Origin of the sequence: Exiguobacterium sp. s166 (assembly GCF_018618855.1) — a bacterium.
GTDB lineage: Bacteria > Bacillota > Bacilli > Exiguobacteriales > Exiguobacteriaceae > Exiguobacterium_A.
The window spans coordinates 1-57,671 of sequence record NZ_JACSMU010000003.1; the positions used below are offsets into that span (position 1 = coordinate 1).

The 57,671-nt window shown below is 45.7% G+C and carries 55 protein-coding genes and 2 tRNA genes (1 of these 57 running past the window's edge); 36 read left to right on the forward strand and 21 right to left on the reverse strand.

The genetic code is table 11. The features are described from left to right. Window positions 1-100: 100 nt before the first annotated feature. Window positions 101-1,417 carry a hemolysin family protein gene (locus tag KNP93_RS07775; RefSeq protein ID WP_214854322.1) on the reverse strand — a complete coding sequence of 439 codons (1,317 nt, stop codon included), beginning with the start codon at window positions 1,415-1,417 and terminating at the stop codon, window positions 101-103. Window positions 1,418-1,533: 116 nt separating this feature from the next. Between KNP93_RS07775 and fumC the strand changes: the two genes are divergently transcribed. Both fumC and KNP93_RS15870 read left to right on the forward strand, forming a co-directional pair. Then, window positions 1,534-2,928: a class II fumarate hydratase gene (fumC, locus tag KNP93_RS07780; RefSeq protein ID WP_214854325.1), complete on the forward strand. Its 1,395-nt coding sequence runs from the start codon at window positions 1,534-1,536 to the stop codon at window positions 2,926-2,928. 78 nt (window positions 2,929-3,006) lie between these two features. Then, the gene (locus KNP93_RS15870; protein WP_131972552.1) at window positions 3,007-4,527 is read left to right on the forward strand and encodes a diguanylate cyclase; all 1,521 of its coding nucleotides are present in this window, start codon (window positions 3,007-3,009) and stop codon (window positions 4,525-4,527) included. 67 nt (window positions 4,528-4,594) lie between these two features. Here KNP93_RS15870 and KNP93_RS07790 read toward each other — a convergent pair whose 3' ends face one another. From KNP93_RS07790 to KNP93_RS07800, 3 genes are read right to left on the reverse strand one after another with little or no spacing between them, the layout of a single operon-like run. Beyond that, window positions 4,595-5,080 carry a dihydrofolate reductase gene (locus tag KNP93_RS07790; protein ID WP_214854328.1) on the reverse strand — a complete coding sequence of 162 codons (486 nt, stop codon included), beginning with the start codon at window positions 5,078-5,080 and terminating at the stop codon, window positions 4,595-4,597. Then, window positions 5,077-5,871: a thymidylate synthase gene (locus KNP93_RS07795; protein ID WP_131502500.1), complete on the reverse strand. Its 795-nt coding sequence runs from the start codon at window positions 5,869-5,871 to the stop codon at window positions 5,077-5,079. Before KNP93_RS07795 ends, KNP93_RS07790 begins: the two co-directional genes overlap by 4 nt. A 58-nt stretch (window positions 5,872-5,929) precedes the next feature. Beyond that, a complete protein-coding gene (locus KNP93_RS07800) occupies window positions 5,930-6,547 on the reverse strand; it encodes a hypothetical protein (protein ID WP_214854331.1) in 618 nt (205 codons plus the stop codon). Window positions 6,548-6,757: 210 nt separating this feature from the next. Between KNP93_RS07800 and KNP93_RS07805 the strand changes: the two genes are divergently transcribed. Next, window positions 6,758-8,431, forward strand: coding sequence for a glycoside hydrolase family 13 protein (locus tag KNP93_RS07805; RefSeq protein WP_214854334.1), 1,674 nt, complete (start codon window positions 6,758-6,760; stop codon window positions 8,429-8,431). A 138-nt stretch (window positions 8,432-8,569) separates the two neighbouring features. Here KNP93_RS07805 and KNP93_RS07810 read toward each other — a convergent pair whose 3' ends face one another. From KNP93_RS07810 to KNP93_RS07820, 3 genes are all read right to left on the reverse strand, one after another. Then, window positions 8,570-8,926 carry a PilZ domain-containing protein gene (locus KNP93_RS07810; protein WP_131502497.1) on the reverse strand — a complete coding sequence of 119 codons (357 nt, stop codon included), beginning with the start codon at window positions 8,924-8,926 and terminating at the stop codon, window positions 8,570-8,572. A gap of 82 nt (window positions 8,927-9,008) precedes the next feature. Then, window positions 9,009-9,707 carry a queuosine precursor transporter gene (locus KNP93_RS07815; protein ID WP_131502496.1) on the reverse strand — a complete coding sequence of 233 codons (699 nt, stop codon included), beginning with the start codon at window positions 9,705-9,707 and terminating at the stop codon, window positions 9,009-9,011. Between the two features lie 94 nt (window positions 9,708-9,801). Beyond that, window positions 9,802-10,281 (reverse strand): GNAT family N-acetyltransferase, encoded by a 480-nt coding sequence (locus KNP93_RS07820; RefSeq protein ID WP_131502495.1) that lies wholly within the window; start codon window positions 10,279-10,281, stop codon window positions 9,802-9,804. A gap of 204 nt (window positions 10,282-10,485) precedes the next feature. Between KNP93_RS07820 and KNP93_RS07825 the strand changes: the two genes are divergently transcribed. Then, on the forward strand, window positions 10,486-10,800 hold the full coding sequence (locus KNP93_RS07825; RefSeq protein WP_012370605.1) for a hypothetical protein: 315 nt from the start codon (window positions 10,486-10,488) through the stop codon (window positions 10,798-10,800). A gap of 123 nt (window positions 10,801-10,923) precedes the next feature. Continuing rightward, window positions 10,924-11,640, forward strand: coding sequence for a class I SAM-dependent methyltransferase (locus tag KNP93_RS07830; RefSeq protein ID WP_251138719.1), 717 nt, complete (start codon window positions 10,924-10,926; stop codon window positions 11,638-11,640). A gap of 52 nt (window positions 11,641-11,692) precedes the next feature. On the opposite strand, the gene putP is transcribed toward KNP93_RS07830, so the two are convergent. Both putP and KNP93_RS07840 read right to left on the reverse strand, forming a co-directional pair. Beyond that, window positions 11,693-13,165, reverse strand: coding sequence for a sodium/proline symporter PutP (putP, locus tag KNP93_RS07835; RefSeq protein WP_214854337.1), 1,473 nt, complete (start codon window positions 13,163-13,165; stop codon window positions 11,693-11,695). Window positions 13,166-13,504: 339 nt separating this feature from the next. Then, window positions 13,505-14,683, reverse strand: a complete 1,179-nt coding sequence (locus KNP93_RS07840; protein ID WP_214854340.1) for a MalY/PatB family protein — start codon at window positions 14,681-14,683, stop codon at window positions 13,505-13,507. A 149-nt stretch (window positions 14,684-14,832) separates the two neighbouring features. On the opposite strand from KNP93_RS07840, the gene KNP93_RS07845 reads away from it, so the two are divergent. The 5 genes from KNP93_RS07845 (at window position 14,833) to KNP93_RS07865 (ending at window position 17,995) form a co-directional block, all read left to right on the forward strand. Then, window positions 14,833-15,030: a hypothetical protein gene (locus tag KNP93_RS07845; RefSeq protein WP_014970552.1), complete on the forward strand. Its 198-nt coding sequence runs from the start codon at window positions 14,833-14,835 to the stop codon at window positions 15,028-15,030. Window positions 15,031-15,144: 114 nt separating this feature from the next. Then, window positions 15,145-15,215 (forward strand) — tRNA-Thr (locus tag KNP93_RS07850). Window positions 15,216-15,307: 92 nt separating this feature from the next. Beyond that, window positions 15,308-16,180 (forward strand): helix-turn-helix domain-containing protein, encoded by an 873-nt coding sequence (locus KNP93_RS07855; RefSeq protein WP_214854343.1) that lies wholly within the window; start codon window positions 15,308-15,310, stop codon window positions 16,178-16,180. A gap of 34 nt (window positions 16,181-16,214) precedes the next feature. Further along, a complete protein-coding gene (locus tag KNP93_RS07860; RefSeq protein ID WP_114595616.1) occupies window positions 16,215-17,096 on the forward strand; it encodes a helix-turn-helix domain-containing protein in 882 nt (293 codons plus the stop codon). A gap of 23 nt (window positions 17,097-17,119) precedes the next feature. Beyond that, window positions 17,120-17,995 carry a helix-turn-helix domain-containing protein gene (locus KNP93_RS07865; protein ID WP_131503632.1) on the forward strand — a complete coding sequence of 292 codons (876 nt, stop codon included), beginning with the start codon at window positions 17,120-17,122 and terminating at the stop codon, window positions 17,993-17,995. Here KNP93_RS07865 and KNP93_RS07870 read toward each other — a convergent pair. Beyond that, complete coding sequence (locus KNP93_RS07870) at window positions 17,992-18,621, reverse strand: FMN-dependent NADH-azoreductase (RefSeq protein ID WP_214854346.1); 630 nt, start codon at window positions 18,619-18,621, stop codon at window positions 17,992-17,994. The genes KNP93_RS07865 and KNP93_RS07870 overlap by 4 nt on opposite strands. 156 nt (window positions 18,622-18,777) lie before the next feature. Between KNP93_RS07870 and KNP93_RS07875 the strand changes: the two genes are divergently transcribed. Then, window positions 18,778-20,610 (forward strand): putative bifunctional diguanylate cyclase/phosphodiesterase, encoded by a 1,833-nt coding sequence (locus KNP93_RS07875; protein ID WP_214854349.1) that lies wholly within the window; start codon window positions 18,778-18,780, stop codon window positions 20,608-20,610. A 67-nt stretch (window positions 20,611-20,677) separates the two neighbouring features. Here the strand turns inward: KNP93_RS07875 and KNP93_RS07880 are convergent, their stop codons facing one another. Both KNP93_RS07880 and KNP93_RS07885 read right to left on the reverse strand, forming a co-directional pair. Continuing rightward, window positions 20,678-21,364 (reverse strand): amino acid ABC transporter permease, encoded by a 687-nt coding sequence (locus KNP93_RS07880; RefSeq protein ID WP_131503635.1) that lies wholly within the window; start codon window positions 21,362-21,364, stop codon window positions 20,678-20,680. Further along, on the reverse strand, window positions 21,361-22,203 hold the full coding sequence (locus tag KNP93_RS07885; protein WP_114596547.1) for a transporter substrate-binding domain-containing protein: 843 nt from the start codon (window positions 22,201-22,203) through the stop codon (window positions 21,361-21,363). The genes KNP93_RS07880 and KNP93_RS07885 overlap by 4 nt, the downstream gene beginning before the upstream one ends. A 285-nt stretch (window positions 22,204-22,488) precedes the next feature. Between KNP93_RS07885 and gltB the strand changes: the two genes are divergently transcribed. The 23 genes from gltB (at window position 22,489) to KNP93_RS08000 (ending at window position 49,518) form a co-directional block, all read left to right on the forward strand. Further along, window positions 22,489-26,967 (forward strand): glutamate synthase large subunit, encoded by a 4,479-nt coding sequence (gene gltB / locus KNP93_RS07890; protein ID WP_214854351.1) that lies wholly within the window; start codon window positions 22,489-22,491, stop codon window positions 26,965-26,967. Then, window positions 26,964-28,433 carry a glutamate synthase subunit beta gene (locus KNP93_RS07895; protein ID WP_214854354.1) on the forward strand — a complete coding sequence of 490 codons (1,470 nt, stop codon included), beginning with the start codon at window positions 26,964-26,966 and terminating at the stop codon, window positions 28,431-28,433. Before gltB ends, KNP93_RS07895 begins: the two co-directional genes overlap by 4 nt. Window positions 28,434-28,603: 170 nt before the next feature. Continuing rightward, window positions 28,604-28,894: a PTS sugar transporter subunit IIB gene (locus tag KNP93_RS07900; protein ID WP_131503638.1), complete on the forward strand. Its 291-nt coding sequence runs from the start codon at window positions 28,604-28,606 to the stop codon at window positions 28,892-28,894. Next, entirely contained in the window at window positions 28,887-30,923 is a 2,037-nt protein-coding gene (locus tag KNP93_RS15875; protein WP_214854358.1) for a BglG family transcription antiterminator, read from the forward strand. The genes KNP93_RS07900 and KNP93_RS15875 overlap by 8 nt, the downstream gene beginning before the upstream one ends. A gap of 168 nt (window positions 30,924-31,091) precedes the next feature. Continuing rightward, a complete protein-coding gene (locus KNP93_RS07910; RefSeq protein ID WP_131972568.1) occupies window positions 31,092-32,525 on the forward strand; it encodes a PTS mannitol transporter subunit IIBC in 1,434 nt (477 codons plus the stop codon). 24 nt (window positions 32,526-32,549) lie between these two features. Continuing rightward, window positions 32,550-32,987, forward strand: a complete 438-nt coding sequence (locus tag KNP93_RS07915; protein WP_251138759.1) for a PTS mannitol transporter subunit IIA — start codon at window positions 32,550-32,552, stop codon at window positions 32,985-32,987. A 3-nt stretch (window positions 32,988-32,990) separates the two neighbouring features. After that, a complete protein-coding gene (locus KNP93_RS07920; protein WP_188004461.1) occupies window positions 32,991-34,136 on the forward strand; it encodes a mannitol-1-phosphate 5-dehydrogenase in 1,146 nt (381 codons plus the stop codon). A 251-nt stretch (window positions 34,137-34,387) separates the two neighbouring features. Beyond that, a complete protein-coding gene (locus KNP93_RS07925; protein ID WP_188004460.1) occupies window positions 34,388-35,185 on the forward strand; it encodes a hypothetical protein in 798 nt (265 codons plus the stop codon). A gap of 85 nt (window positions 35,186-35,270) precedes the next feature. Next, complete coding sequence (locus KNP93_RS07930) at window positions 35,271-35,792, forward strand: TraR/DksA C4-type zinc finger protein (RefSeq protein ID WP_131972571.1); 522 nt, start codon at window positions 35,271-35,273, stop codon at window positions 35,790-35,792. A 206-nt stretch (window positions 35,793-35,998) separates the two neighbouring features. After that, window positions 35,999-37,519: an aldehyde dehydrogenase gene (gene adh / locus KNP93_RS07935; protein ID WP_188004459.1), complete on the forward strand. Its 1,521-nt coding sequence runs from the start codon at window positions 35,999-36,001 to the stop codon at window positions 37,517-37,519. A gap of 21 nt (window positions 37,520-37,540) precedes the next feature. Then, entirely contained in the window at window positions 37,541-37,909 is a 369-nt protein-coding gene (locus tag KNP93_RS07940) for a DUF779 domain-containing protein (protein WP_131972573.1), read from the forward strand. A gap of 164 nt (window positions 37,910-38,073) precedes the next feature. Then, complete coding sequence (locus tag KNP93_RS07945; protein ID WP_188004458.1) at window positions 38,074-38,415, forward strand: thioredoxin family protein; 342 nt, start codon at window positions 38,074-38,076, stop codon at window positions 38,413-38,415. A gap of 30 nt (window positions 38,416-38,445) precedes the next feature. Beyond that, complete coding sequence (locus KNP93_RS07950) at window positions 38,446-39,462, forward strand: S66 family peptidase (RefSeq protein WP_214854361.1); 1,017 nt, start codon at window positions 38,446-38,448, stop codon at window positions 39,460-39,462. A 20-nt stretch (window positions 39,463-39,482) separates the two neighbouring features. After that, the gene (locus KNP93_RS07955) at window positions 39,483-39,824 is read left to right on the forward strand and encodes a hypothetical protein (protein WP_131503646.1); all 342 of its coding nucleotides are present in this window, start codon (window positions 39,483-39,485) and stop codon (window positions 39,822-39,824) included. A 22-nt stretch (window positions 39,825-39,846) separates the two neighbouring features. Continuing rightward, window positions 39,847-40,791: an alpha/beta hydrolase gene (locus KNP93_RS07960; protein ID WP_131503647.1), complete on the forward strand. Its 945-nt coding sequence runs from the start codon at window positions 39,847-39,849 to the stop codon at window positions 40,789-40,791. A gap of 62 nt (window positions 40,792-40,853) precedes the next feature. Beyond that, window positions 40,854-40,937 (forward strand) — tRNA-Leu (locus KNP93_RS07965). Window positions 40,938-41,172: 235 nt separating this feature from the next. Further along, on the forward strand, window positions 41,173-41,892 hold the full coding sequence (locus KNP93_RS07970) for a transporter substrate-binding domain-containing protein (protein WP_426355407.1): 720 nt from the start codon (window positions 41,173-41,175) through the stop codon (window positions 41,890-41,892). A gap of 36 nt (window positions 41,893-41,928) precedes the next feature. Beyond that, window positions 41,929-42,573, forward strand: coding sequence for an amino acid ABC transporter permease (locus KNP93_RS07975; RefSeq protein ID WP_131503649.1), 645 nt, complete (start codon window positions 41,929-41,931; stop codon window positions 42,571-42,573). Continuing rightward, window positions 42,570-43,298, forward strand: a complete 729-nt coding sequence (locus tag KNP93_RS07980) for an amino acid ABC transporter ATP-binding protein (RefSeq protein ID WP_131503650.1) — start codon at window positions 42,570-42,572, stop codon at window positions 43,296-43,298. Before KNP93_RS07975 ends, KNP93_RS07980 begins: the two co-directional genes overlap by 4 nt. 351 nt (window positions 43,299-43,649) lie before the next feature. Next, window positions 43,650-46,505, forward strand: coding sequence for a 2-oxoglutarate dehydrogenase E1 component (locus KNP93_RS07985; RefSeq protein WP_131972576.1), 2,856 nt, complete (start codon window positions 43,650-43,652; stop codon window positions 46,503-46,505). Window positions 46,506-46,556: 51 nt separating this feature from the next. After that, the gene (odhB, locus tag KNP93_RS07990) at window positions 46,557-47,810 is read left to right on the forward strand and encodes a 2-oxoglutarate dehydrogenase complex dihydrolipoyllysine-residue succinyltransferase (protein WP_131503652.1); all 1,254 of its coding nucleotides are present in this window, start codon (window positions 46,557-46,559) and stop codon (window positions 47,808-47,810) included. Between the two features lie 176 nt (window positions 47,811-47,986). Next, window positions 47,987-48,877, forward strand: a complete 891-nt coding sequence (locus KNP93_RS07995) for a glycerophosphodiester phosphodiesterase (protein ID WP_214854364.1) — start codon at window positions 47,987-47,989, stop codon at window positions 48,875-48,877. A gap of 194 nt (window positions 48,878-49,071) precedes the next feature. Continuing rightward, on the forward strand, window positions 49,072-49,518 hold the full coding sequence (locus KNP93_RS08000; protein ID WP_188004455.1) for an Rrf2 family transcriptional regulator: 447 nt from the start codon (window positions 49,072-49,074) through the stop codon (window positions 49,516-49,518). A 56-nt stretch (window positions 49,519-49,574) separates the two neighbouring features. Here the strand turns inward: KNP93_RS08000 and mnhG are convergent, their stop codons facing one another. From mnhG to KNP93_RS08035, 7 genes are read right to left on the reverse strand one after another with little or no spacing between them, the layout of a single operon-like run. Further along, window positions 49,575-49,955, reverse strand: coding sequence for a monovalent cation/H(+) antiporter subunit G (gene mnhG, locus KNP93_RS08005; RefSeq protein WP_131972580.1), 381 nt, complete (start codon window positions 49,953-49,955; stop codon window positions 49,575-49,577). Further along, window positions 49,939-50,214 (reverse strand): Na(+)/H(+) antiporter subunit F1, encoded by a 276-nt coding sequence (locus KNP93_RS08010; protein ID WP_370529000.1) that lies wholly within the window; start codon window positions 50,212-50,214, stop codon window positions 49,939-49,941. Before KNP93_RS08010 ends, mnhG begins: the two co-directional genes overlap by 17 nt. An 8-nt stretch (window positions 50,215-50,222) precedes the next feature. Continuing rightward, window positions 50,223-50,699: a Na+/H+ antiporter subunit E gene (locus KNP93_RS08015; protein WP_131972582.1), complete on the reverse strand. Its 477-nt coding sequence runs from the start codon at window positions 50,697-50,699 to the stop codon at window positions 50,223-50,225. A gap of 3 nt (window positions 50,700-50,702) precedes the next feature. After that, entirely contained in the window at window positions 50,703-52,187 is a 1,485-nt protein-coding gene (locus KNP93_RS08020; RefSeq protein WP_131972583.1) for a Na+/H+ antiporter subunit D, read from the reverse strand. After that, the gene (locus KNP93_RS08025) at window positions 52,180-52,521 is read right to left on the reverse strand and encodes a Na(+)/H(+) antiporter subunit C (protein ID WP_114595646.1); all 342 of its coding nucleotides are present in this window, start codon (window positions 52,519-52,521) and stop codon (window positions 52,180-52,182) included. Before KNP93_RS08025 ends, KNP93_RS08020 begins: the two co-directional genes overlap by 8 nt. 3 nt (window positions 52,522-52,524) lie before the next feature. Then, on the reverse strand, window positions 52,525-52,965 hold the full coding sequence (locus KNP93_RS08030) for a Na(+)/H(+) antiporter subunit B (protein ID WP_034769866.1): 441 nt from the start codon (window positions 52,963-52,965) through the stop codon (window positions 52,525-52,527). Continuing rightward, window positions 52,962-55,367: a Na+/H+ antiporter subunit A gene (locus KNP93_RS08035; RefSeq protein ID WP_214854367.1), complete on the reverse strand. Its 2,406-nt coding sequence runs from the start codon at window positions 55,365-55,367 to the stop codon at window positions 52,962-52,964. The genes KNP93_RS08030 and KNP93_RS08035 overlap by 4 nt, the downstream gene beginning before the upstream one ends. 349 nt (window positions 55,368-55,716) lie before the next feature. On the opposite strand from KNP93_RS08035, the gene KNP93_RS08040 reads away from it, so the two are divergent. Further along, window positions 55,717-55,989, forward strand: coding sequence for a hypothetical protein (locus KNP93_RS08040; protein ID WP_131503659.1), 273 nt, complete (start codon window positions 55,717-55,719; stop codon window positions 55,987-55,989). Between the two features lie 41 nt (window positions 55,990-56,030). Here KNP93_RS08040 and KNP93_RS08045 read toward each other — a convergent pair whose 3' ends face one another. After that, window positions 56,031-56,324, reverse strand: coding sequence for a hypothetical protein (locus tag KNP93_RS08045; RefSeq protein WP_131503660.1), 294 nt, complete (start codon window positions 56,322-56,324; stop codon window positions 56,031-56,033). A gap of 361 nt (window positions 56,325-56,685) precedes the next feature. Then, a complete protein-coding gene (locus KNP93_RS08050) occupies window positions 56,686-57,399 on the reverse strand; it encodes a YebC/PmpR family DNA-binding transcriptional regulator (protein ID WP_131503661.1) in 714 nt (237 codons plus the stop codon). 202 nt (window positions 57,400-57,601) lie between these two features. On the opposite strand from KNP93_RS08050, the gene KNP93_RS08055 reads away from it, so the two are divergent. Further along, window positions 57,602-57,671: the beginning of a glycoside hydrolase family 13 protein gene (locus KNP93_RS08055; protein ID WP_214854369.1), read on the forward strand. The gene runs 1,715 nt beyond the window's last position; only the first 70 of its 1,785 coding nucleotides appear in the window; the start codon lies at window positions 57,602-57,604; its stop codon lies off the right edge, out of view.

Below are 57,671 nucleotides of genomic sequence, written 5' to 3' on the forward strand. Positions count from 1 at the left end.
CTGGATTTTAAACGCCTTCGTATATTTGACCATAAAAAACACCCCATAAAAGTTGGATTTTCATGTCCAACTTTTATGGGGCAGTTCATCTATGACCCGGTCAGCTTTTTGGTAGGGATATATCGTCGACAGGTTCCTCCAGTCGTTCGATTAAGATTTGATCAATCCGTCGACCGTCCAAGTCGACGACTTCAAAACGGTAGCCGTCGCTCGTGACATGACTTCCCCGGACCGGAAATTCGCCGAGCAGATATAAGACTAGTCCAGCCACCGTATGATACGTATTTTTTGCTTCGCCCGGTAAATCTGTTTTGATACCAAGAACACGCTTTAGGTCATCAATATGCAACAATCCATCCGCCAGGTAAGATCCATCCGTACGTTGCACCAGTTCCGGCTCCTCTTCAACAGTTGTAATTTCACCGACAAATGCTTCGAGAATATCAAACAGCGTAATCATCCCCAAAAAGCCGCCATACTCGTCGAGCACAAAGGCAATCGAAACCGTTTCTTTTCGCATTCGTTCGAGCAGGACGGTCGCTTGCAATTGTTTCGGGACAATGAGCGGTGTATGAATCATCGACTCGATCACAGCAATCGGTTGCTCGGCAGCCAGGATTTCCTTCGCATCGATGTATCCGACAAAGTGATCCAAATCACCGTGACCGACGGGAAGATTCCGGTGTTTTGCAGTCCGTAAATCTGCTAAGATTTGTTCCGGTGAGTCCGTTAAGTCAATCCATTCCGTTACCGTACGCGGTTCCATTAATTCATACGCTAACTGATCATGAAAGGCAAATACCCGAGAGACCTGTTCTGCTTCTGACATGGCGAACGTTCCTTCTTTCGTCCCGCGAATCAGTAATTGTTTGACCTCATCTTCCGTCTCGTCTTCCGTTTGAAGACGATCAAGTCCGATCATCCGAAAAATAACACTTGTTGATTTACTTAAGATGAAGATAAACGGTCTTAAAATACTCGAGAATAAGCGCATCGGTTGTGCCAAGACCATCGTGACACGCTCCGGACTGACAAGGGCGATCCGTTTCGGGACCAGTTCACCGACAACCAGCGATAAATAGGTGATGATGGTGACGACCACGATATAGCCGACCGTACTGGCATAAGGAGCCAGCCATGAAAAGCCCGACAGCCAGCTAATCAAAGGGGCGGATAATGCAGCACCGCCAAATGCTCCGTTGATGATGCCAATCAAGGTTATACCGACTTGAACCGTCGATAGTAAATCTGTTGGACGTTCTAAAAAGTCCAGTGCGACTTGAGCCGATTTTTTTCCTTCATCGGCATATTGCTGTAGTTTTGATTTCTTCGAAGATAACAAGGCGAGCTCTGTCATCGCGAACACACCGTTTGCTAAAATCAACAGCAGGACAATCATTAAATTAATCAACCACATCAAGCATTCACTCCTTTTCGATAACAAACTATTCCCCAAACTGGCCTCTATCATTCCCATTCGTCACGGTTTCCGTTAAACTATTAATGTATCAGCAGATAAAGGGGGAAATTAGCATGGAATACCGTTTAGAACACGACACGATGGGGGAAATTCGTGTCCCGGAAACACAAGAATGGGGAGCACAAACACAACGGAGCCTGGAAAACTTTAAGATTGGAACAGAAAAAATGCCGATTGAAATCATTCGGGCATTTGCGGTTCTCAAAAAAGGGGCGGCTTTAGCCAATCGTGATTTAGGTGTCCTGGATCAAGAGAAAGCCGAAGTGATTGCTGAAGTATGTGACGAAATCATCGCCGGACAATTCGACGCAGAATTTCCACTGGTCGTTTGGCAAACCGGATCAGGTACACAGTCGAACATGAACGTCAATGAAGTCGTCGCACGGGTCGCGACACGAAAACTTGCCGAACGGGGAAGCAAGCAAGTCATTCATCCGAATGACGATGTCAACAAATCACAGAGTTCGAACGATACATATCCGACCGCGATGCATATCGCAGCGAAAACGATTGTCATCGATCAACTGTTACCAGCGATTGATGCCATCCATGCGACGCTCGATGAGAAAGCAAAAGCCTTCTCAGACATCGTCAAAATTGGACGGACACATTTACAGGACGCAACACCAATCACACTGGGACAAGAAGTCAGTGGTTGGGTCCGTATGTTACAGCTTTCGAAAAAGATGATTGAGTTGACGTTAGAGCCATTGACGGAGCTAGCCATTGGCGGGACTGCAGTTGGAACCGGAATCAATGCCCATCCAGAATTCGGAGACCGGGCGGCTGAAAAAATGAGTCAAGAAACCGGGAAATCATTCGTCAGCGCAGAAAATAAGTTCCATGCCTTAACAAGTCATGATCAACTTGTCTTTTCCCATGGCGCCATCAAGGCCCTGGCGATGGATGCGATGAAAATCGCCAATGATGTCCGCTGGTTGGCATCGGGTCCCCGTGCGGGAATTGGTGAAATCACGATACCGGAAAATGAACCGGGAAGTTCAATCATGCCTGGAAAGGTCAACCCGACACAAAGTGAAGCGCTGACAATGGTTGCCGCTCAAGTTCTCGGGAATGATGCGACAATCGGTTTTGCAGCAAGCCAAGGGAACTTTGAATTAAATGTCTTTAAACCGGTCATCATGTATAACTACATCCAATCGGTTCGTTTATTAACGGACGCTCTTCAGTCCTTTAATGACCATTGTGCGATCGGAATCGAGCCGGAACGGACGGTCATTGCCGAGAACGTCGAACGGTCGCTGATGCTTGTCACGGCACTGAATCCGCATATCGGCTATGAAAATGCAGCTCGGATTGCTAAAGCTGCTCATAAAGAGGGTACAACTTTAAAAGAGGCTGCGCTTGCAACCGGTTTGTTGACAGAAGAACAGTATGACCAGTGGATCGTTCCAGCAGAGATGGTCCATCCTAACCTAAAGGCATAATCGAAAACGAGGGTCCTCCCTCGTTTTCTTTTCAGTCGAACGGATGATTTCGGCTGTATAGAAAGAGAGGGAAGACTTGTGGAAACAACAAAAAAACAAATTGAAAAACAAATCGATCAAACGATTCTCATGGTCGAACGCTTACTCCGGATGGATTCTGTTCCAAAATCGGAGTTGCTTGTTTTCGCACAGTGGCTTAACCGGTTTAGCGAACACGATCAAGCAGAATTTTTCGAACGGCAGACTGCTCGCTGGGTGAGTGAGTTGGACAGTGTGGTAGAAGAAGTGCCGCATGAACAGATCGTGACACTACTCGCACCGGTCATCGATCATCTATCAGAACGGGGACGGAAAAAAGTCGTCCGGAAAGAAATGATTCTTTCGGTCACAAAACGGTTTTTAGATAATATTCAGTGGAAAAAAGCACTGGAACAAGAACGATACATGACCCGTTTCTTTGGATCCATCGAAGATACATTGGAAGTCGGATACGATTTGCATGTCGATGCGATGTTGATCGACTACGAAATCATCCGAATGACGAATGACGCATTGATTGTGAAGTTGTTTAAAAAATTAGAAGCATCGTTTATTCCCCTGATTTTGATTGGTCCAAATGACCCGGGTGTCCGTCAAGCTTGTTATGCGCTCGGGACAGACGACTATTGGGATGAAACCGTCGGAATCGATGAACGTAAAATTCGTCTGAAGCGTTTGCTCCGAAAACTCCGGACAGTTTCTTCGTCGATGTTAGTCGATGAATTGACAGGAGCCTTTAACCGGAAATACCTCCAAAATGCTTACCGGAGACGGACATCCCGGTTAGAACGTGATGGTCAATTGTTTGCCCTTGCCATCTTTGATTTAGATCACTTTAAACGGATCAATGATTCACATGGTCATCCAACGGGGGATCTTGTGTTGACCGAACTGGCTGCCTTGACGAAACAAGCTCTTCGACAAGACGACGAATTGATTCGTTTTGGTGGAGAAGAATTCATGGTGTTGTTTAGTGCGGATGATTCGAATCATGCTACAGAAATGATGGAGAAAGTTCGGGCACGGATTGAACGTCATACATTTCCAAATGGATTGAAAGTGACGGTTTCCATCGGATTAACAGTCATTGATGATGTAATGCTGGATTTGGAGGAAATGACATCGGAAGCGGACGAAGCGCTGTATCAAGCCAAGCGAAATGGGAGAAATCAGGTTATCGTCTATGCAATGGCAACTGCCAAAGAGAAAGTGAAAGCCGTCATTAAAATCGAAAAGTCGATTCTTCCATCTCTTTCGCTGATGGAAATCCCGAGCCATCCGAAATATGATTTTGATCTCGTGGCGGACAATCAAAAAACAGTTGGCGCGATTCAATTGTATGTCATGCCGCTTGAAGAACTGGCAGCATCAAATTTTAAGCTTGTCGATGAATGGAAGCAGACACGTGACCAAATCATTGACGTGATTGCGATTGCCGGCGAAGAAAATCAATTGCTTGGTCAAGCGCTTGAACGAGGCGTTACGGATTATTGTTTGTCTCCTCTCGATCCACATCAATTAGAAGAGCAAATTCGACAATGGGTGATTCGTCTTCCGTAACGGCAGTATACTAAAAAGACACCTCGACTTTATAGAAGTCGAGGTGTCTTTTGAAAACAAAAGAATGTTAACGGAGAGGACGATCAAACTGTTTGATCGTAAAAGCTTCTGAATGTTGTGGATCAACCGGATGAAACATCTCGGACAAACAAACGAAGTCAACCGGGATCTCGGGATAATAAACATCCCCTTCAATGATGGCATCGATTTCCGTCGCATAAATCCGCTTGGTAAGTGGCAGTGTTTGTTGGAACAGTTCACCACCGCCAATCAAAAAGACTTCCTCTTCCGACTCCGCGAAAGCAGCCAGTCCGTCTAAATCATGCCAGATGGTGATTCCTTCTGAATGGAAATTTGGATCACGCGTAATGACAATATTTTCGCGACCCGGTAATGGACGTCCGATTGACAGAAATGTTTTTCGGCCCATGATGACCGGTTTGCCGTAAGTCGTTTTCTTGAAATGGGCCAAATCAGCAGGGAGATGCCAGGGCATCTCGTTATCCCGACCAATGACCCGGTTTTTTGTATAGGCAACGATATGCGAAATCATACGGCGACGACTCCTTTAATATGCGGATCGGGATCATATCCTTCAATGATGATATCGTCAAACGTAAAATCTTCAATACGTTCCACTTCCCGGGCAAAACGAATCGTCGGCAAAGGTTTTGGATTCCGGCTCAATTGGAGATTGACTTGATCCAAGTGATTCGAATAAATATGGGCATCACCTAAAGTATGAACAAAATCGCCGACCTCAAGTTTACACACATGGGCAATCATATGGGTCAATAAGGCATAAGAAGCAATATTGAACGGTACACCCAAGAAGACATCTGCTGACCGCTGATAAAGCTGACAAGATAGTTTTCCGTCCGCCACATAAAATTGGAACAGCAAATGGCAAGGCGGTAAAGCCATTTCTTCCAATTGACCAGGATTCCAAGCGCTGACAATTAAACGACGCGAGTCCGGATTCACTTTGATCTGTTCAATGACATCTGCTAATTGATCGACTGTCGTGCCGTCCGGTTTAGGGAAAGAACGCCACTGGGCACCATAGACCGGTCCGAGATTGCCATCTTCGTCCGCCCACTCATTCCAGATGCGGACTCCATGTTCTTGCAGGTAGGAGATGTTGGTTTCACCGGAGATAAACCAAATCAATTCATGAATGATGGACTTCATATGTAACTTTTTCGTCGTTATCATCGGAAAACCATCCTGTAAAGGGAACCGCATTTGATGACCAAAAATACTGATGGTCCCGGTTCCCGTCCGATCTTCTTTTTTGATGCCGTTCGTTAAGATTTCCTGACAAAGTTGATGATACTGTTTCATGAATAATGTCCCCCTATTAAAGCTATCTTCCTATTGTAGCCGAACATCCTGGATTGAATCAACTGTTGGAAGAAGTTGGAAGGTGAAGCCGGAACAAGTGACTGAACAGGCCAAACAACGGTACGATATCCCGCCAGCCAAGGCGTCCGTCTTGTCGCGCCCGTATTCTGTGTAACATGAACAGCTGTAAAATATAAAACATCACCAAATCGACAGTCATCGTCCGAACGAATTGATTTGTCATGAAATAGACTTGGAAAATAGACCAGTCTGAACGTGCTAAAGCTAACCAGATGATGACGGCTGACAGAACAGCTAGCAGTGCGACAACGTAAGGGATGAACTTCTGACGTCGAAACGGCAAAAACGTTTGACGCGGGATGGCGAGAGCTAGATACGGCATGAGGATAAATGATCCTAACGCAAATGCGCCAAAACTTGCTAACATCGGTGAAGGTTTTAAGAACCGTTTTTCATCTAAAAAGAGCATGAAAAAGGCGGCTGGATAGATGCCAAGTAATGTAAATAAACTGAGTGCAGACGTATCGAACTGGCTTTGATCAAACCGTAAAAAGGACAAAAGAAAACCGGAAGGAAAAACTCTGTTATTCCCAAATAGTAGAATGAAGACAATGGCAACAGCCCAGACTAGAAACAATAAATAACGACGGTACATGTTGGTACGCCTCCTCTCTTAAATCATTTTCCTCTATCGGAAAAATTCAAACGTAAAACGCTAGTTCCAGTATACCGGAATCCGGATAAGGGAATCCTCTTGTACTGGTTACAATATTCGTGATACGCTAACGATGAAATAAATGGAAGCGCTTTATTGAAAAGTGCAATCGCTTGCATAAATTGTTCACAAGAGGAGTCGATCAATCATATGGAACGAAAATGGTGGCATGACAGTGTAGTCTATCAAATTTATCCGCGTAGTTTTAAGGATTCCAATGGAGACGGAATTGGAGATCTTGTCGGTATCATTGAAAAATTGGATTACTTAAAAGAACTTGGAATTGATGTCATTTGGCTGAGCCCTGTCTACGACTCACCAAACGATGACAATGGATATGATATTCGGGATTATGAAGCCATCATGGCCGAGTTTGGAACGATGGCGGACTTTGATCGTCTACTCGATCAGGCGCATGAGCGGGGCATCAAAATCGTAATGGATCTCGTAGTCAACCATTCCTCGGACGAACATGCCTGGTTTGCCGAGTCACGGAAAAGCAAGGACAACCCGTATCGCGATTATTACATTTGGAGAAGTGCCAACGAAGACGGTACGTTGCCGAACAACTGGGGATCGATTTTTTCCGGACCGGCTTGGGAATTAGATGAAACGACAAACGAATATTTTTTGCATCTGTTTTCTAAAAAACAGCCCGACCTCAACTGGGAAAATGAAAAACTCCGTCAAGAAGTGTATCAGATGATCACCCGCTGGTTGGATCGCGGGATTGACGGCTTCCGGATGGACGTCATCAATTTAATCTCGAAGACATCCGGTCTTCCGGATGCGACGGTTCCTCCCGGTGCTCTATATGGAGACGGCGGACAACATTATATTAATGGACCAAGAATTCATGAATTTTTAACAGAGATGAATGATGCATCGTTTGGTCAGTATGATGTATTGACGGTCGGGGAAATGCCAGGAGCGACGACCGAAGATGCGATCCTGTATACGGATCCGGAACGGAAAGAAGTCAACATGGTCTTTACATTTGAACATATGGACTTGGATTCCGGTCCAGGAGGCAAATGGGATGTCCAACCGTTCAATCTTCAAAAGCTAAAAGAAAACTTTACGAAGTGGCAAGTTGCCTTACATGAGAAAGGCTGGAACTCGTTGTACTGGAATAACCATGATCAGCCGCGGGTCGTCAGTCGATTCGGAGACGATACGACGTATCGTGTTGAATCCGCTAAAATGTTAGCGACATTGCTTCACATGTTAAAAGGAACACCTTACATTTACCAAGGGGAAGAAATCGGCATGACGAACGTTGCCTTTGAATCGATTGAGGAATATGAGGATATCGAAATCCGCAATATGTGGAAAGAGCGGACCGAGCAGGGGGCTTCACCGGCAGAGTTATTGCGTGCTATCCACATCAAGGGGCGGGATAATGCCCGGACACCGATTCAATGGGATGCGACCGAGCACGGCGGTTTTACGACAGGAACACCCTGGTTGAAGGTCAATCCGAATTATCCATCCATTAACGTCGAACAGGCCTTAGCAGATTCTGATTCAATCTTCTATTACTATAAACAGCTGATTGCGTTACGTCATCAGCACGATTTAATCGTATACGGCGAATATGCGTTGATTTTAGAAGATGAGACCGATATCTATGCCTATACAAGAACATATGAAAATGAAACATGGTACGTTTACTGCTCATTCAGTAAAGACAAAGTAACCGTTCCACTTTCACACGATACCTCTGATTCAGTCATCGGAAATTACAACGACTCTCCGTTGGTCTCGAAAGAAGAGTTGGTCCTTCGGCCATATGAAGCAATCGTCTACCGAATATTCCGGTAAAAAAGAACAGCATGTAAACAAGGAAAAAAACAAGGATGGCGGACATGAAATCCGCCATCCTTGTTTTTGGTTGTTGAAGTCCGTTCTTTCGATTAAAGAAAAGTCACGAACTTCTACTCTAAGTAAAATACACGACATTCAAGAGGTCGCTTTGACGACTTGTTTAATCGTATCGATAATCTGCTGTTGCTCATCTTTAGTTGTTTCGAGTCGTATGCCATACAAACGCTGGGAATCGAGCCATTTTTCATGCAAAATCCGTCCGTTCAGCTTCAATGGTTCGAGACCACGTATAAGAGAAAATTCGACGACAATCGACATCGAACGGTCAATCGGCAGCTTCAGCGGTGTTGCAATCGCCATGCCACTAGGTGAGATATTATGAATATTCATCGATCCAATCGGCGTCCGTTGTCCACCTTTGACAAGATAAAATTCACCAGCAACCGGTTCATCAAAATGAAACCGGAAAGATTCGTTGCGTTTGATCTTCAAGATGAACACCTCCTGATTTCCATTATCCGTTAAAAGAGGACAATCTTCTAGCGAAATGTTGAAAATCAGGAAGGTGATTGTATCAAGCTGCTAAATCTTTAGATGGAGTGGTCGGGTGAATCCTTTTAGCAAGATACATGAAAGGAGTGGCGACCCAGGCAATGACGAATTTAGCGAGATAAGTGGTAATGAAAATCTGCCACCAAATATCAAATGGTAAGTTGTGAAAGGCAATCGCACAAAACGTCAACGTATCAATCAATTGGCTGAGGACAGTCGATCCGGTTGTCCGTAACCAAAGTTTCTTTTCCCCCGTCTTTTGACGGATCTTTGAATAGATAAAGACATCAAACAATTGTGATACCAGGTAGGCAGACAAACTACCAAGCGCAATCCAAGGAAGTAAACCAAATAACAGGTTCAAAGAACTCGACATGTCTTTCGCCAGGGTGTCATTAAGTGGTGTGTACAATAAGCTGTATTGCATCAATAACGTTGTCGTGATCAATGAGAAAAATCCCATGTAGACGCCTTGCCGCGCTACTTTTTTTCCGTACTTTTCATTTAAGATGTCGGTAGCCAAATAACAACTTCCGTATACGACGTTCCCTAGTGTGAAAATATAAGAATAAAGTTCAACTTGTTGTGTGACTTGGATATTGGCAATAATCGTTGCGATGGCAATCCACATCATCAAACCGGTTTTACCAAACAGACGATAACTGAGTAATAACAATCCCATCGTAAGTAAGATGGAAGGAAACCATAACCATTCGTTCATGTGAGAACTCCTTTCTGAATCATACAATCCAAAATTTTACGCTTTTTTTGAATCGATGTCAAAAAAACCGACGCCTGATTGCGTCGGTCGAGCCTCAAGGGCGTTGTAAGGAATATCGTTTACGACGACCCTTACTAAAATAATCGTCTTGTTTGACGAATCCGTTTGTCTTCAAAATCTGAGAAGCGATCTCTTGATGGGGAGACGTCGGTAAGACACGGGCACGTACTTCGTAAAGAGACAATACGTTTGATTGCTCAAGTGCCTGTTGTACTGCCTTTGTTCCAAAACCGCGACCGCTGTATGGGTCGAATATCATCAAATCAAGTTGGAAATAATGTCCCATTTTTAATAAGAGTACACGACCAATCAGTTGTTCGTCGACAAGAAGATCAAAGTAGAAATCTTCGGAATAACTGTGTTCAACAGAATCAAAAGCGCGCTCGGCCCCGAGCTCATGGTCGTATCCTTGAATTTCCTGACGAGATAATCCGTAAGCCTGTTCGCCGTACTTTAAAAAATGTTCGAATTCAGTCTGATCTACATGACGTAGTGTTCGACGTTTTAAATCCATGACGGTGTCCTCCTCTGATCGCAATTCACTCTGCTCATTTATTATAGCGACTTCAGGAAACAAATTGCAAAAGATAGCTGGAGAAGTAAGGAACGGTAGGAAAGCGAAAAAGTAAGTTGTAAACGGATTGTGATTGTTTCAATTCGTGATGAATATGGTAAAGTAATGATGTAGACATCTGGATGCTGGAAGGGGTTGGAAAATGTGTTCACAGAACGGGATGGAATCAAATTACGCTTAGAACAAATCGAACGCTTATATTCTGATTTGAATCGGGAAGCGAAACAATTGACGGAGCGGTTACGCCAACTTGACGAACAAGGGGACGAAGTCCGTCATGATCTTGCATTAAATAAAGAAGATCGCGATCACTTGAAATCAAGTATCGATGAGACGTTGCAGGCCTTGTTACAACGGACGACTGTTGATGCCAAAGTCGAGCAGGAAAAACAAGAAGATTTAATTTCTAAAAAAGCCCTCATCGAAGATATCGAAGGGTTATTGAAGAAAAAGAAATAAGCTGGCGCAGGCTAGCTTATTTTTTTCTGGGAGTGAAACGGATTGGACAAACAAAAAGTCGTATTGACGACGTGCTTAAGGCCCACAGATGAAGTCAGGACCAGATTACAGCGACTTTATGAAATGGAGCAAACCATTGACTTCGATGTCATCGAGCGAAAAAAAATAGGACTGCAGGCACTTCACGAGCAGTATCAGCGTCCCATTCTTGTCGTGGATAAAAACCGATTGGAATATTATCCGCAAGATGCGGACAGCTCTTTTTTCTTTCATCCGTCCAGTGCGGTTTTTCGAATCAAACAATTTGACCGGAATGGTCATGATCCATTGATTACAATCGCCCGATTGCAAAAGGGGATGACAGTTCTTGATTGTACGTTAGGCTTAGGAGCGGATGCAATCGTCATGAGTCACGCAGTCGGACAGTCTGGTCAAGTTATCGGTTTAGAAAGTAATCCGGTGCCAGCCTTGATCGTACGGGAAGGATTACAACAATGGATCGAAGGATACCAACCAATCATTGATGCGATGCGACAGATTGAAGTTCAGTTGGCGGAACACTTCACGTACCTGAAGCAATGTGCCAGCAAATCAATAGATGTCATTTATTTTGATCCGATGTTTGAAAAAACCGTTTCAGAATCAACGCATCTTGACGGACTGCGACAACTGGCAAACTATGAACCGTTGACCGAACAAGTAGTAGCCGAAGCCAAACGAGTCGCCCGACAAAGAATCGTCTTAAAAGCTCATTTTGAGAGTGAGTTATTTGAACGATACGGATTCGTGCGGACGAAACGAAAATCATCCAAACTGCATTATGGTGTCCTTGAATTATGACGACAAAACCCCTCTGAGTCAGACTCAGAGGGGTTTTACTTATTGGTTGAAATTATTCGACTGCTTCTTTTAATTCTTCTTCCATATCGTCAAATTTCTCTTGAACCGATTCAACCGGTTGTTTCGTCAAGAGACTAACGACAACTGTGAAGAATAAGCTAGTGAAGAACCCAGGTACCATCTCATAGAGTGTCGTACTGAGACCGAGCTGAACCCAAATGATGACGGTGATTGCACCGGATAACATACCGGCGAGTGCACCTTGTTTCGTCATCCGTTTCCAGTAAAGCGAAAGCAGGATGATTGGACCAAAGGCGGAACCAAAACCAGCCCAGGCATAACCGACCAGTGATAAGATCGTGGCTGACGGATTCCAGGCTAAAACGGAACCGATGACAGCGATGACCAGGACGGCAATTCTTCCTGTCAAGACGAGCTGTTTGTCTGTTGCTTTTTTATTTAAGAACGTTTTATAAAAATCTTCTGTTAAAGCACTTGATGTGACGAGCAACTGCGACGAAATCGTCGACATGATAGCGGCTAAAATCGCTGCCATCAGGAATCCTGTGATGTAAGGATGGAATAAGACGTCAGAGAAACGGATGAATACGGTCTCCGGATCGCCCAGTCCATTGCCTTGCCCTTCAAAATAAGCAATCCCGACAAGTCCTGTCATCATGGCACCGAGAATCGAGATAAACATCCAACCAATCCCGATACGGCGTGCTTTTTTCAAATCTTTGACCGAACGAATGGCCATAAAACGAACAATGATGTGCGGTTGTCCGAAATAACCAAGTCCCCAGGCTAGGAATCCGATGATTCCGAGGAATGTTGTGCCTTTTAATGGATCAAACAATGTAGGATCCAGGTTTTCTGCATAGTTGTAGGCACCATCGATGCCACCGACGTCCGTTAAGGCAACGACCGGCACGAGGACAAGGGCGATGAACATGATACAACCCTGGACGAAGTCGGTCCAACTGACTGCGAGAAAACCGCCAAACAGTGTATAGGCGACGACGACCGCAATCGTCAAGAGCATACCATAATGATAATCAAAGCCGAATGAGCTCTGGAACAATTTACCGCCGGATACGATACCAGCTGATGTGTAGAAGGTGAAGAAAACGATAATGACAACTGCAGAAACAGTCCGTAAGACACGTGACGTATCTTTAAAACGATTTTCTAAGAAGTCAGGAATCGTAATTGAATCATTTGCCATTTCCGTATAAAGACGAAAACGTGGCGCTAAAATCAAATAATTTACGTAACAACCAATTAACAGTCCTAAAGCAAGCCATAAAGCAGATACACCAGTTGCGTACATGGCTCCGGGTAATCCCATCAACATCCAGCCACTCATGTCGGATGCTCCGGCGGATAGTGCCGTGACTCCGGGACCTAAGTCTCGACCGCCTAACATATAATCTTCTGTGTTTGTCGTTCGCTTGTAGGCAATGTAACCGATGGCAAGCATCATGACCAGATACAAGCTGATTGAAATCCATTCTTGCGTCATAACAATAAAGCCTCCAATTAATCTTTTTTTGCGCTGTTCGTTCATCTGTCAAAATAAGCACAATCGATTTGTTCCCCACCTTACAGGGTCTAAAACGACAAAGCAAGTCTTCACAATGTCATGAAAAGTGGCTTCAGCCCTCGTCTATCAAGGGGTTGGGACGGTTTTCGTCCCTCTAGAAGTTCTAATTTTCGAAATTCAGTCATGGAAATGTTGTCAAATGGCAAGGTAATCGAAATGAATGGTGTTGTCAAAAAAGGTACAATTAAAAATTTGTCTGTATGAACAAAGCGATTCAAGTGATATAAAAATCACTTGAATCGCGGGTGGGAACGTAACTTAATCTGTAAAGACAATCGCTTGGTAAGCCGTTTGAAGACGGTTAAGTGCTTCGTCCAACTGACTTCGCGGGCATCCGAAATTCAAGCGTTCAAACGTCGAAGCATTTTTTCCAAATGGTTCTCCGTGTGTCAGGGCAAGACCAGCCTGCTTGACTAACCAGTCAGCCCGCTCTTTCGAATTAAAAGGAAGAGCGGCACAGTCAATCCAAAGCAAGAAAGTGGCGTCCGGTGTAACGACGGTGAGACGAGGCATTTCTGTTTGAATTCGTTGTATGGCATGGTTACGGTTCTCTTCAAGGTAAACCAACAACTCCTGTAACCAGCGCTCGCTTTCCGGGTCCTCATAAGCAGCAATGATAGCTGTTGCCGCAAAAGCATTCGGATGCACGAAGTTCGCCTGTTGCACCTGCTCGATTTTAAGACGCAAGTCAGCGTTCGGTACAATCAGATAAGAAGCATAAAGTCCCGGGATATTGAATGTTTTAGATGGAGCACTGACCAGTATTACCTGATCGTAATCAAACGCGATAATCGGATGATGCGTTACATTCGAAAACAGCAAATCGGCATGGATTTCATCCGACAAGACGTAGACACCGTATTGTTTAGCAAGTGCAACCAATCGTTTCAATTCATCGAAGCTGAACACGCGACCGGTCGGGTTATGCGGATTACATAAAATGATCATGCGTGCTGACTTCATCTGTTGTTCGAGCAATGTAAAGTCGATTTCATACCGGTCATTCTGTAAAGCAAGCGGATTTTCGACTAAACGTCGTCCGTTCGCTTCTATAACATGATGGAAAGGGGGATAGACAGGAGTCTGGATGATAATTTCATCATTTTCTTCCGTCAATGCTAATACACTATGTGCGAGTGCGGGAACGACGCCGCTCGAATAGAGGATCGTTGCCGAATCGACCGATTGGTCATAACGTTTGTCAAACCAATGTTGAATGGCATGTTTTGCTTTTTCTTCGAACAGAGAATAGCCAAAGTTGCCGCTTGCAGCCCGTCTTGTCAAAGCTTTCGTTATCGAGTCGGCAGGACGGACATCCATATCTGCAACCCACATCGGAATTAGTTGATCCGATCCGAACAGTTGTTTCAAACCATCCCATTTGGCGGACCCGGTTTGTCTTTTCTCTAAAACTTCATCAAACATATGCTCATTCATTTTGTTCAGTCCTTTCGATATAAACTTAACTATATCTTCACAGTACCGAACAGGTCTCATTTCGGCAAGTTAGAAAAATAGAGGTTTTAAAAAAAGGGCGCATGGGAAAACTCAATATCGTACACAAAAAAAAGGACGGGGTGGATTTTATGTTACATTCAAAAGTGTTAGTAGGACGATCACCAGAAGAACTCGAAGAACGACTTAATCATTTCTTTGAGGAAAATGGTGTCGGTTCAAATTCAATCATCACACTTAAATTCTCGACATTCGTCGCATCGAAAGCGGATGAACATTATTCTGTGTTGATTGTCTTTGATAACTCATTAACTAAAACAGTCCTTTAATGCATCATGAAACAGTTAGGGGGAAGTAAATTTCCCTTAACTGCTTTTTTTGTATTTTCTTGAAAAAGTTGATATTCATTTAGGCTTACGTTATACTAATATTAGAAAAAACAGGCTTCCGTAGGTTAATGGCAGACCTCAGCAATGGTAATGCTGCAGTGCGAGTTCGATTCTCGCCGGAAGCATCAAAATAAACAGGTCTTCCGTCACAAGTCAATCACTTGAACGGAGGACCTGTTTTTGTTTAGAACAGGGACTGATCTTGAAGGAGACATCCATGAATCAATTAAATATTTCGATTGGTAACGAAATTAAGCGGATCCGGCAAGAACGGAATTGGACACAAGCCGAACTGTGCCAGGGAATTTGTAGTCAGGCAGAAATCAGTAAAATCGAGAATGGACGTAATTCACCGACGGTTGATTTATTACAACAACTTGCGGAACGTCTTGAAATACCTGTTTCTTTCCTACTCGAAAATCGAAAGCAGCAAGAAAGTGTAAAAAAAATAGACCATACGTTGCTACAATTAACTCGAGAAGGAAACTATAAACAAATTCTATCATATGATATTACTACTGGTGATAGATTTGATGAGACGACATTATTACTTGAATATTATCGAATCATTAGCGAGTATCGTATAAATAATTATGATTATCGGACAACATCGGTTCAACTTTATCGATTAATTGAACACAATGATATTAAATATAATTATCCGGATTTATACTTAAGAGCAAAGATGGCAATAGCTATATTGTACGCAGAAAATCAGGAATATAGACAAGCTGAAAAGTTGTACAAAGAGTTAGAAGAGACGCATTTTGAATTTAGTAATGAAAAAGTGATCGAACAGCAATTAAAAATTATATATAATCATGCAAAACTACTGTTTAAGATGGGAAACTTTGAAGAGAGTCTGACTACTGCATTAAAAGGTATTCATTCGAGTGTGCTGTTGAGTAATGCTTCTTATATCGCACATCTTTATTATCAAAAGGGAGAAGTGTTAGAAGCACTGAACGGTGATGGTGAAGAAACCTCTCAAAGTTATGTTATCGCATATGAATTATTTAAAGCATTTCACATGACTCGATATGCGAATACTGTTAAAGAAGTAAAACGAAAATTTCTTTTTACCGAATAAAATGAATATTGATTAAAAAAGGGCTGTTTATAAAATGATTCCACTTTCAAATTCGATCGGAAATCAATTAAGGCGAATTCGGCTTGAACAACAACTTACTCAAAAAGAAGTTTGTCAAAATATTTGTAGCCAAGCAGAATTAAGTAAAATTGAACAAGGAAAAGTATCCGCAACGATTGAAACAATTCAAAAAATCGCAAATCGACTAAATGTTTCAATGCTACAATTATTCGAGGAAGACGCACAAGCGGTACTGTTTCAAGAATATGATCAGGGGTGGACACAACTCTTTCGTAATCAAAAATTTGATGCTGTTATTAATTCTGTTAAAGAAACTTTATCTACTCCAATAAATATTAATGTATATCTACTTGCTAAATATTTTGAATTAATCGCATTAGAAGGTAAAAAAAGGTTGGATTATCGATCCTGTATCTCGGAATTATCATTTTTAGCAGATCAAGAAGAAGTATGGTATGAATCACCGTTAATGTATATAAGAATCAAATTAGCAATCGCAAATTACTATTATTTAAATCATCAGTTCGTACATTCTAGAAAGATTTACGAAGCATTACTAGTAATGGATTACAATACAGAAGAATTAAAAAACTTACGGATTAAGATTTTATATAACCATGCCCAACAACTGTTCTTTCAAGAAGACTACCGTGAAGGAATGAAAGTGACGGAAATAGGTATATCTGAAAGCATAGAACGAAAAAATTCTTCTTTTTTAGGACATTTTTTTTATCAACGTGCGAATTTTAAAGAAAAGCTAGAATTTGATGAGATCAAAAAAATAAAAGAAGATTATACGTTGTCATATACTTTATTCACTGCATTTAATTTAGAGCGTTACGTCGAGATTGTTGAAAAAGGAAGAAATGATTATCTGTTATTTAAGTTCTTATAAGGTTACATCAAGGGAGAAAGTTAATGAATTCACTACCTGTATCAATTGGAAATGAAATCAAACGTATTCGTAAGCAAAAGAAAATGACGCAAAAAGAGTTGTGTGAAGGTATATGTAGTCAGGCGGAAATTAGCAAAATTGAAAATGGACGCAATTCACCAACAATTGACTTGTTGCAACAAATTGCCAAACGGTTGCGTATTCCGATGTCGATGTTATTTCGTGATCAATATAAAAGTGAACAATTCCGTGAATGTGACCGACTCCTCAACAGCTTATTCCGAAGCCAACAATTTGATGAGCTAATGAATCAAATTGAACAAATAAGAAGTCAGTCAACAGTCAAGGAAATTCTACTCTTGTTGAAATATTTTGAAATCGTGTGTAATGAGCGCACTAAAAAGGTCGATTTCCGAACAAGTATCTCACAATTAGTTCGTTTAACGGATACGGCAGAAGTTTGGTTTGAATCACCTCAAATGTACCTCCGTATCAAGATGGCGATTGCAAATTTTTACTTTGAAAACAAACAGTTTGTTCATTCAGAAAACGTATATGAAGAAATATTAAATTTAAATTTTGATACGATTGAACTAAAGAAAACCAGAATTAAAATAATGTATAACCATGCCCAACAATTATCATTTCAAAAAAATTATGAAAAGGGGCTAAAAGTAGTAGCGACTGGAATTAAAGAAAGTCTTGCGTTGGACGATGCATCATTTTTAGGGCATTTTTATTTTCAACGCGGCTACTTTACCAAAAAAACCAATGGTGATATCAAAGACGTTAAGAGAGACTTTACACTTTCTTACAGCCTGTTTAAAGCCTTTGAGATGCCGAGCTATGAACAACTTGTCATTGATAGTCACGAAGAATTTTTACTCTACAAATTTTAAAATGTTCCCCCGGCCTTCTCACATGCGGAGAGGGCTTTTTTGACGAGTTCCTCCGCCCGGTCAGGATATTGCTGATGTCCTTCCAGGATAATGGTCTGGACATCTTCAATCCCGAAGAAACGAAGGATATCGAGCATGTAACGAACGGCATGTTCGGAATCAGCTTTATCCGCTGTAGAATAGTCCCCGCCGCGTGAATGCAGCAACAAAACTTGTTTGCCCGTTACTAAGCCGACAGACCCTTCTGCTGTATAACGAAACGTCTGACCTGCTTGTGCAAGATAGTCCATATAATTATGAAGCGGAGCCGGAACGGTCAGATTCCACATCGGGAAAGAAAAAACGACTTTATCCGAGTCGAGAAACCCGGTCAGATATTCTTGTAATTTGTCGAGCGGCACATGTTCATCGGACTCGACGGATTCTCCACGAAATAGTTTGGCGGCAGCAGTGGCGAGACGTAAATCAAAAAACGGTAACCGTTCCTCGAATAAATTGAGTACGACGACTTCATCATCCGGATGATGTGTCCGGTAACTCGCGAGAAACGCTTCGTTCATGTGCGAGCTGATTCCTTTCTTTTGATGGGTACTATCATTTGCTTCAATAAATAACAAACGGCTCATGACATAACACTCCTTTCAATCTTTACTAGTCAAATACCCGATTGAAGACTTCTTTAGACGTGGGAGAATGAAAAGCAAATTGATGGAGGATTTAGGTTTTAATTCCAACTTGATAAGGAAAAGGAAAGGATGAATTGACGGAAAAGAGGGGATGATATGAAGGCGCATAACCGTCCTTCATCAGCAAATCTTCACTATCATCGCGAAGTAAACGCAAATTATCGGCTGTTCGGAATGATTATTTTTGTGCTGACTACTTGCGGTGCCGCTCTGTATGTTTTTTCAAGTAGCATCAGTCAAACTGGGTTGGAGCGGTCTGTCGGATGGCGGGCATTTCTAATTTTTATCGTGGGTGTAGTTCAATTTTTAATTGGAAAAAGTAATCTGACCGATCGATGGAAACCCCATGTGATGTCGAGCGTCTTCTTATTGATACCTTTCATCTACTATCCATACATCGACAATGGAGCACAGACGGTTTGGGCAGCCTCGTTGTTATTTGTCTTGACGTCTCTTGTCGTGATCAATCGGACGATGTTGCTGTATGCGACGGGAATCAGTGTCCTGTCCCTGTTGTATGTCTGGTTAAAAGCACCGACAGGAATCTCGACCTTTAGTTTGACTGATCATATCGCGCGAATTGGATTGATTCTGATTGCTACACTCATCAGTCTGTTGATTCATAGACAATATGTCACGCATTTAGAAAGAAACATCGATTACCTGACACGATTAAAAGAACAAGCTTTCTTCGATCCGGTCACGGAACTGGCGAATCGGTCCTTTTTTGTCATTGAAACGGAGAAAAAAGCAGTTACAGGAGATATCATCTGTCTGATTGACTTGGATGATTTTAAGACAGTTAATGATGCATTCGGTTACCGGACGGGGGATCGGACGCTTCATGTTATCGGCAAGCGGTTGATGACCCGTTTTTCGGACTGCATCGTGGCGAAAGCGAGTGGAAGTGCTTTTTTATTACATGCAACATCTACGCCACCGCATCAACTATGTGATGAGATTTTAGCCAGTATTTCTGAACGTGTTCAGATTGATTTTAAGCAAATCAATGTAACGGCAAGCATCGGGGTTTCGTTCGTCAACGGGGAGTCGATTGATCACGTCATCAATGATGCCGAGATTGCTTTGTTTACGGCAAAGTCAAATCGGAAAAATACGTTTGCGATTACGGATCAGGTAACCCAAAATGAACGCAAACGAGCAATGCAACTGACACGGGATCTGTATGATGCTGATCTTGACCGGGACTTTTTTGTGTTGTTTCAACCACAACTCAGCGCAGCAACTCACCGCATCACGGGTGCTGAAGCACTAGTCCGGTGGAATCATCCGAAATATGGGCTGATTTCGCCACTGGAATTCATTCCGTTGGCAGAACGGACACGATTCATCGAAACACTTGGGGGATGGGTAATGCGTAAAGCCTGCCGGCAAGGACAGCAGTGGTTGGAACAAGGACGAAAACCAATAACGATTGCTGTTAATGTCTCGCCTTGGCAGTTGCGGCAAGAAGACTTTACCGAAAAGGTATTGGAGATTTTACGAACGACCGGTTTTCCGCCTTACTTATTGGAAATTGAAATGACGGAACATATTTTTATCGAAGGAACGGTACAAATCATCAAAACCTTAAATGAATTGCATCTTCACGGGATCCGGATTGCGCTTGACGATTTCGGAACGGGCTTTTCATCGATGCAGACGCTCGTCGAATTACCTTTCGATCAGTTAAAAATTCCGAAAGAGATTGTCCGGGCGGCGATTGACTCGGAAGAAAAACGAGCCATCGTCGAGACAATCATTCAGCTGGGAAGTCGATTGAAGATGACAATTGTCGCGGAAGGAATTGAAGCGATGGTAGAAGCGGAACTTTTGACAGGATTAGGGTGTCAGACGCTTCAAGGCTATTTGTTCCATAAACCATTGGAAGCGTTATCAATTGAACCATTACTCGAGTTAGAAGCCTAATACAAAAGCTCAGCCATTTTCACTTTCGTCACGAGACGTCTGTAGAAAACGGTTGAGCTTTTGCACGTTATAAATAGCGGGCGAAACGCCGTTCGAGCATTTCCTGACCGGCAGCGATGACGGCACAGATTCCCCAGTAAATGAAGGCGATGACAAAATAAACTGTCATGTAGTCGAACTCCCGTCCACCGACAATCTTTGCCCGTTGAAAAATCTCCGGGACTGTAATCATGGCGGCAAGCGAAGAGGCTTTCACCAAATCAAGAAGGACATTTGACAGCGGAGGAATCGCCAGTCGAACAGCCTGAGGCAAGATGATGCCGACGAACACACGGTATCTGGAAAGTCCTAGTGATTGGGCAGCCTCCTGTTGACCACGGTCCACCGACAAAAGGGATGAACGAATGATTTCAGCCATATAGGCAGCGCTGTTCAGACTGAAGCCGGCAATGGCAGCGGTCAAGGCATCCAGTTGAATGTTGATGACCGGTAAACCAAAATAAAACATGAATAATAAGACAAGAATCGGGACACCGCGCATAAATGAAATATAGAGGGTGGCAATCGTCCGTAACAGTCGTGATGTGGATAACCGAGCCAAAGCCAGTAACAAGCCGAGACCAAGGCCGATCACCATACTGAGAATCGAAATCCAAAGAGTATGACTAAGACCACCTAAGATGTAAGGAAACGCTTCTCGTGCTAATTCTGGATTAAAGACGGACCGCCATTCAATTTCAAAGAAGCTGTTCAATTCACGTCAACGAGCGTCGTCTTGATATCCGGCATTTTCGAGACGTCTTTGTTGGCGTAAAATGTTTTCGACAGTTTAGCAAGCGTTCCATCTTTCTTCATCTTGTCGATTTCAGCATTGATGTTCGACTGTAATTCTTTGTTGTCTAAATCCATGATGAGTCCGACTTGACTTGGATTGTAGGCGATATCAGGATGAATCGTAATGTCGAAATCTTTAAAGAAATCGACAGCTAAACTTTGTAAATAGTAATCGTTTAAGATGACATCTGTCCGTCCGTTGGAAACATCACGCAAATATTGATCATTCGTCGCATTATCATAGGTGACTTCTTTTGCACCGAATTTCTTAGCGACTTGCATATAGGTCGTCGTCGCTTCCCCCGCTGCTTTTTTGCCTTTTAAATCTTCCAGAGACTTGATGCCGGACAAATCACTTTTACGGACAATCGCCGTCCCGTACGTATATTTGTATGGTTTAGAGAAGGCGAACTTTCCTTTACGTTCATCGGTAATTGTAATATCATTGGCGGCTAAATCAACTTGACCAGTGTTTACACTCGTCAACATACCGTCAAAAGACATTTCTTTAAATGCCACCTTCAAATCAAGACGTTTAGCAATCTCTTTGACGACTTCGACATCAAAGCCGGTTAATTTATTGCTTTTTTCTTCATGGAATGAGGTCGGATAAAGTGTACCAGCCGTTGCAACTGTCAAGGTTCCTTCTTTTTGAATCTTATCGTATGCGGTCATTTGTTTTTCTTCCTGACCACATGCACTAAGGACCAGGGCAGTTCCTGCAATCAAGAGACCCGTCCATTTCACAGAGTTTTTCATCGTTTCAATTCTCCTTTTCCTAACAAGCACTGATAATTTATTTTCTATTTAAAAGTACCATGGAAAATGGAATTGGCGCAAAAAAGAATAGCCTCTTGAAAAATATTTTATTCAAAAAAAATATTCACCTATATGTAAGCGTTATCATCAAGAAGAGACGGTCTATCAAGGGATTTGAAGAACCGGATTTTAGAAATATACATGGTGGCGAATAAACATAAAAGAGTGTAAAGTATATTTTAACAGAATATACAGAAAATTTAGAACGGTTAGGAGCGTGGTAATATGTCATTTCATCAAATGCCGCAACGGCAAGGACTATATGATCCGAGACAAGAACACGATGCGTGTGGAATCGGGGTTTATGCTCATCGGACGGGACGAGTAAGTCATGAAATCGTTCAAAACGCCTTGAAGATGTTGTGTCAGATGGAACATCGGGGGGGACAAGGTAGTGATGCCAAAACAGGTGATGGAGCCGGCGTCCTCACACAAATACCAGATCGTCTCTTCCGCCAAACGTTACGAAATATCAACTTGCCACGCAGTGGGGACTACGGGGTAATGATGATGTTTTTGCCGCGGGAAGACCGCTTGCGGCAACGGTTGGAACGTGTTTTGGAATCGATTATTTTATCAGAAGGACAAGGGTTAATTGAGTGGCGAACTGTCCCGGTTACGAACACGGTAATCGGAGATAAAGCGCGTCAAACGGAACCCGTCATCCGGCAATGCTTTATTGAAGCCAAAAACGTCGAAGGATTAGCGTTCGAGCGGACACTGTTTTTGATTCGTCGACTTTTTGAGCGAGAAGCGGAGCAACTCGGTATCGAACAATACGTCTTAAGCAGCTCCAGCGAGACGATTGTCTACAAAGGACTGGTGACGACGGATCAACTCGGTTTGTATTTTGATGATTTGCAGGATGAACGGTACCAGTCTGGTTTCGCGATCGTCCACTCTAGATTCAGTACGAACACCTTTCCGAGCTGGAAACGTGCCCATCCTAACCGTTATCTCATCCATAATGGAGAAATCAATACATTACAAGGGAATGTCCGGGCAATGCGGAGCCGTGAAAACGGATTGGCCAAAACGACGTACGGCCGTCGGGCGAAAGATGTCTTACCGATTTTGGACGAATCGGGCAGTGACTCCTCGATGCTTGATAATGCGTTCGAGTTTTTATATCTGTCTGGATTGACGCTGGCAGAAACAGCATTGATGCTCGTGCCGGAACCGTTCGAACATGCAGAGGTCCGGCCGGCAAAGCGGGCGTATTATGAATATCACAGCAGTATGATGGAACCGTGGGATGGTCCGTCAGCGATTGTCTTCACGAATGGGAAACAGATTGGGGCGACACTTGACCGGAATGGTCTGCGACCTGCTCGGTACATGATGATGCGGGACGGTCATTTCATGTTATCTTCAGAATCCGGTGTTCTGCCGGTAGCTGAACACGATATCTTATTTAAGAAACGCCTTGTTCCGGGAGAACTGTTATTGCTTGATTTTGCGTCCGGCCAATTGATTTCAGATGAAGAGGTCAAGCGTGAACTCGCGATGCGCCATCCCTATGCCGAGTGGTTGGCGGAAGAGATGATAAAATTACCGGCAGACGTGAAAACGGAAGAGGTCTCGAATCTCGGAACGTTACAACGGTTGTTTGGTTACACACGGGAAGACATCGATCAGTATTTGATTCCGCTGGTGGAAGAGAAAAAAGATCCGTTAGGTGCGATGGGGACGGATATCCCGCTTGCTGTGCTGAGTGAACGGCCGCAATCCTTGTTCCGGTATTTTAAACAGCTATTCGCGCAGGTGACGAATCCGCCGATCGATGCGTTGCGGGAACAAATCGTTACGTCGACGATGACCTGGCTCGGTCAGCAAGGGGAACTGTTGACGCCGAACCGGCAGAACTGCCGTCGGATTCGTCTCACATCCCCGGTTCTCACGCCATCGGAAGCTGCGGCCTTAAAGCAGACGAAACTCGTTCACAAGACGCTCTCGACCGTATTTGACGGTCCGCTTGAGGAAACACTCGAAGCGTTACTCGAGCAAGCTGTCCATGCCGTCCGAGGGGGCTGTGAACTGTTGATTCTTTCCGACCGGAATGTCCGGCCGGGTGCTGTCCCGATGCCGATCCTGCTTGTCACAAGTGCTGTCCATCATCATTTGATACGGGAAGGTCTGCGGACGAAAGTCAGTTTAATCATCGAAGGTGGTGAAATCCGGGAAGTCCATCATTTTGCCGCCTTGCTCGGATACGGAGCCGATGCCATTCATCCTTACCTTGTCTATGCGACGTTACAGGATGCCGTTGTCGAAACGATGCCTGACTATGCGGAGCGATACCGGTCCGCAGTGACAGAGGGTGTGGTCAAAGTCATGTCGAAGATGGGCATTTCGACGGTCTTCAGTTACCGGGGGGCTCAAATTTTTGAGGCTGTCGGGATTGCCGAAGAGGTCATCGACCGTTACTTCACAGGAACTGTCTCGCAACTCGACGGTTTGAACTTGTCACTGATTGAACAGGAAGCTCTTCGTCAACATGAAGAAGGAATCAGACGGACACACCTTGAGTCAGGCAGTGTCTTCCGCTATCGGCACGACGGAGAACATCATGCGTTCAACCCGGCAACGATTCATTTACTGCAACATGCTTGCCGAACCGGTCGGTATGACTTGTTCAAAACCTATTCTTCCCGGATCCAGGAAGAACCGGCGACGTTTTTGCGTCACCTCATGTCTTTCCGGGAAACGACTCCGATTCCGCTTGAAGAAGTTGAACCGGTCAGCGAAATCGTCAAGTATTTCAAGACGGGAGCCATGTCTTACGGTTCGCTGTCCAAAGAGGCACACGAGACGTTAGCGATTGCGATGAACCGGCTCGGCGGGAAAAGTAACAGCGGTGAAGGCGGTGAGGAAGAGGAACGGTATCATTTGGATGAAAACGGTGATTCCCGGATGAGCCGGATCAAACAGATTGCATCTGGTCGATTCGGTGTCACGAGCGATTACCTCGTCCATGCCGACGAACTGCAAATCAAGGTCGCACAAGGAGCAAAGCCGGGAGAAGGCGGGCAGCTGCCGGGAGAAAAAGTTTACCCGTGGATTGCCCGTGTCCGGGCCTCGACACCCGGTGTCGGATTGATTTCACCTCCACCCCACCATGATATTTATTCGATTGAAGATTTGGCGCAGTTGATTCACGACTTGAAACGAGCGAATGATCAGGCGCGGATCAGTGTTAAGCTAGTCGCCAAAGGCGGTGTCGGAACGATTGCTGCCGGCGTCGCCAAAGGATTGGCCGATGTCATTGTCATCAGCGGTCATGACGGAGGGACCGGTGCTTCACCGAAGACCAGCATTCAACATACGGGATTACCGTGGGAACTGGGCTTGGCCGAAACCCATCAGACACTTGCATTAAACGGATTACGGGACCGGGTCGTTTTGGAAACGGATGGAAAGTTATTGACGGGACGCGATGTCATCATCGCTGCGATGCTCGGAGCCAATGAATACGGGTTTGCAACGGCACCGTTAATTGCCGTCGGCTGTATCATGATGCGGGCCTGCCACCTCGATACGTGTCCGGTTGGTGTCGCGACACAAGATCCGAAATTACGTGAGAAATTTACAGGATCGGCGGATCATGTCGTCCATTTCATGGAATTTGTCGCCGAAGAAGTCCGTGAATATTTAGCACAACTCGGTGTGAGACGTTTAGCCGATTTAGTCGGTCGGACCGAGCTGTTAGAAACGTCCAACCGGATGAAGACGCACTGGAAAGCTTCCAGTCTCGATTTATCCCGACTGTTCGTCATGCCGGGTTATTCGGCAGAAAACCGGCAGTATCAACAGCATTACGTCTCGGCTTCCTTTGACGGACGGGAACTGGAAACTGTCATCACGGATGAATCCTTTACGGAACAACAAACCTTTGCCTTCCCGATCACCAATATAGACCGGGCAATCGGAACGAATACCGGATCACGTTTGACACGGCTCTACGGCGCAATGGGGCTTCCGACGGATCGGTTAACGCTGAATCTGACAGGTTCAGCCGGTCAAAGTCTTGGGGCGTATATTCCACGCGGCATGACATTGAATGTGTCAGGAGATGCCAACGACTATGTCGGCAAGGGATTATCAGGGGGGGTCATCGCCGTTCGTCCACAGGCAAAATCGAGTTTTGTCTCTTCTGATCAGGTCATCATCGGAAATGTCGCACTGTACGGAGCGACAAGCGGCGAACTTTACGTCAATGGTCAAGCGGGGGAACGATTTGCTGTCCGGAACAGCGGAGCAACCGCGGTCGTTGAAGGGATCGGAAATCATGGTCTCGAATATATGACGGGCGGAAGTGTCGTCATCCTGGGTGATGTCGGACTAAACTTCGCGGCCGGAATGTCGGGTGGCGTCGCGTACGTCTTGCCAAAAGATGTTACACGTTTTGAGGCCCGGATCAATCGGGAACTCGTCGTAACGGGAGCTGTTTCTGACCCGGAAGAAGCAACACGCTTAAAATCGTTTATCGAGCGGCATGTTGCGCGGACGAACAGTGAACAAGGTCATGCCATCCTGGCAAACTGGGATCATGTCCTCAGCTCATTCATCCGTGTCATCCCGACGACCTACCAAGCTGTGACGACTCTGATGGCAGGCTACGCGCAACAGGGACACAATACAGAAGAAGCGATGTTGCTGGCATTTGAGACGCATATCGGACGCGGAACAGGAGGGGAAAAATGAAGAGACGGGATCAATTTATGAACGTTCCTCGCCAGGCAGGCAAGGAACGTGACAGCAGGGAAAGAGTTGGCGATTTTAATGAGTACAAAGAACGTTTTTCTGAATCGGAAGCGTCGGAGCAGGCCAGCCGTTGCATGGATTGCGGGACACCGTTTTGCCATGTCGGTGAGACGTATGGACAAGTCAAAATCGGGTGTCCGGTCTACAATTTGATTCCGGAATGGAACGTGCTGGTCGAACAGGGAAATTTCCACGAAGCCCTGCAGCGGCTCCAAGAGACAAATAACTTCCCGGAATTCACAGGCCGTGTCTGTCCCGCGCCGTGTGAAGGATCGTGCACCCTCTCGATCAACGAACCTGCTGTCACGATCAAACAGATCGAACGGACCATCATCGATATCGGTTTTGAAAAAGGATGGGTCCAACCGCGTATTCCGTCGGTCAGAAGTCAACACCGGATTGCAATTGTCGGTTCAGGGCCGGCCGGCTTAGCGGCAGCCGATCAATTGAACCAAGCGGGGCATCAAGTGACGGTGTTTGAACGGGAAGACCAAATTGGTGGATTATTGACATACGGGATTCCGGCGATGAAACTTTCGAAAGACATCGTTGCCCGTCGTGTCCGCTTGCTTGAGACGGAAGGTATCACGTTCAAAACCGGTGTCACGATCGGTCTTGATCTATCACTGGATCAACTGGAAGCCGATTACGATGCCGTCATCCTTTGTGTCGGCGCAACTGAACCAAGAAAAATACCGGACGCTCCGAGTAGTGGCGTCGGATACGCGATGGAATATTTGACAAGCGTGACGCGGCAACTTTTGACAGGACGAGCGTTAATCGACCTGCATGATACACGGGGGAAAGATGTCCTCGTAATCGGAGGCGGTGACACGGGAGCAGACTGTGTAGCGACGGCACTGCGGCAAGGATGCCGCTCCGTCGTCCAGTTCGGGAAACACGAGATGCCGGGTTCGGAACGCACACCGGACAACATGTGGCCGGATACACCGAACCTGTACAGCCTCGATTATGGTTATGAGGAAGCCCTCGTTCAATTTGGTCGTGATCCACGAGAATACTTGATTGCGATTGAGCGTTACACGACGGATGAAGCCGGACGATTAACCGGCGTCTGGACGATTCATAATGAAAAAATCCGCCATGGCGATGGACGGGTTGAGTTTCAGAAGCTTCTGGGCACCGAAAAATATTATCCGGTCGATACGATGTTGATTGCAATCGGGTTCAGCGGTGTCGAGCAGGATGTTCTACGTCATCTACCGGTTGAGACACAAAACGGGAAGATTAAAACGCGGTCGTACGCGACCGGCCGACCGGGTGTATTTGCCGCCGGCGATGCCCGGCGCGGTCAGTCATTGATTGTTTGGGCGATCCGGGAAGGACGGGAAGTTGCTGAAAAAGTTGAGCAACACCTCCTGAGCTTGCACCAGCAAACCGGTTGATCAGTAGTGAAATCAAAAAACGTTCGAGACTCCTCAGGCAGGAGATTCGAACGTTTTTTGGTTTGTCATGAATGTTGGACAATGTTAAAAAAAGAAAATTGATAATCCTGTTTATCTTGTACCCATTTCGAAGCGCTTTCAGCTAGGATGAAAGAGAAGGAGTGATTAGGATGGCCATTACTATTATCTTTGTCTGCGACTCAGGACTGGTCAGCAGTGTCATGGGAGCCAAAGTGTTGCGGAATCGATTACAAAAAGAGCATCTTCACGTAACAGTCGAGACATGCCGGGCGAAAGAAATCCCGACAGAGACCACATTTCTAATCGGTCCCCGGAAAATCGTATCCGATTTACCGGTCGATTCCACGTGCAAGGTATTTGCCGTCGATCATCTGTTGGCAGCGGCGTCCTATGATGATTTAATTGAGACCATTAGAAACGAGTTGATGCAACGTGATTGATTTTACGGCCCGCGAGCGGGAAATCCTATTTTATTTACTGACGAAATCAGAACCGGTTCAGATTCAGGAAATCGCAGAAGCACTCGAAACTTCGGAGCGGACGATTCAACGGGAACGCGAGCGGCTTGGACAAACGGTAGCGCCGTTTCAGTTAGAAATGAGTTATATCCGGGGAAGGGGCTTACAGTTGAGTGGCGATGAGGGACACAAACGGGAACTCCGTGAAGCATTGTTGTTATCGCATCGGCAGTTACCATCGTCGGAAGATCGGCAAGTCGAGCTTGCGTATCGGCTCTTACAAGAAGAAGGAATGATCAAACTGCAGGCTTTGGCACATGCCATGTACATCGCGCCAAGTACGATCAGTCAAGATTTAGAACAGGTTGATGAATGGTTTTGTCAGTATGCGCTGGAGTTAAAACGTAAAAAAGGATTAGGGGCGGAAGTCATCGGTGAAGAAATCGACAAACGCCGCTTGCTGGTATCCTTGATTTTCACCCAATGGGATGTCTTGTCCTTTTACCGATTTCTTCAGGGGCACGTCGATCAACTGCCTCATTTACTTCAAATCCACCAAAGGGAGTGGATTGAAGCAATTAACCAATCGTATGCCGTCATTGTTCCTTTGACGAAACAACAGGATATCAGTGACCGTCTCCTGATGCGGGCGGCACTGAGTTTAGCGGTACAAGCAATCCGGATGGACCGGTTCCCGATGGTCTACGAACTGAAAGCGTATCCGCTCGAAGTGCTGCATCACGTCGATACGCTGCAGCAACGGTTGCCGTATCCTTTATCGATTGCCGAGCGGCAATGGATTTCTGAGGAATTACGGAATTTCCAACAAGATCAGCTGGAGACCGGTGAAGAATTGGTCATTCGACTGCGTGTTAAACGACTCATCGAACAAGTCTCCTTATTGTACGGGGAAGCTTTTATGGAAGACCGGGCACTCGAACACGGTTTAGTCAGCCACATCATGTCATACACGAAACAAAACATCGTCAATCCGTCCTATGTCATCAAACAAATTGAACGGGAGTATCCGCGTCTGTTTGATGCCGTCAAACAAGCAGCTGAATTCGTCTTCAACGATCAAACGTTTGCAGATTATGATTTGGCATTTTGGGTGATGCACTTTGGTGCCGTTTTGAGTAAACCATTGCCGAAAATCCCGTACCGTGTCCTGGTCGTCTGTTCGGCGGGACTGGGATCATCCAAATTATTGATGAACCGGTTGCGACAGGAATTTACGGAATTGGAGCAGGTCGAAAGTTCGTCGCTCTTTGGCATCGGACGTCTACAGTTGAAGGATTATGACTTTGTGTTATCGACGGTGCCGTTACCGGATATCAGTCAACCTCATCTGCTCGTCAACCCGTTATTGCCCAAAGAAGAGGTTGAACGAATCCGGAAGTTGCTCGTTTCCTTACCTAAATCCTTCCAAGCCGCTCCTCGACAGGAATCATCCGGCTGGCTGGATTTATCCAGATTGGAAGAATTGGTTAAGACGGCCCGTCAATTAAGTGACGCCTTTTCCATCGAAACAATTTCCGCACAAACGGAAGGATTGGAAGAAATCCTTCTTGAAATCAGCAACGGACTGGTCGATAAAAATGTCACTTCATCGGCTGTTCAGTTGTCAACACAGTTGTTACGCCGGCACGAGATGTCCGGACTCGGGATTCCTGGTACACGCCTGGCATTGTTTCACGGTCGCGACGATTCGATTCACCGGGGGGGATTTTTCATCTATGAGCTCGAACAACCGATTGAGCTGCTCGGGATGGATCAAGCGATTCAACCGGTCGAACGGATTTTAGTTCTGGCTGCACCGGAAGAAGCGACGGATCAGCTGTTGCAACTGCTCAGTTCGATTAGTGGTGCCATCATCGAAAATGATGTGCAAACCCATCAGTTTGAATACGGAGATGTCCATCAGCTTCGGCAGATCTTGAACCGGACGTTCCGAAAAGTCATTGAACGGGAACTGCAGACGGTCGAGCAACCGCTTGATTTTTTATTGTGACGGCAAATCAGGAGAACCATTCGTTGATGCGGATGGTTCTTTTAGTCTTGTCCAAGAAGGTTGCCAAAACGTGAACTAGGAAAGATTGAGTAAGCGTTTCCAGAGCGCATACAATAAGGGCATAGCAAAGCACTTATCATACGATGCAAATGAAATGGAGGTACACCAATGACAACAACACAAGCAGGAAAACGCGGATTGCGTGTCCAGGTTCAACGGTTCGGAAGTTTCCTCAGCGGAATGGTCATGCCGAACATCGGTGCGTTCATCGCCTGGGGGATCATTACAGCGTTATTCATTCCGACCGGATGGGCACCGAATAAAAGTCTGGCAGAATTAGTCGGTCCGACGATCACGTATCTGTTACCGCTACTGATTGGTTTTACCGGTGGGAAGCTCATGCATGATGTCCGGGGAGGAGTCGTCGGAGCACTGGCGACGATGGGGGTTATCGTCGGAACAGACATTCCGATGTTCCTCGGCGCAATGGTCATGGGACCACTCGGGGGATTCACCATCAAGAAATTTGATCAATTGATTGAAGGAAAAGTCAAACCGGGTCTTGAGATGCTCGTCAACAACTTCTCAGTCGGAATTATCGGCGGTTTGCTGATGATCGGTGGATTTAAACTGTTTGGTCCATTAATGACAGGACTGGATGACATCATGGCAGCGGCAGTCGGAGCAATTGTTAGTGCACACCTGTTACCGCTCGCCAGTCTGTTCATCGAACCGGCTAAAATTTTGTTCCTCAACAATGCGATTAACCACGGGATTTTAAGTCCACTCGGCTTGGATCAAGTCAGTGAAGCCGGAAAATCAGTTCTGTTTTTACTTGAAGCGAATCCGGGTCCCGGTCTCGGTTTGTTACTCGCATATTCAATCTTCGGTTCCGGCGCAGCGAAAAAGACGGCTCCAGGGGCGGCCTTCATCCAATTTATCGGCGGGATTCATGAAATTTACTTCCCGTATGTGTTGATGAAACCCGTTCTCTTGCTCGCGATGATTGCCGGAGGAATGAGCGGTATCCTGACATTCGTCTTATTTGATGTCGGTCTTGTCGCACCCGCTTCACCCGGAAGTATCATTGCTGTCCTTGCGATGGCGTCCCGCGGTTCATACGTTGGCCTTGTTGCCGGTATCTTGATTTCCGCATCGGTAACGTTCGTCGTCTCGGCGGTCTTACTCAAAACGAGTAAAGCAAAAGAAACATCACTTGAAGAAGCGACGGCCAATGTCAGCGCGATGAAAGGCAAAAATTCGATCGCTTCATCGCTCGTCTCGGCTGAATCGGCAACTTCGTTAGCAGAAGTCGAACATATCATTTTTGCCTGCGATGCCGGAATGGGGTCAAGTGCGATGGGAGCATCCGTCTTACGTAACAAAATCAATAAAGCCGGATTGCCGATTAAAGTGACGAACACGTCAATCAGTCAACTCCCGAAAGACGCAGAGTTCATCATTACGCACCAGGATTTGACGCAACGGGCGAAGGAACAAGTACCGCAAGCCGAACACCGGTCCGTCGAAAACTTCTTGAATGCCGGATACTATGATCAACTGGTTCATGAAATTGAAACAGCACGAAATAAAATTTCTTAAAAAATAGACAGGAGTGAATGCATGATGGCAACAGCGATGAAATTAGAAAAAGAGATGGTGTTACTGAATCAACACTTTAGTTCAGACGAGGAAGCGATTGAAGCAGCAGGAGAATTACTTGTTAATCACGGGTATGTCCGTCCGAAATATATCGAATCGATGAAAACCCGTCACCGCTTATCGACGGTCTATATCGGAAACCACGTCGCGATTCCCCATGGTACGGAAGAGTCGAAAGGCGAAGTCCTGAAAACGGGATTATCGATTCTGCAAGTTCCGAACGGTGTCCCGTTCGGAGCGGAACAGGCGAAGCTGATTATTGGTATCGCGGGAATCGGCGACGAACACTTGGAACTGCTGTCGCATATTGCCATCATCTGTTCAGACGAAGAGAATGTCGAACGGTTGGTTAAGGCGCAGACGGCGGAAGACATCATTCAATTGTTAACTGTGGAGGTGTAAGGCATGAAAGCCGTTCATTTTGGAGCAGGAAACATCGGTCGGGGATTCATCGGCTTACAATTGGTTAAATCCGGTTATGACGTCTGTTTCATTGACGTCAACGCCGAAGTCGTCGAAGCATTGAAGTCGCGCCGGGCATATACGGTTGGCTATGCGGCAGAAGAAGCGGCGGCAGAGGAGGTATCCAACGTGACTGCCTTGAATAGTCAAACCGAAGCCGAGCAGGTGATGGAAGCAATCGCCACAGCCGATGTTGTGACGACGGCAGTCGGTCCAACGTTGCTCGCAAGAATCGCGCCGTTACTGGCAGAGGGAATCAAACGGCGGACGACAATGAAAAACGTATATGTCATCGCGTGTGAAAACATGATTGAGGGATCCAGTCACTTGCAGCAAGAAGTGATGCAACATCTGGATACGATGCCGCCGGGCGTCTTTTTCCCAAATGCCGCCGTCGACCGGATCGTTCCATTACAACATCATGAAGATCCGCTATATGTCGAAGTCGAACCGTTTTTCGAATGGGTCATTGAGACGAAAGACTTACCGGACGGGTATCCGACGTTTGAAGGGGTAACGTACGTCACGGACATTACACCATTCATCGAACGAAAGTTATTCACCGTTAACACCGGACACGCGATTGCCTCATACCTCGGTGCGTTATTTGGAAAAGAGACGATTGCTGAAAGTCTGCAGGACGTCCGTGTCCGACGCGGTGTCCAGACCGCTTTGTATGAGACCGGTTGGCTGTTGCTTGAAAAATACGGCTTTGATCCAAAAGATCACAGTGCGTACATCCAGAAAAATATTAAACGATTTGAAAATCCGCGGATTCATGATGAAATCGTCCGCGTCGCCCGTTCGCCGATTCGTAAACTCGGACCACGCGACCGCCTGGTCAAACCGGCCCGGGAATTAATGGATCGCGGAATCGAAGCGAATGGATTAGCCTTAGGGATTGCAGCCGCCTTAACCTATTCCGATCCAAATGATTCAGAATCTTCTGAATTAAACACGTTCATCGAAGAACATGGGATTCGCCAGACGGTCACGACCTATCTTGGTCTGGAGGCTGAAGAACGTCTCAGTCAATTGATTGTCAGTCAATACGAACAGATGCATCCGATGAGTGATTCGATTGCGTGATAGAGCTTACTTTCAACCAGTCTCGTTTTTGCGGAGACTGGTTTTTTTATATAAAGACATGAAAATTGTAGCCAAACACTGTAAACATCGAGATGCTGTTGAAATTTCCAAATCTCTAACATAAATCAATAGTCTTGTGTATAACAGATTTAGAATATTCGTTATCGAATATTTTTTGTGGTTATTGCGATGTACGCTATAGAAACGGAACTATTCTCCGATCCGATTCTTAGTTAAGAGAAGGTGGCATTATGCAAAATTATAAAGTGAACGTATATATGGTAAAAGGCGCACGATTAAAAACCAATCATTCTTTGACAGCCAAACACTTGATTTATACAAGTCAATTTTCATCGCATACACCGGTTGAACTGCTTCATCAACTGCTGTTAAATCGTCTGACACTCGATCAGGAACAGAACCAGCACTTGATGTATACACTCGAAGTCAATACCGTCGTCGACCAATACGTGATCGATGTCCGTCTTTTTTCTGAATTAGACGTGTCGGACAAGGTGGAACGCGGACTGATCGAATTGATTGAACGAGAAGAAGTGAGACATATTCAAGCGCTTGAAATCGGAAAACCGGACTATGCCGAATTTGCTCATTTGGTTTTGCATGTTAAACCGGGAGCACTCCGTGTCGATCAAGAGAAAATGCAGCGTGTCTTCGACGGATCTGGTGTCAACGGTCAAATCATTTTACAAAAAGAGCGGATCGACAGCCGGGAACCGTGTCACTCGATTCAATTGTTAATCGGCGGGATGGAAAAAAGTTTATACAGTTTATCGCATTATCAACTAGATCCGCTGTTCCGGAAATACGGCTTAGTCATCCAGTCCTTAAATCTGTTACCATTTGATCTGTTTTTGATTCGTGATAAAGTGGCGATGTTATCGTCTGCTGACGCCACGCGGCTATGGATTGATGACATTACGACTTCCAAAAACGGCAGAAGCCATCAAATCTGCTTTAAGGACGGTCAAGAATTCATGACGGTCATCTGTGATTTACACGGTTCGATCCGCTCGTATAAATGTTCTTGAGAGGGTCTTTGACGTTTAACATGGTTTCATTTCGGTTAAATCCTTTAGAGAAGAAGCTGAAGCTAAAGAATTGGAGATGAAGGATATGTTATCAGAAAAGCAAATCGAGACATTCAAAACACGTTTGTTAAAGGAAAAAGATAAAACGGAGACCAATATCGAAAATCGTGAAGTCGATTACGATACCGGGGAACTGTCGAGCTACGATAACCATCCGGGCGATTCAGGAGACGAACTCTTTTTACGGGAACGGGATCAAGCGATGACGGACATGCAGGAAGAGATGTTATCGGACGTCGATCTAGCGTTGAAAGCGATTGAAGATGGCACGTACGGCGTCTGTAAAGTCTGTGGAAAAGACATCGAAATCGAACGTCTTGATATCATTCCGGAAACGTTGTTATGTATTGAAGACGCTAAAAAAGAAGAAGAAAAAGTCGGGAACGATCCGGCATCCCGTCCGAGTGAAGAAGCGGTTCTTGATCCGTCCGTCACGGCAACCGGAAAAGATATCGACGGGGCAACCGACGGATTCAGTAAGGTCGGTGAGTTCGGCAACTCAGACACACCTTCTGACAAAGAGGATGGTATTGACCCGACACGCTAAATTAAACGAGCAACACGTCCACCCGTTTTAGGAGGACGTGTTTTTTTATAAAAATTTCTGGATAAAAAATATCGGAAAATTTTGACTTTTATCAAACATTTGGTACGATAGAAACGAGAAGACATTTCGATAGGGGTAAAATGAAAGCGCATACATGAGATACCTTCTCGTCGTTTGACCATTTTATTTGAGGGAGGAACAATCAGATGATTTATGAGATTCCAAACACGCAAGGGTCGAAGGTACAGTACAAGGATCGTTATGAAAATTTCATTAATGGCAAGTGGACGGCACCGGTCGGTGGAGAATATTTTGATAACGTGACGCCGATTACCGGGAAAGTGTTATGTCAAGTAGCCCGTTCAGGGAAAGAAGATGTCGAGCTGGCACTTGATGCAGCACATGCGGCAAAAGATGCCTGGGGCAAGACGTCAGTCGCAGAACGGTCAAACATTTTAAATAAAATTGCGAATCGGATGGAAGAAAATCTTGAGATGCTCGCCTATGCGGAAACGCTTGAAAACGGAAAAGCTGTACGCGAGACACTGAATGCCGACCTTCCGCTCGCCATCGATCATTTCCGGTACTTTGCAGGGGTCATCCGGGCGCAAGAAGGTTCAATCGGGGAACTCGACAACGATACGGTCGCCTATCATTTCCATGAGCCGCTTGGAGTCGTCGGTCAAATCATTCCGTGGAACTTCCCGATTTTAATGGCTGTCTGGAAACTGGCACCGGCACTCGCGGCAGGAAACTGTGTCGTCTTGAAACCGGCGGAACAAACACCGGCAAGTATTCTGTTACTGACGGAACTGATTGAAGATTTATTACCTCCGGGTGTCTTGAATATCGTCAACGGTTTTGGGCTTGAAGCCGGAAAACCGCTCGCGTCGAGCAAACGGATCGCAAAAATTGCTTTCACGGGTGAAACGACGACAGGACGGCTCATCATGCAGTATGCTTCGCAAAACATCATTCCGGTCACACTCGAGCTCGGTGGGAAATCACCAAACATTTTCTTTGCCGACATCATGGATGCCGATGATGCCTTCTTCGATAAAGCGATTGAAGGATTATTGATGTTTGCCTTGAACCAAGGCGAAGTCTGTACATGTCCATCGCGTGCCTTGATTGAAGAATCGATCTACGAACCATTCATGGAGCGTGTACTGGAGCGGGTCAAAGCAATCAAACTCGGCAATCCGCTTGATGCTGACGTCATGATGGGTGCCCAGGCGTCGAGTGAACAAATGGAAAAAATCCTCTCGTATCTTGAAATCGGAAAATCGGAAGGGGCCGAATGCCTGATTGGCGGCGAACGGAACCATCTTGACGGCGACTTGGCGGATGGTTATTACATTCAGCCGACAATTTTCAAAGGACATAACAAAATGCGGATTTTCCAAGAAGAGATTTTTGGTCCTGTCCTATCGGTCACAACGTTTAAAACAGAAGAAGAAGCGTTGCAAATCGCCAATGACACACTGTACGGTTTAGGTGCAGGCGTCTGGACACGCGATATGAACCGCGCATACCGCTTCGGACGGGCGATCGAAGCTGGACGGGTCTGGACAAACTGTTACCACCAGTACCCGGCACACGCCGCGTTCGGTGGCTATAAAATGTCAGGAATCGGTCGTGAAAACCATAAAATGATGCTCAACCATTACCAACGGACAAAAAACCTTCTCGTCAGTTACAGCCCGGATAAACTTGGTTTCTTCTAATCGAAGAAAGGATGTGGCGACATGGTCGAACGTGTACTTGCGACCGATGCCGGCTTGGAATTGATTGAACGGCTGAAAGCGAAACACGGACCGTTGATGTTTCACCAATCGGGTGGCTGTTGCGACGGCAGTTCCCCGATGTGTTTTGCGGAAGGCGATTTATTTTTAGGGGATCAGGATTTATTGATCGGCACAATCGGTGGTTGTCCGTTTTATATTCATGAGGATCAGTATGAATATTGGAAACATACACAATTGATCATTGATGTCGTCAATGGTCGAGGCGGAATGTTTTCTTTGGAAGGTGTCGAGGGCAAACGATTTTTGACACGTTCTCGTGCTTTTACGACTGAAGAATATGCAGAACTCACGGCATCTACCAAATCGTAATTCGATAAATAACACCTCGCTCGAATCTTTAAGGAATCATCCTTAAAGATTCGAGACGAAGGTGTTTTTTTGGGCGTAAAAACCTGAATGAGAGGTCACGTTTTATTTATAGGCGGCGTCACGTTATAATTAAAAGATATTTTACAAAAAGAGGAGGGCGAAACATGGCAACATTTCAAGAATTGACGTCAATTGAAGACGTAAGGGACTTTTATCTTCAAGAATCGGCAAGTTTCATTTATATTTCCAGTCCGGGCTGTGGCGTTTGTGCCTCGTTGTTTCCACAAATCGAACCGATTTTGGCAAATCATCCCGAATTTCGGTCTGGACATGTTGACTTGGTTACCGTCCCGGAAATTGTCGGAGAATTTTCGGTGTTTACCGCGCCTTCTTTGTTGTTTTTTGTTCAAGGAAAAGAACTTCACCGGGAAGCACGAATCGTTCCAATCGAACCGTTTACCCGGAAAGTCGAACAACTCAGCCGATTAGTGGCTTCGATGAACTGAAAAATCCAACATCGTCAGGAGGAAACAATCATGCGCTATCCCTTTTTAGGCTGGACCGGCCAAACAATCGGTGTGACAGCTCCGTCTTCCGGAGTGCCGGAAAACTTACATTCAATGCTCGAGGAAGCAACGTTGCGTCTCCAGGATCGGCAAATGGCAGTCACAATCGGACAAACGGTTTGGACGCAACATCAGGCGGAAAGCGCTCCGGCTCAAACACGAGCGGATGAACTGAATGAGATGCTGAAAAATCCGGAAATCGATGCAATCCTTCCACCTTTTGGAGGAGAACGGGCGATTGATGTATTACCGTTTTTGGATTTCGAACGAATCCCGGTAAAATGGTTGCTTGGGTACTCGGATATCAGTACGCTCCTGTTTGCCATCACAGTCAAGACAGGCATCGCGACAGCACATGGACCGAATTTTGTAGACATGCGCAGCGAAGAATGGGATGAAACGACGACAGCCTGGCGGCGAGTGCTGGCGACGCCTGCCGGAGGGACCGTCACTCAGTGGACGTCTGATCTGTATCAAACCAAATGGAACCATTCAGAACGACCAGAACGTTATATGTATCATCTTGATGCAACGACAGAGTGGAAAACGCTGGATCCGACACAAAAACAGGTATCCGGGCGGTTGCTTGGCGGGTGTCTTGAGACGATTCGTCATCTCATCGGAACGCCGTATGGAGACGTAGCAGCATTTCAGGAAAACCAGATTAACGAAGAACCGATTCTTTGGTATTTCGAAGTGTCGGAAGCGAGCGCTACTGACGTTCACCGTTCACTGATGCAGATGTATCTCGCGGGTTGGTTCGAGCGGACATCTGGAATCGTGTTCGGACGAACGGCAGGTGGTCGGACGATCGAAGATTATACGATCCTAGATGTCTATGAAACGTTTAAAAGACTGTTGAATATCCCGGTGTTTTACGATCTCGACATCGGACATCAACCGCCGCAAATGACACTCGTCAACGGAGCATCGGCAACCATCACGATTCAAGGAAAAGATTCTAGATTAGACATGACGTTTCAGTGATCTAGAAGAGGAGGACAGATATGGCGAGTCGGAAGTTTCAATCGTTAGCAGCGTATAAACGGATACACATCAATCCGGAAACACGTCGGATGACCTTACCTGAACCATTTTATGATGCATTACAGTTAAAAGATGAACTGATGTTGGCGCAGGTCGGTCAAGTGTTGATTATCCGCAATCCACAGGAAATCGTCACGACGGAAACGGATTTGCTGTCGGACATCGTCGACGAAGGTTTCACAGGACAAGAATTAGTTCAGGAATTTGCTTACCGAAAGGCACAACACGAACATCGTCTGCGGCAACAAATTTTACAAGAAGAAGATGCCGAGTCTTCGGCACAATTACAAATTGATTTATAAGAGCAGATGAGGAGTGGAAGCAATGCGAACACGAACAAAAATCGGCTTAGGTGTAATCGGTTCAGGGATGCTCGCGGCGAGTTATTACTTTTATGAAATGGCGATTGCGACCAATCCGAAACCCTTTTTATCCAACAACCGTGATTTGAGTGACGAGATGGTTCGTCTGATGCAACCGGGTCAAACGTGGATCAAAGAACAGCCGCTGGAGCTGATTGAAGTAAAGGCGCATGATGGATTAACCTTACGCGGGCATTACTTACCGCCGCTTGTTCCATCGAATCGGGTCGTCATTTTAGTTCACGGATACGGTGGAGTCGGAACAGACTTAGCCGGATTTGCGTATCTGTATCATCAAGCCGGTTTCCATGTCATGATGCCGGACAACCGAGGACACGGAAAAAGTGACGGGAACTATATCGGATTTGGTTGGCATGACCGTGAAGATTGTCTTCGGTGGACCGAGTACCTGGTGGCCCGTCTTGGACAAGAAAGTGCGATTTTCTTACATGGTGTCTCAATGGGGGGAGCGACCGTTCTGATGACAAGTGGTGAAGTTTTGCCGCCGCAAATCAAAGGAATTATCTCCGATTGTGCCTACACGTCGGTCAATGCCGTCCTTGCCTATCAAATGAAACGGATGTACCGTCTGCCCCATTTTCCATTTTTGACGATGACAAGCATTTTGACGAAAATGAAAGCAGGTTATTTTTTCAGTGAAGCGTCTGCACTTAAACAAGTGAAGCGGGCGACGGTGCCAATTCTGTTTTTACACGGTGGAGCGGATACGTTTGTTCCAACCTCGATGGTCTATGAATTGTATCAAGCCTGTCCGACAGAAAAAGAATTGGTAGTCATTCCGAATGCTGCCCACGCGATGGCTTACTTTGAAGATCCGGACACTTATGATGCGGTCGTCGAAACATTTGTCCGTCGGATTTTAGGCGAACCAATGGAACGCGTGTAAAAAAATGCGTGAAATCGTTGACATCAAAAACACTATTTAGTATTCTAATAACATAAATAGAAGTCGTCGTGGCGGAACTGGTAGACGCGCTAGACTCAGAATCTAGTGGTGGCAACACCGTGGAGGTTCAAGTCCTCTCGGCGGCATTTTTAAGTGAAAATAGGAGTACTCTTCGTAAGAAGTGGGCTTCTATTTTTTTTATAAAAATTTTTGATTCATGTCCTTAACAAGTTTGTTCGTAAAATTTGAATTTTTCTGATAAAATATGTGTTAAGGAAAAGATTTTAAGGAAATTACAAGGGAGAAGGCATTTGTCTTCAAGAGAGGAGTAACAACATGAAAAAGCATTTATCGGTTTTATTTTTACTGCTCAGCTGTTTAATGGTATTGAGTGCATGCAGTATCGGATCACAGGACGAGGTGTCGAAAGACAAGACGTATAAAGTCGGAATCGATGTCACGTATCCACCGTTCGAATATAAAGACGGGGACACGTACAAGGGGATCGATATCGATCTCATCAAAGCCATTGCAAAGGATCAAGGGTTTAAAATCAAGTTTGAAGCAATGGACTTCAGCGGAATCATTCCGGCTCTTCAAGCGAACCAGTTGGATGTTGCAATTGCCGGTATGAGTATCACGCCGGAGCGGAAAAAAGTCGTCACGTTCTCCGATCCGTACTTTAAAGCCGGATTGATTTTAGTCGTCAAAGATGACAACAATAAAATCAAGTCGGTCGATGATTTAAAAGGACAGAAAGTCGCGGTCAAAAAAGGAACGACAGGTGCAAAATATGCGACGGACAATGCAGATAAACTCGGTATCACAGTCACACAATTCAATGACAGTCCAGCCATGTTCCAAGAAGTCAAAAACGGAAATGCTGCAGCATTGATTGAAGATTATCCGGTCATCTCGTATGCCAACAAACAACAAAATCTTGGTCTGAAACTCGTCGGAGACCGTTTGAACGGGGATAACTACGGAATCGCTGTCTTAAAAGGTGAAAACGAAGAGTTGTTGAAAAAAATCAATAAAGGACTGGCTAACCTGAAAGAAAGCGGCGAGTACGACAAAATCGTCGATACGTATTTGAAATAAGCTATTTGAACGAATGACAAGGGAGTTGAGTCACTGATGGAAGTCGCAAAAACGGCGTTTCCGTTTTTCTTGGAAGGGTTACAGATCACCCTTTATATCTTTATCATCGCGGTCATCGTCGGATTTTTAATCGGCTTGATCGTCGCATTGATGCGTTTATCACCACTTAAGATTTTAAACGGTATCGCCATCGTCTACATCGATGTTATTCGGGGAACCCCCTTTATCGTCCAATTGTTCTTTATCTATTTTGGACTCAACTCGCTCGAGTGGTTGTCCATGGACCGGATGTATGCCGGAATCCTGACAGTTGCGATTAATGCCGGAGCCTACTTTGCTGAAATCATCCGGGCAGGGATTCAATCGATTGATAAAGGTCAAACCGAGGCCTCACGATCACTCGGGATGACAGGACGTCAAACGATGACGCAAATTGTTTTACCGCAAGCCTTCCGCCGGATGTTGCCGACGATTACGAACCAATCGATCATCAGTCTAAAAGATACGTCGTTACTATCGATCATCGGGATCGCGGATTTGACGCAACAGGGACAAGTGCAACAGGCGACGACATTTGAACCGTTCATCGTTTGGACAGTTGTCGGTCTGATGTACTTCGTCGTCATCTATCTCCTTTCATTGTTAGGGAAATTCTTGGAACGGAGGTTTACACTGCGATGAGTATCATTGAAGTAAAACAATTAAAAAAGTCATTTGGTTCAAACGAAGTGTTAAAGGATATTTCGGTTGAGATTCAAGAAAAAGAAGTCGTTTGTGTCATCGGACCTTCAGGATCCGGAAAAAGTACGTTTCTCCGCTGTTTAAACCGGCTGGAGGATATTACAGGAGGGACCGTGATTGTCGATACACACGACATTACGGATCCGAAAGTCGATATCAATAAAGTACGGGAAGAAGTAGGGATGGTGTTTCAACACTTCAACTTGTTTCCGCATAAGACGGTGCTCGAGAACGTGACGCTTGCACCGATGAAGGTTCGGAAAACGGATAAAACTCAAGCGAAACAGCGGGCTTTCGAATTGCTGGATAAAGTGGGATTACGGGAAAAAGCGGATAATTATCCGGGTGAACTGTCCGGTGGTCAAAAACAACGGGTCGCCATTGCCCGTGCTCTGGCCATGAATCCGAAAATCATGTTGTTTGACGAACCGACATCCGCACTCGATCCAGAGATGGTCGGGGATGTTCTTGCCGTTATGAAGCAATTGGCACTCGAAGGGATGACGATGATTGTCGTTACGCACGAGATGGGATTTGCCCGTGAAGTCGGGGATCGTGTTCTTTTCATGGACGGTGGTTTTATCGTCGAAGAAAACATTCCGAGTTTATTGTTTGATTCTCCGCAACACGAACGGACACAGTCTTTTTTAAGTAAAGTTTTGTAAATGATGAAATGAAGCAGGAATGACCTTCAGGGAGGTCATTCCTGCTTTTTTTTGATGAAAACCCCTGTTTTCGCCTAGAGACGTTTCAATCATAAAGAACACAGGGTACAGTCATAAGAAAAACTTATACATTTGTGACGGAGAAATTGGGAATTCGAAACGCACTGACCTAAAAGAAGTAGTAATATAATAACTAAGGCAAACACTTTTGACATACAGGCCTTCGTTAAGGGTTATGTTCGGATGAAATGTCAGGAACATGACGATTATCGAATTTTTATGTCATATGATTTGAAAGCGCTAACAGGTAGAGAGCTGGAAACGTACTGATGCAGTACAGGAGTGAAACGAATGAAACGGGGGGAACCGTACATGGCAAGCCAGGACCAACAAGCATTTTATGGACCAAACCTTGGGTACATCATTGAATTGTATGAACGCTTTTTAGAAGATGCTTCTTCAGTCGATGAAGAAACACGGGCATATTTTGAACAAAATGGTGCTCCGGTTTCAGAACGTGTAACGAAGCAAACGGTCGAAACGGGAGATTTCGAAAAGTATTTGGCCGCGAGTCGATTAGCTGATCAGATTCGGGCGAAAGGTCATCTTGCAGCTGATATTTATCCGCTCAAAGATCATCCACGGGAAACAGAACTGCTCGAGCTCCGTCAATTCGGATTGACAGAAACCGATTTACGCGCCATGCCTGTCACACTCGTTTGTCCAGAACCACCGGCTCATCTTCAAGATGCTTTTGAAGGAATCGAGCACTTAAAGGCTCAGTACACGGGGGCGGCAGCGGTTGAATTTCAACATGTCGATGACTTGGATGAAAAGAAATGGTTGCGGCAAAAGATTGAACAAGGGGCATTGACAGCTAAGCTGACAATTGATCAAAAAAAGCAATTGTTCAAACGTTTAGCGGAAACCGAATTATTTGAGAAATATTTGCATAAAACATACGTTGGACAAAAACGTTTTTCAATCGAAGGACTTGATGCGATGGTTCCGTTACTCGATACGATTGTTGGACATCTGATTGCCAACGGATCGGAAACGATCAACATCGGAATGGCGCACCGGGGACGACTGAATGTCTTAGCGCACGTTTTAGGAAAACCATATGAAATGATTTTTGCAGAGTTCCAACATGCGCCGAACCATGATTTGGTTCCCTCAGAAGGATCAATCGGGATCACGTACGGTTGGACGGGGGACGTCAAGTATCACCTCGGATTAAACCGGAAGATGGAGCAACAATCGAGCAACGTTCGAATGACGCTTGCCAACAATCCGTCTCACCTTGAATTCGTCGATCCTGTCGTCGAAGGGTTTACACGGGCTGCGCAAGACGACCGCTCACAAAAAGGAGCACCTCGTCAGGAACAGGGAAAAGCGGCTGCCATTCTTATTCACGGTGATGCTGCGTTCCCGGGACAGGGGATTGTTGCTGAAACGCTTAATTTAACTAACTTAAAAGGATACAATACGGGCGGAACGATTCATATCATTGCCAACAATACGATTGGTTTTACGACAGAACCGACTGATTCCCGTTCAACACGCTATTCGAGTGATTTGGCAAAAGGCTACGAGATTCCTGTTTTCCACGTCAATGCGGATGAACCGGAAAGTTGTCTGGCCGTAGCATTGCTCGCTAGCGAATACCGTGCAACATTCAACAAGGACGTTTTGATTGACTTGATCGGGTATCGTCGCTTCGGACATAACGAGATGGATGAGCCGATGAATACGAATCCCGTTCTCTACGATTTAATCCATAAACATGATTCAGCACGCGTTCTGTATGCCAAGCAACTGGTAGAACAGGGCGATGTCGCAAAAGAAGATGTGACGAAGATTGAAGCTGACATCAATGAGATGATGAAAGCGGCCCGGGAGAAAGTCCCGAATGTGGAAAAAGAATACGGCGGAGTCATGCCGGATGTCGTCTTCAAAGGAGTCCCGCACATCGAGACAGGGGTTGCGGTCGAGAAATTGACGGACTATAACGAGCAACTCCTCGAGTGGCCGAGTGGATTTAACGTTTTCCATAAACTTGAGAAAGTCCTGAAACGCCGCACGGATGCGTTGACGACGAAAAACGGCATCGACTGGGGTCATGCCGAAACATTGGCATTTGCTTCAATTCTTTCCGATGGCACACCGATTCGATTAAGTGGTCAGGATTCGGAACGGGGAACATTTGCCCAACGAAACATTAATCTGAATGATGTGAAGACCGGCAAATCGTTTTCACCGATGCACAGTCTGAAGTCAGCAACAGCATCGTTTGCTGTATACAACAGTCCATTATCGGAAGCAGGCGTTCTCGGATTCGAATACGGCTATAACGTCTTTGCGCCGGAAACACTTGTTTTATGGGAAGCCCAGTACGGCGACTTCGCAAACTCCGGTCAAGTCATCTTTGATCAGTTCATCTCGGCAAGCCGTGCAAAATGGGGGCAGACGTCCGGACTTGTCATGCTATTACCGCATGGATACGAAGGACAAGGGCCGGAGCACTCAAGTGGCCGATTGGAGCGGTTCTTGACGTTATCAGGCGAAAAGAACTGGACAGTCGCCAATGTTTCAAGTGCGGCACAGTACTTCCATCTGCTTCGCCGTCAAGCCGCGATTCTTGGAAAAGAAGAAGTACGTCCGCTAGTCGTCATGACACCGAAAAGTTTACTCCGCCATCCACTCGCGACGTCCGATTTATCTGAACTGACAGACGGTTCATTCAAACGGATTGTCGAACAGGATGGTTTGGGACAAACACCGGAACAGGTTGAGCGGATTGTCTTCTGCAGCGGAAAAGTTGCAATTGACTTGGCAGAAGCCGTCTCGAAATCAGACGATGATTTCAACTGGTTGCACATCGTACGGATTGAAGAAATTTATCCATTCCCGGCCAAACAGTTAAACGCGTTGTTGGAACGTTATCCGAATGTCGGTGAATTTGTCTGGGTTCAGGAAGAACCGAAAAACATGGGAGCCTGGACATACATCGAGCCACGTCTTGAATCAGTTGCCATCAACGGAATCACAACCGTCCGTTACATCGGTCGTCGTCGACGTTCGAGTACAGCGGAAGGTGATCCGACAGGGCACAAAGTCGAACAGGCGCGAATCCTGACAGAAGCTTTGACACGAACGACAGTCGATCAACCAAGCACATCAGCTACTTCCGAAACAAATGTCTAATCTAAAATCAAGTGGGGTCAAACACGAAAAGTCTTAGGGGGACGAATTAACATGGAAATCAAAGTGCCAGAACTTGCAGAATCGATTACGGAAGGTACGGTCGCATCGTGGTTAAAACAGCCCGGCGATCAGGTAGAAAAAGGGGAAGCCATCGTCGAACTGGAGACAGATAAAGTCAACATCGAAGTACCGTCTGACGAAGCTGGAATTCTGTCTGAAGTAATGGCTGCCGAAGGGGATACAGTCCGCGTCGGAGAAACGATTGCTATCATTACAGCAGGTGGAGAAGCGGCACAACCGACAGAAGCAGCTCCAGCACCTGAACAAAAAGAAACACCTGTTGCACAAGAACCGAAAAAAGAACAACCGGCAGCCGTCGCAGCAACAGAAGCGACGTCACGCGCCGATCGTCCAATCGCTTCACCCGCTGCCCGGAAAATGGCACGTGAAAAAGGAATTGATTTAGCGCAAGTCGCGACACAAGATCCACTCGGTCGCATTCGTGTGCAGGACGTTGCGACATTTGAAGTCGCACCACGCGAACAAGCAAAAGCACCACAAGCTCCGGCACCGCAAGCCGCACCGCCTGCTGTTGCCCCTGGCAAACCGGAAGAACGGATTAAAATGTCGCGCCGCCGTAAAACAATTGCCAATCGCTTAGTCGAAGTGCAACAAACAGCGGCAATGTTGACGACGTTCAATGAAATCGATATGTCTGCTGTGATGTCGTTACGGAAACGCCGCCAAGAAAAATTCGTCAAGGACAATGAAGTCAAACTCGGTTTCATGTCGTTCTTCACAAAAGCAGCCGTCGCCGCTTTGAAAAAAATGCCATATTTGAATGCCGAAATTCAAGGAGACGAAATCGTGCTCAAGAAATTCTATGATATCGGAATTGCGGTTTCAGCACCGGATGGTTTAGTTGTACCGGTCGTACGTGACGCTGATAAAAAGAACTTCGGTGAAATCGAAAAAGATATCATCAATCTGGCGGTCAAAGCCCGGGACAACAAACTCGGTTTATCGGATTTGACAGGCGGGACATTTACGATTACAAACGGTGGAACGTTTGGTTCATTGATGTCGACACCAATCCTCAACGGACCGCAAGTTGCGATTCTCGGAATGCATGCAATCAACCTGCGTCCGATCGCCATCGACGCCGAGCGGATGGAAAACCGTCCGATGATGTATGTCGCGCTTTCCTATGATCACCGGATCGTTGACGGGAAAGAAGCCGTGACTTTCCTGAAGCACATCAAAGATTTGCTCGAAGATCCGGAATCATTGATCTTTGAAGCCTAATCGAATATTCCTGCTCCCTGTTTCTGTAACTGAAGCAGGGAGTTTTTGTGTACCGGATTGAGCGGATATGACAACTCTGTCATCGAATCTAAACAGAAGATTACATGGAATTCATAAATCCTTCATTGAAAGCCGATAAGATACATCTGTACGTTACTTCAAAGGGGGAACCATGAATGTTGAAACAAATCGGTGTCACGGTAGTCGCGGGAATGATTGTCGCAAGCAGCACAACGAGCATTGAAGCAGCGGGGAAAGCAAAAGGACTGCTCGATCCAAACCGGATTGTCAACATTGCTCACCGCGGAGCATCCGGGTATGCACCGGAACATACGATGACCGCATATGAGATGGGTCATAAAAAATTCAAAGCCGATTATATTGAGATTGACTTACAAATGACGAAGGACGGTCAGTTGATTGCGATGCATGACGAGACGGTCGATCGGACGACAAATGGTACCGGCGCCGTCAAGGATCAAACACTCGCGCAAATCAAACGCCTCGATGCCGGCAGCTGGTTTAACGAATCCTATCCGGCCTATGCGAAGAAAACATATAAGGGATTGAAAGTGCCGACGTTAAACGAAATATTTAACCGGTACGGCAAACAAGCCAATTACTATATCGAGACGAAATCACCGGAGGTTTACCCGGGGATGGAGAAAAAACTATTAGATACGTTACGACGTCACGGATTATCGAGCAAGCAGGTCAAACCGGGACAAGTCATGATTCAATCGTTCAGTCGGGACAGCTTGTTGAAGGTGAAGCAATTAGATCCGAAACTTCCGCTCGTCCAGCTTCTTGAGGCACCGCAAATGACGGATATAACTCCAAATACATTAAAAGCCATCAAGTCTTATGCGGTTGGCGTCGGACCATCTTTTAAATCATTGACACGAGAAAACACCAGACAAATCCGAAGTGCAGGGTTGTTACTGCATCCGTATACCGTCAATGAGAAAGTAGATATGAAACGGATGCTCGATTACGGTGTAACTGGCGTCTTCACGAACTTCGCCGATCGATTTAACGAAGTATTGCAACACCCAAAAAAGAAATAACTTCCCCGAAAGTCAGTTTCCTTTTCAGGAAATTGACTTTTTTTGTTCAGATGACATCTAAATCGCTTTCCGTTACGTATACTCATAAAAGCACATTCTTTTTTTTCGATTGGTATCGAACATGATACGATGTAACAACAGTGTTAAGTGGGATTTTAAACGGGTTCCATGAACAGAGAATGGAGAGGAATGCAATGCGAATCACTCAATATACAGACTATGGACTCCGCGTTCTGATCTATTTAGGTATTCATCGCGAAGAAGTGACACCGATGCCGACGATTGCCAATCATTATGGGATATCTTCCAATCATTTAATGAAAGTCACGCAACAATTAACGAGGCTCGGGTACGTGGAATCGACACGTGGACGGACTGGGGGTCTTCGGTTAATTCGCGATCCGGAAGAAATCAATATTGGGAAAGTCGTTCGTGAGATGGAGCCGATGGATATCGTCGAATGTTTTGCGGCAGACGGGCATTGTGTCATCGAACCTCAATGTCAACTCAAAGGGATTCTCGGTCGTGCGTTGCGCGCCTTTATCCGTGAACTGGAACAACATACATTAGCCGAACTACTCAAAAACCCATACGAACTGAACTTGTTATTTGCAAAAACGGATGCCAACCCTTCACGTTAAGTGAACGGGGGCATCCATTTTTTGTATACTCGTCTAGTTTAGTAAAAAAAGTCCACTCATTTTAGTTTTGGACCGGACCGTTTTTTAGGAGTGACATGTTCCGGATTTTTGGCAAGGTCATCTTGAACAGATCCTTTCCACAACGGAACATCACTGTAATAGGCGGCGCGGGCAATTAAATGTCCGCCGATTGGTGCTGTAATCAAAACAAACAGAATTCCGAGCAGGACGCGGGAAGAGAAAAATCCATCTTCCACGACGAAATAGATGATGACGCCAATGAGGATGCTCATGACGCCGAGTGTCGCACTCTTAGAGGCGGCATGCGCGCGCGTGTAGAGGTCAGGTAACCGGATAAGGCCAAGTGCCGTCACGAGGCTGAAAAATGCCCCGATCAACGCAAAGGCGGCTACAAAATAATCACTGATTGCGGTCACGTTCGATGATCTCTCCTTTCTCGATGAATTTAGAGAAGGCGACGGTCCCGATGAAAGCTAATATCCCAATCAATAAAATGACTTCAAGATAGTCGCTTGTCCGAAGGATGATGGATACGAGACCGACGACGGAAATCAAGCTGATCCCGATCGAGTCGAGAGCGATGACCCGGTCAGCTACGGATGGTCCTTTGATGACCCGGTAAAATAAACCGAGCATGGATAGAAAGACGCCTCCTAAAGCGATGAATAGTAACATCTCTAACATTAGCGGCTCACCTCCAAGATGGCTTTCTCAAAACTGTTGCGGATCGAGGCGACGGCATCATCCGCCTCCGGCATGTGTAGGGCATGAATGTACAACGTTTTGTTATCGTCCGAAATATCGACGACCAATGTCCCCGGTGTCAACGTAATCAGCATCGATAGCAATGTAATTTGCCAATTGTGTTCGAGTTCGGTTTCATAGGCAAAGATACCGGGCTTAATATCAAGACGCGGTTTCAGGATGATGGACAGCACCTGAAGGTTCGCAACAACCAGTTCATATAAAAAACGAATGAAAAGTCGGATCAAGGCGATGAACGGTCCGAGATAAAACCGGCTGCTGAAACCCCGTCGCATCGCGAACATCGCAATCAATCCTAGTAAATAGCCGATGATGAACGATGACGCCGAGAAGGAGTTAGCAAGAAACATCCAGAGGAACGCAAGCAAGATGTTGAGTAATAACTGAAATGGCATGGGTTAATCCTCCTTCAGTACAGCTTGAATATAGATTGAGGGGTCGACAAGTGGATCGACCGCCTGCGAGATGAACGGCCGGACCGCTTCCGTTCCGATACCGTACAAAACGGTAATTCCAACCAAAACGAATGCCGGTGCGAGCAACTGCTTCATCAGGTGGTGTTTCGGACCACTGTAGGTTTTCGGTGTTCCCCAGAATCCACGGATGAAAATCTGCATCACGGAATAGAGCACGAGCAGACTTGAAATCAAGACGACGAATGGACCGACTAAATCCCCGGCTTCGAAACCACCCCGGACGATGAGCAGTTTTCCGATGAAACCGCTGAGTGGCGGAATTCCGGCGAGCGACAATGCAGCGATGAAATACGTCCATCCGAGTAAGGGATAGTCTTTGATCATGCCGCCCATGTCTTTTAGACGACTTGATCCGGCAATACCAATCATGACGCCGATCAGCAGGAATAAGGCCGCCTTGATCAACATGTCATGGACCAGGTAAAACACTGCTCCTTCGAGCGACTGACGGGTCATGACGGAGACACCGTATAAGATGACACCGACTGCGACGATGATGTTGTAGATTAAGATCTGTTTGACGTCACGTGTCGCCAGCGCACCGATGACACCAATGATGATTGTTGCCAGTGCAAGCCACCCGAGAATTTGGTGCGTAAACTCTTGCTGGTGCGAAAAAAACAGGCTGTATGTCCGCAAGATCCCGTAGACACCGACTTTCGTCAGTAATGCACCAAACAGTGCGAGAACAGGTGTCGGTGGTACTTGGTAGGAGCCGGGAAGCCAAAAGTACAACGGGAAGATGGCACCCTTTAAGCCAAAGACAATTAAAAACAGAACCGCGATGACACTGAGGATACCGGGTTGATTGATTTCAGTAATCTTTTGTGAAATATCGGCCATACTCAGGGAACCGATGACACCATATAAAAAGGCAACCGTCATGACGAACAATGCGGATGAAATGACGTTAATCAACAAATACTTCAGCGACTCCCGAAGTTGGGCTGGCTTGCCTCCAAGAACAATCAAGACGTAAGACGAAATCAGAAACACTTCGAAAAAGACGAACATGTTGAAAATATCACCTGTCGTGAAGGCACCGTTGACACCGACGAGTAAAAACTGGACGGCGATGTAATAGTAAAACCGTTGATGCAGATCCGACAAATAATAGATCGAATACCAGACGACAAAAAAGACAAGTAAGCTGGTCGTCAGGACGAGCAAGGCTGATAACATATCCGACACGAGAGTGATACCGAACGGAGCCGGCCAACTACCAAGTGTGACGGTCAGAATGCCATCTTGGCGGATACTGTAAACGAGATAGACGGCTGCAACGATGGTCAAGAAGGTCGAGACGAGTGAAAGCGTCCGTTGCAGACGGAGACGACTCGGAAACAGCATCAAGATGACTCCGGTGATCAGTGGAATCAAAAGCGGTAGTAACGGTAAATTAATCATGCGTATCGGTTCCTTTCATTTCCTCCAGATTGTCTGTTCCCAGTTCCTGATAAGCCCGATAAGCAAGGACAAGGAAAAATGCGGTCACCCCAAAGCTGATGACGATAGCCGTCAAGACAAGCGCTTGTGGCAGTGGGTCCGTATACTGGGTGACTCCGTCTTTGAGGACGGGAGCGGCACCAGTCTTCAAACCGCCCATCGTCATGACGAGCAAATGAGCGGCGTGACTGAGTAAACCCGTTCCGATGATGATCCGTAAGACACTTTTTGAAAGAATGAGATACACAGCACACATCGTCAGGATGCCTGCTGCAATCGCCATGATGATTTCCATGAGTTAATCACTCTCCCCAATCGTTTGAATAATCGTCATCGTCACACCGACGACGACAAGATACACGCCTAAGTCGAACAGCATCGCCGTATGTAAGGACGTTTTTCCGAACAGCGGCAAATTAAAATAGTCGTGGGCATGTGTGAAAAATGGTTTGTTGAACAACAGGGCACCTGACGCTGTCAGGACGGAAATCAACATCCCGATGGCTGTCATCTGTTTATAATCGACGGGCAGGATTTGCCGAAGCGTCTTGATATCAAAGGCAAGCAAGATCAAGACGAGTGCGGAAGCCGTTACAAGACCGCCGACGAAACCGCCGCCCGGTGTGTAATGACCGGCGAAAAACAGGTAGACGGCAAACAAAAAGATGATGAACGTGATGAACGTCGTCGCAGATTCTAAGATGACGTCGTTCGTATGTTTTTTGATCGGATTTTTCATTTATCGATTCCTCCTGTCTTCCGGAAATTAATCATCGCGTAGATACCAAGACCGGCAATTGCTAATACACTGATTTCAAACAACGTATCAAAACCACGGAAGTCGACGAGGATGACGTTGACCATATTACCGCCAGCGGCTAAGTCCGCCACGTTGTCGATGTAATACTGGGCAATCGAAGCGAATGAGCGTTGGCTGAGTGAAGCCAGTGCGACCAACGTGACGCTTAATCCGACGAGTGCCGAGATGGCGGCATTGCCGAGTTTAAACTTAATCCGTTCCTCTTTCCGGCTGATTTCCGGCATATGATAAAACACAAGCAGGAACAGGGCGACGGACACCGTTTCGATGACGAGTTGCGTTAAAGCCAGGTCCGGTGCCCGGAATAAGACGAAGAACAGAGCGACCGTATAACCGACGACACCAAGCAGAATAATCGATGTCAAACGGGACCGGGCAAACGTAATCGACAAGGCGCTGCCAACGAGGACGAGGACTAAGACGACTTCATAAGTGTGAACCGTACTGAGCGGATTCACATCAAACCGGAAGGCATCAAGGAAATACAGACTCGATAAAACTAAAACGACGATAAAACCGAAGATGTAGACCAAGTAAGACCGCATGTAGCCGGTCATGACCGTATCATGGATAGCGGTCGATGTCCGTTCACCTCGACGCAACAATGCGTCATATTGATGGTTGAGTGAGACCTGTTTCGGCATCCGGTGATACAACGAGCGCCATTTCGGTAAAGTCAGGAATAAAAACGTACCGACTGAGATAATCAGGACGGTTAAGAACAGTTCCAGGTTAAATCCGTGCCAGAGTTTGATCTCGACTGGAATCGTCCCGCCATTTGCGATCACTTTCGGTAAAATCGCTTCAGCGGCCGGGCGGATCAACGTGTTCGACAACAGGTTCGGGAACAAGCCGATTAAGATAACCAATGAAACGAGAACGAGCGGCGGAATCAGCATGCCGATCGGTGCTTCATGCGGTTTTTTCGGCAACTTGTCGAGTTGTCTTGGACCGAGGAACGTCCGGTAAACAATTAAGATACTGTAGACAAACGTAAAGATGCTGCCGATGACCGCAACGAATGGGAACAAGAGTCCAAATGTATCGAGATGGAACAATCCGGACTCTGATACTTCGAGCACACCGGTTAAAAACATTTCCTTACTCAAGAAACCGTTGAAGGGCGGGACACCCGCTATCGACAACGCTCCGATGGTCGCGATCGTAAACGTCACCGGCATCAGTTGCGATAAGCCGCCGAGTTTTCGGATATCCCGTGTGCCGGTCTCGTGATCAACAATCCCCGCCATCATGAAGAGACTTCCTTTAAATGTGGCATGGTTAATCAAATGAAAGACGGCAGCAACGGTCGCAACCGTATAGAGGCTGTCCGGTAAGATTTCGACCTGTAACGCAGCTGCTCCGAGTCCGAGCAATGACATGATCAGACCGAGTTGGGAAATCGTCGAATACGCTAAAATCGCTTTTAAATCGACCTGCTTGACGGCGTTCAGCGACCCCCAGAAGAGTGTGAACATTCCGACAGACGAGACCAGATAAAACCAAAGTGGTGTTTCAGCAAAGATGGGACTCATCCGGGCGACGAGATACAGACCGGCCTTGACCATCGTGGCCGAGTGCAGGTAAGCACTGACCGGGGTCGGCGCTTCCATTGCATCCGGTAACCAGATATGAAACGGAAACTGGGCCGATTTTGTAAAAGCTGCCAGTAAAAACAGGACAAGCGACACGGTGAAGAGCGAATCACTTGAATAAGTGCCGACCGTCGCCAGCGATTCCCGGATACTGAATGAACCGGACAGCAGCGACAGCAGGGAAATCCCGCCAAGCATCGACAAACCACCGAATACAGTAATGAGCATCGACTTTTGTGCACCGTAACGGGAGCGTTCCCGCTCGTACCAATAACCGATCAAGAGGAAGGACGAAATTGATGTCAATTCCCAAAATAGATACATGACGATCATATTGTCAGATAAGACGATTCCGAGCATCGCCGTCATGAAAAGAAGTAGGTAAACATAAAAATTATGAAGAGCTTCTTTTTTGGCATCGAGATAATAGATGGAATACAGGACGACGAGCGAACCGATTCCGGTAATCAACAACGCAAACAGCAGACCCAGGCCGTCAACGTAAGCAGTAAAGTTGATGTCGAGCGAAGGAATCCATTTCATCGTCGCAACGACTGTTTTCCCGGCCATCGTCTGGCTGAGGAATTGACTGAAATAGGCGACCAATATCAGCGGAACGAGCAAAACGAACCAGCCGGTGTGCACCGATCGAATTTTTTTATACAGCAATGGAATGAAGAGACTGACGACTAGCGGCAATAAAATTGCGAAATGAAGCAATGACACATGATTCCCCCCTTTTCATATCGTTCATTTCATCGAAAAAAATGAAAGAAGGACGTAGTACGCAAGCGAGCAGTCGTGCTTGTGACGAGTCCTTTTATCCAATCATTCGATTCTTATGAAGCATCTGTTAAAAGTATAACGTAGATTTCGGCTCTCTGCATGACGCGAACCTTCATGATGTAGTGCAGGAAAGCGGTTTTTGATTAAATTATTAAATATGTAGGAACACGGCAGAAAAATGAGAAAAAAAGTTCAAAAAAATTTTAAAAGACGAGAGCAATTTGATTACAATGGTCTTTTTCAGGGAAAACCAACTAAGTCTAAAAATTCAGCGAACAGAGGTGCCGTCATGAAAAAGTCATTTAAACAAGGTTTGTTCATTGGTGGAATCGCAGCCTTATCTGCGTTAGTCATCAAGCGTTATAAGCAAGCGGGGGATTCGTCAGAAGGGTTCAGTGATCCAGCTGCACTCGATCGTCAACCGAGTATCGATGCCAAAAAGGATGAAACAGAAGTTGGATTGACACAACTCGATTCGATTCACCGGGCAGATTGGCAAGCCAATGGTTTTCCGCAAACTCATGCTGAACTGGAACGTCTAGAAAAAGAAGATAACCAGTAAAAAACACGCTCTCGTCTGAGAGCGTGTTGTCATGTAAAGAATTAAGCGCTTGTCGAAACGAGTGCTTGAATTCGTTCGCTGTGTGCAGCATAGGAAGAGAGATGCTCAAATTGATGTAACGTTAGAGTCGTCATCCGACTATGGCCTGTACTGGATTCAAGAGACAGGTATGCTTCGTTTTGATCTTGACCACCACCGTCAAAACGAATTTTTGCCGTGATTGTCCGTCCATCGCTCGCTTGCATATAAATATCGTAACCGCCGAAATCAACTCGGTTGAAGTGGTTAGCTTCGCTTACGATTCGTTTAAAAGTTTCAATCAATGAATATGACATGCTATTTCCTCCTTATGTGAAAACTATGTGACCTAACGAGCAATCACCAATCAGTATCGGTTATGTATTTTCCCAGTATGTAGAAAAATTAAACCTTTTAAATGAATCTTTATTTTTTTAAGTTTTATTTGCTATGAAACGCGTTTCATACTTTATGATAAATCACGACAGCGCGTGACTATCGTAAACGATGGGCGTCAGCTGAGTAGTAGTGGAGGAGACCTGTTCTTTTCTAAATAGAGGTCTTAAAACGTGTCAGATGCAGCTGAAAATGGAAGACACAAAAAGGAGTTGGATGTAAGTCCAACTCCTTTTTGTGTCTGAAAACCGGTATTAAACCGATTTGTTAATGAGTCGATAGTTAAAGTTCGACGTTGTGATAGACTTGCTGGACGTCTTCCAAGTCTTCCAGCGCATCAATCATTTTTTCGAACTGTTGGACGTCTTCGTCAGATAACGTCACTTCGTTTTGGGCGAGCATGACCAGTTCGGCAACTGAGAAGTCTGTGATTCCCGCTTCTTTCAGCGTTTCTTGAACCGCATGGAATTGTTCTGGCTCCGCGTAGATGATGACGGACTCTTCTTCCTCCAGGATGTCACGCACATCGATATCCGCTTCCATCATCAATTCTAGGACATCATCAGCTGATTTGCCTTCAAAAGCAAAGATGGCTGTCGCATCAAACATGTAAGCGACCGATCCACTGACACCCATGTTTCCGCCGTTTTTACCGAAAGCGGCCCGAACATCTGAAGCTGTCCGGTTAACGTTGTTCGTCAATGTTTCGACGATGACCATTGAGCCGCTTGGTCCAAATCCTTCGTAACGTAACACGTCAAAGTTTTCTTCTGCGCCGCCTTTTGCTTTTTCGATGGCACGATCGACGATAGCGCGGGGGACACTATATGTCTTCGCACGCTCGAGAACCACTTTTAACGCCTGGTTTGATTCAGGATCCGGCTCCCCTTGTTTAGCGGCAACATAAATCTCCCGACCAAACTTTGCATAGACGCGACTTGTATTTTTGTCTTTCGACGCCTTTTTTTCTTTAATGTTATTCCATTTACGACCCATCAGAATCCACTCGCTTTCACATGACTTCGATTTAATTAGGAACTTATTGGTTCCTTCTGCCTCATCAGTATACCGCATAAGTTGTTGATTGCTAAACTGAAAAGATAGCGAAATACGTGTTTTTTCATGATTAACGTTTACAACCAGTCTGAAATCGGGAAGTAACAGAAGATGAAATCTAGCGTGTGAGAGGAGAGGGACTATGAATAAAGCAGCTGTGTTTCACCGGGCCCTGTCTCCGTATGTCTATACATACGATCGAGATACGGTAC

Bases quoted from the DNA above. Each gene is read 5' to 3' on its own strand.
- KNP93_RS07775 (WP_214854322.1), bottom strand. From the start codon at position 1,417: ATGTGGTTGATTAATTTAATGATTGTCCTGCTGTTGATTTTAGCAAAC.
- fumC (WP_214854325.1), top strand. From the start codon at position 1,534: ATGGAATACCGTTTAGAACACGACACGATGGGGGAAATTCGTGTCCCG.
- KNP93_RS07790 (WP_214854328.1), bottom strand. From the start codon at position 5,080: ATGATTTCGCATATCGTTGCCTATACAAAAAACCGGGTCATTGGTCGG.
- KNP93_RS07795 (WP_131502500.1), bottom strand. From the start codon at position 5,871: ATGAAACAGTATCATCAACTTTGTCAGGAAATCTTAACGAACGGCATC.
- KNP93_RS07800 (WP_214854331.1), bottom strand. From the start codon at position 6,547: ATGTACCGTCGTTATTTATTGTTTCTAGTCTGGGCTGTTGCCATTGTC.
- KNP93_RS07805 (WP_214854334.1), top strand. From the start codon at position 6,758: ATGGAACGAAAATGGTGGCATGACAGTGTAGTCTATCAAATTTATCCG.
- KNP93_RS07815 (WP_131502496.1), bottom strand. From the start codon at position 9,707: ATGAACGAATGGTTATGGTTTCCTTCCATCTTACTTACGATGGGATTG.
- KNP93_RS07820 (WP_131502495.1), bottom strand. From the start codon at position 10,281: ATGGATTTAAAACGTCGAACACTACGTCATGTAGATCAGACTGAATTC.
- KNP93_RS07830 (WP_251138719.1), top strand. From the start codon at position 10,924: ATGGAGCAAACCATTGACTTCGATGTCATCGAGCGAAAAAAAATAGGA.
- putP (WP_214854337.1), bottom strand. From the start codon at position 13,165: ATGACGCAAGAATGGATTTCAATCAGCTTGTATCTGGTCATGATGCTT.
- KNP93_RS07840 (WP_214854340.1), bottom strand. From the start codon at position 14,683: ATGAATGAGCATATGTTTGATGAAGTTTTAGAGAAAAGACAAACCGGG.
- KNP93_RS07845 (WP_014970552.1), top strand. From the start codon at position 14,833: ATGTTACATTCAAAAGTGTTAGTAGGACGATCACCAGAAGAACTCGAA.
- KNP93_RS07855 (WP_214854343.1), top strand. From the start codon at position 15,308: ATGAATCAATTAAATATTTCGATTGGTAACGAAATTAAGCGGATCCGG.
- KNP93_RS07860 (WP_114595616.1), top strand. From the start codon at position 16,215: ATGATTCCACTTTCAAATTCGATCGGAAATCAATTAAGGCGAATTCGG.
- KNP93_RS07865 (WP_131503632.1), top strand. From the start codon at position 17,120: ATGAATTCACTACCTGTATCAATTGGAAATGAAATCAAACGTATTCGT.
- KNP93_RS07870 (WP_214854346.1), bottom strand. From the start codon at position 18,621: ATGAGCCGTTTGTTATTTATTGAAGCAAATGATAGTACCCATCAAAAG.
- KNP93_RS07875 (WP_214854349.1), top strand. From the start codon at position 18,778: ATGAAGGCGCATAACCGTCCTTCATCAGCAAATCTTCACTATCATCGC.
- KNP93_RS07885 (WP_114596547.1), bottom strand. From the start codon at position 22,203: ATGAAAAACTCTGTGAAATGGACGGGTCTCTTGATTGCAGGAACTGCC.
- gltB (WP_214854351.1), top strand. From the start codon at position 22,489: ATGTCATTTCATCAAATGCCGCAACGGCAAGGACTATATGATCCGAGA.
- KNP93_RS07895 (WP_214854354.1), top strand. From the start codon at position 26,964: ATGAAGAGACGGGATCAATTTATGAACGTTCCTCGCCAGGCAGGCAAG.
- KNP93_RS07900 (WP_131503638.1), top strand. From the start codon at position 28,604: ATGGCCATTACTATTATCTTTGTCTGCGACTCAGGACTGGTCAGCAGT.
- KNP93_RS07910 (WP_131972568.1), top strand. From the start codon at position 31,092: ATGACAACAACACAAGCAGGAAAACGCGGATTGCGTGTCCAGGTTCAA.
- KNP93_RS07915 (WP_251138759.1), top strand. From the start codon at position 32,550: ATGGCAACAGCGATGAAATTAGAAAAAGAGATGGTGTTACTGAATCAA.
- KNP93_RS07920 (WP_188004461.1), top strand. From the start codon at position 32,991: ATGAAAGCCGTTCATTTTGGAGCAGGAAACATCGGTCGGGGATTCATC.
- KNP93_RS07925 (WP_188004460.1), top strand. From the start codon at position 34,388: ATGCAAAATTATAAAGTGAACGTATATATGGTAAAAGGCGCACGATTA.
- KNP93_RS07930 (WP_131972571.1), top strand. From the start codon at position 35,271: ATGTTATCAGAAAAGCAAATCGAGACATTCAAAACACGTTTGTTAAAG.
- adh (WP_188004459.1), top strand. From the start codon at position 35,999: ATGATTTATGAGATTCCAAACACGCAAGGGTCGAAGGTACAGTACAAG.
- KNP93_RS07940 (WP_131972573.1), top strand. From the start codon at position 37,541: ATGGTCGAACGTGTACTTGCGACCGATGCCGGCTTGGAATTGATTGAA.
- KNP93_RS07945 (WP_188004458.1), top strand. From the start codon at position 38,074: ATGGCAACATTTCAAGAATTGACGTCAATTGAAGACGTAAGGGACTTT.
- KNP93_RS07950 (WP_214854361.1), top strand. From the start codon at position 38,446: ATGCGCTATCCCTTTTTAGGCTGGACCGGCCAAACAATCGGTGTGACA.
- KNP93_RS07955 (WP_131503646.1), top strand. From the start codon at position 39,483: ATGGCGAGTCGGAAGTTTCAATCGTTAGCAGCGTATAAACGGATACAC.
- KNP93_RS07960 (WP_131503647.1), top strand. From the start codon at position 39,847: ATGCGAACACGAACAAAAATCGGCTTAGGTGTAATCGGTTCAGGGATG.
- KNP93_RS07970 (WP_426355407.1), top strand. From the start codon at position 41,173: ATGGTATTGAGTGCATGCAGTATCGGATCACAGGACGAGGTGTCGAAA.
- KNP93_RS07975 (WP_131503649.1), top strand. From the start codon at position 41,929: ATGGAAGTCGCAAAAACGGCGTTTCCGTTTTTCTTGGAAGGGTTACAG.
- KNP93_RS07980 (WP_131503650.1), top strand. From the start codon at position 42,570: ATGAGTATCATTGAAGTAAAACAATTAAAAAAGTCATTTGGTTCAAAC.
- KNP93_RS07985 (WP_131972576.1), top strand. From the start codon at position 43,650: ATGAAACGGGGGGAACCGTACATGGCAAGCCAGGACCAACAAGCATTT.
- odhB (WP_131503652.1), top strand. From the start codon at position 46,557: ATGGAAATCAAAGTGCCAGAACTTGCAGAATCGATTACGGAAGGTACG.
- KNP93_RS07995 (WP_214854364.1), top strand. From the start codon at position 47,987: ATGTTGAAACAAATCGGTGTCACGGTAGTCGCGGGAATGATTGTCGCA.
- KNP93_RS08000 (WP_188004455.1), top strand. From the start codon at position 49,072: ATGCGAATCACTCAATATACAGACTATGGACTCCGCGTTCTGATCTAT.
- KNP93_RS08010 (WP_370529000.1), bottom strand. From the start codon at position 50,214: ATGTTACTATTCATCGCTTTAGGAGGCGTCTTTCTATCCATGCTCGGT.
- KNP93_RS08015 (WP_131972582.1), bottom strand. From the start codon at position 50,699: ATGCCATTTCAGTTATTACTCAACATCTTGCTTGCGTTCCTCTGGATG.
- KNP93_RS08020 (WP_131972583.1), bottom strand. From the start codon at position 52,187: ATGATTAATTTACCGTTACTACCGCTTTTGATTCCACTGATCACCGGA.
- KNP93_RS08025 (WP_114595646.1), bottom strand. From the start codon at position 52,521: ATGGAAATCATCATGGCGATTGCAGCAGGCATCCTGACGATGTGTGCT.
- KNP93_RS08030 (WP_034769866.1), bottom strand. From the start codon at position 52,965: ATGAAAAATCCGATCAAAAAACATACGAACGACGTCATCTTAGAATCT.
- KNP93_RS08040 (WP_131503659.1), top strand. From the start codon at position 55,717: ATGAAAAAGTCATTTAAACAAGGTTTGTTCATTGGTGGAATCGCAGCC.
- KNP93_RS08045 (WP_131503660.1), bottom strand. From the start codon at position 56,324: ATGTCATATTCATTGATTGAAACTTTTAAACGAATCGTAAGCGAAGCT.
- KNP93_RS08050 (WP_131503661.1), bottom strand. From the start codon at position 57,399: ATGGGTCGTAAATGGAATAACATTAAAGAAAAAAAGGCGTCGAAAGAC.